Genomic DNA, 40784 nt, shown 5'->3' with positions numbered 1-40784 from the left:
AGCATCACGACTGCTGGGGCGAAGTCTTCACCGCGCGTCAGGAATTGGTCGAGCACGAGATCGGCGGCCTGCGGGTGCTCGGACTGGACACCAGCGATCTCGACGCGGCGGGCGGACGGATCGACCCGGCACAATTCGACCGTCTGGCGCAGGTGCTTCGCGCCGATCCCGACCGACCGACACTGGTCTTCGGCCACCATCCCGTCACCACGGAATCCGGTCTCACCAATACCGCAGGACCCGGTTTCGTCCTGAACGCCGCCGACAGCGCCGAACTACAAAAGCTCTACACGCGAGCGCCCGGTGTCTTCCTGCATCACGCGGGCCACACCCACCGCAATCGCCGTACCCGTCCCGACGCGGATTGCGCCGTGGAATTCCTCGAAGTCGCCGCGGTCAAGGAATACCCGGGCGGCTATTGCCTGCTGCGCGTCTACGAAGGCGGCTACATGGTGAATTTCTACAAGACCCGCCCCCCGGCCGCGCGAGCGTGGAGCGCGCTGACACGCGGCGAATACTTCGGCCTGCTCCCCGATTACACGCTCGGCGTTCCCGGCGACCGCAATCACGTTGTCCTGCGCGATTTCTCCGGTCTTTCCTGACCGATACCGGCGAGAACGAGGGCGGGCCCGGAGCGACGACGGCGCTTCGTCTCTCCGGACCCGCGACAGCGCACGTGGTGCCTGTCATCGAGCGAGCGGCGGGAATTGAACCCGCGTAAACGGCTTTGCAGACCGTTGCCTCAACCACTCAGCCACGCCCGCCTCGTCAACGACAATGCCGGTCGCGTCGCGATAGGACCAGGCTTGCGTTCACGCTGATTTCAATGCGTGCGGCGCCGTTTCGCCGCCTCGGCCACTCGATTCGCCCGGCATGGGATGATCGAGTTCATGTCTCCGCCACGCCCGCTCCCGCTGGACCCGATCGAGGAGGCCCACCGCCAATGGGTCGGCCACGGGTGGGGCGATGTCGCCGATGGGATGGCCGCGGTCACCTCGCTGGTTCGGGCTCAGCAAATCGTCATGGCACGGGTGGACGAGGCGCTCAAGCCCACCGGTCTGACCTTCTCGCGGTACGAACTGCTCATGCTGCTGAGCTTCAGCAAGACCGGTGCGCTTCCGATGGCGAAGGCCAGTGCGCGCCTCCAGGTGCATCCGACCAGCGTCACCAATACGGTCGACCGATTGGAGGCCGCCGAGTTGGTCGTGCGGGTGCCACATCCGAGTGATCGGCGCGCCACTCTGATCGAAATCACCGATGCCGGTCGGGAATTGGTCGCGCGGGCCACCGAGGATCTGAATGCCCGAGTATTCGCGCTGCCGGGGCTGCCGCCGGACCGGGTGCAGCTGCTGCTACAGCTACTCTCGGAGTTCCGGCACGCCGCCGGAGACTTCGACACCGAGGGTGTCGCGCCGGTGTGGTCTGCCCAGGAGAATTAGACCTTGAAATCCGACCGGTCAGTTCATTATCTTGTCGAATCGGACATTCGATGACAGTCCGGCATCCATCGAGCGAATTACTCGAGCCATTGTCTTGGCAGCGGCGGAGAAAAGGTTCACCATGGATCCATGGTGCTGGTTCTCGGAGTGTCGGCGGGTGCCGGCGGCGCTCGCGCGGTGCTGACGCATTCCGACCAACCGCATCTTCCGCCGATCGAACGCTGCCACGTCGCGCGCCGGGCGGGCGGCGGTGTCGAGGAACCCGTACTCGAGGCGATCGTGCGGATGCGCCGCTCGGCCGATCAGCGTGACGAACTCATCAGCGGCACCGCCGTCACCTGCCGGTGCCCGCTGCACGCCGAATCCATTCGGGCGGGCGCGGGCGACGAACCGCTCACCATCGTCGACGAACCCCTCGCGCAGCTGCGCTACCTGCGTTTCACCGGACAACTCCCCGACAGCGGCTCGGTCATCCTCTACGACCTCGGGGCATCGGGACTGACGCTCACCCACGTCGACTGCCGGACCGACGCGGTGCTGTCGAGCAAACACAGCACCGTCCTGGGCGGCGACGGCTACGACGCGCTGCTGCGCTGGCAACTGGCCCGCGGCGGCGTCCTCACCGACAGATCCACCAGCCGCAGGCATCGCGAAGCGTTGAGCAGCGCGCGGGTGATCACGGCGCTGGACGCCATCTCGGGCGGGCGAGCCGTCATCACCCGCAGCGACCTGGTGGAATTGTGTTCGGCGGGAATCCACCATTCGGCCTCGTTCGTCCACCAGCTGATCGAGGAGAGCGGCGTCCAACCGGACGGCCTGGTCCTGCTCGGCGGGTGCAGCCGCAGCCCCGACGTCCGCGCGGAACTGGCCGCGTTGATCGATCTGCCGATCATCTACGACCCCGAACCGGAATACGTCTCGGCACGCGGCGCGGTACTGCTCGCCGCCGAACGCCACCACGGCGATGTCAGGATGGCGCGGATGCGCAAAGGCGCGGCGATCGTCGTGCCGCGCCCGCCGGTCACCCGCCGCAAGGTCATCGCCGCCGTCGCCGTGACCGTGGCCCTCGGCGCGACGATCGCCGGACTTCTTGCCCTGGAACATAATTCGGAAAGGTCGCCCGACGGCGGGACCGCACCGACCCAGGTGGAACTCGGCACGCGACCTCAACTGTCCAACAACTGATCCCGGGCCGTGGGAGCCCGGCCGTGGGATTTCGGCCGGGCTCCGCCGCTCAGCGGTTCTCGAACTTCGCGGGACGCTTCTCGACGAAGGCGGCCATGCCTTCCTTCTGATCCTCGATGGCGAAAAGGGAGTGGAAGACGCGGCGTTCGAAACGCAGGCCCTCGGCGAGGGTCGTCTCGAAGGACCGGTTGACCGATTCCTTGGCGATCATGGCGACCGGAAGGGACATGGAGGCGATGGTGGTCGCCACCTCGAGTGCGGTGTCGAGCAGTTCGGCGGCGGGCACGATCCGCGAGATCAGGCCCGCCCGCTCGGCTTCCTCGACGTCCATGTTCCGTCCGGTCAGCACCAGATCCATGGCCTTGGCCTTGCCGATGGCGCGGGTCAGCCGCTGCGAACCGCCGATACCGGGGATGACGCCCAGTTTGATTTCCGGCTGCCCGAATTTGGCCGTGTCGGCCGCGATCAGGATGTCGCAGAGCATGGCGAGCTCACAGCCACCGCCGAGCGCGTAACCGGCGACGGCGGCGATGGTGGGCTTGCGGAAATTCGCCAGCCGGTCCCAGCGCGCGAAGAAATCGTTCAGGAACACGTCCATGTACGACTTGGGCTGCATTTCCTTGATGTCGGCGCCCGCGGCGAAGGCCCGCTCGGAGCCGGTGATCACCACCGCCCCGATCTCCTCGTCGCGCTCCAATTCGTCGAGCGCGGCGATGACGTCGTCGAGAACCTGCTCGTTGAGCGCGTTGAGCGCCTTCGGACGGTTCAGCGTGATCCAGCCGACCCGGCCCTTACGTTCCAGCAGAATCGTGTCGAAATCGGTCACTCGGCATCCTCTTGGTCGGAACGGCTACGGATATCGGTGACGATAGCGGAGAAGTCCAGACCGGCCCGATCCTGGTTGAACCGGGTGTAGATCTCGGAGGCGAGCAGACCGAGCAGACCGTCGACTCCGTTGTCGCGCAAGGCGTTCGCGGCCAGGCCGAGATCCTTGGTCATGAGCGCGGTGGCGAAACCGGGCCGGTAATCGTTGTTGGCGGGGCTGGTCGGCACCGGGCCGGGGACCGGGCAGTAGCTGGTCAGGGCCCAACTCTGGCCCGAGGCGGTCGAGACCACGTCGAAGAAGGACTGGTGGCTCAGGCCCAGTTTCTCGCCGAGTACCAATGCCTCGGACAGGCCGATCATGGAGATGCCGAGCAGCATGTTGTTGCAGATCTTGGCGGCCTGGCCGACGCCGGAACCGCCGCAGTGCACGACTTTGCCGCCCATGACGTTCAGCACATCGGCCGCGTCGGCGAAATCCTGTTCGCCGCCGCCGACCATGAAGGTCAGCGTGCCCGCTGCCGCGCCCGCGACGCCGCCGGAGACGGGGGCGTCCAGGGCGCGGTGGCCCGCGCCGACGGCCAGTGCCGCCGCGGCCTTGGCGTCGGCGACATCGATGGTCGAGCAGTCGATGAACAGGGTGCCGGGGGTGGCGGCGGGCAGCAGGTCGGCGTAGACGTCGAGTACCAGTTTGCCGTTGGGCAGCATGGTGATGACCACGTCGCGGTCGGTCGCGGCGGCCGAGGCGGTGGCGACGACGGTCGCGCCGTCCTCGCGCGCCTTGTCCTGCGCGGCGGGCACCGGGTCGAAGGCGAGTACGTCGTAGCCCGCCGTGACGAGGTTGGCCGCCATCGGGCCGCCCATGTGCCCGAGGCCGAGGAAGCCGATCTTCTTGGTCACTGCTGTCCTTCCGGAATGTTCAAACCCAGTTCCCCGACGCCCAATTCGGCGAAGTAGGCGTCGACCGCCGCCGTGGACACATCGGCCAGGGTGGCCGGATTCCACCGCGGATCGCGGTCCTTGTCGATGACCTGGGCGCGAATTCCTTCGACCAGGTCATGGGAGGCCAGCGCCGCGATGGACACCCGGTACTCCTCGTTCAGCACCGCCTCCAGATTCGGCAGGCCGCGCGCGTTGCGCAACGAACGCAACGTGACCTTCAGCGCGACAGGCGATTTGCCGAGGATGTCCTCGGCGGCCCGTGCGGCCTCGGGTGTGCCGTCGGCCCGCAATCGGGCGACGATCTCCTCGACCGAATCGGCGCTGTAGCAGGCGTCGATCCAGCTCCGCTGTGCCACCAGCGCGGAATCCGGTGCGTCGGTGGCGAATTTGGCGATCGCGATATCGGCCGACTCGGTCCGCAGGGTTTCCAGCAGCGCGGCGATATTGTCCGAAGTCACGTAGTAGTCGGCGAATCCGGCCGCGATGGCGTCGCCCGCGCCCATCCGCGCGGTGGTGAGCGCGACGTGGGTGCCGATCTCGCCGGGGGTGCGCGAGAGCAGGTAGGTGCCGCCGACGTCGGGAACGAAACCGATGCCCACCTCGGGCATGCCGATCTTGGACCGTTCGGTGACGATGCGGTGGCTGCCGTGCCCGGACAGCCCGACACCGCCGCCCATCACGATGCCGTCCATGACGACGACGTACGGCTTCGGATATCGGCCGATGAGCGCGTTGAGGATGTACTCGTCGCGCCAGAAGACGCCGGTCGGCGAATCGACGTTCGCGCCGCCGCCGGACGCGTCGCTGTGTATGGCGACGATATCGCCGCCCGCGCACAGACCGCGCTCACCGGCTCCGGTGACCACGACGGTGCGCACCTCGCCGTCGGCGGCCCACTCCCGCAGCGCGCGGGTGATGTCCAGCGCCATCGCGTGATTGAGCGCGTTGATGGCCTTGGGCCGGTTCAGCGTGATCAGGCCGAGCCCGTCACGTTTCTCGATCAGAACTTCGGGTTCGGTCACTATGCCGCTCCTACCACCGCGCGGGCGACGACCACCCGCATGATCTCGTTGGTACCTTCCAGGATCTGGTGCACGCGTAGATCCCTGACGATCTTCTCCAGGCCGTATTCGGCCAGGTAGCCGTAGCCGCCGTGCAATTGCAGGGCCTTGTTCGCCACGTCGAATCCGACGTCGGTCGCGAAACGTTTCGCCATGGCGCACATCTCGACCTTGTCGGCGGAGTCGGCGTCGAGCGCGCCCGCCGCACGCCACAGCAACGTGCGCGCGGCCTCCAATTCGGTACGCATATCGGCGAGTTGGAATTGCAGCGCCTGGTTCTTCAGCAGCGCTTTGCCGAACGCGTTGCGCGCGGCCAGATACGGCACGGTCTTGTCGAGCGCGGCCTGAGCCCCGCCGACCGAGCAGGCCGCGATATTCAGGCGACCGCCGTTGAGCCCGTTCATGGCGATCCGGAAACCGTCGCCCTCGGCGCCGAGCCGGTTGGCGGCGGGCACCCTGGCGTCCTCCAGGATCACCTGCCGGGTCGGCTGGGCGTTCCAGCCCATCTTCCGCTCGTTCGGCCCCACCGAGAGTCCGGGAGTGTCGGCCGGGACGATGAAGGCCGAGATTCCGCGCGCGCCTTCGTCTCCGGTGCGCACCATCATCACGTAGACGTCGTTGGACCCCGCGCCCGAGATGAACTGCTTGGAGCCGTTGAGGATGTAGTCCTCGCCGTCGCGCACCGCCTTGGCGCTCAGCGCCGCCGCGTCCGAGCCGACGCCCGGTTCGGTCAGCGCGTAGCTGGCCAGATGTTCCATCGAGGTCAGGCGCGGCAGCCAATGATGGCGCTGGGTCTCGTCGCCGTAACTGTCGATCATCCACGTCGCCATATTGTGGATCGAGATATACGCCGCGATGGCGGGGCAGCCGGTGGCCAACTGTTCGAAGATGCGCACCGCGTCGAGCCTGCGCAGCCCCGAACCGCCCACGTCCTCACGCACGTAGATGCCGCCGAGGCCGAGCGGGCCCGCCTTGCGCAGCACGTCGACCGGGAAGTGTTTCTGCTCGTCCCATTCCAGCGCGCGCGGCGCGAGGAACTCGTCGGCGAATCCGCGCGCGGTGTCGCGGATCGCCTTCTCGTCTTCGTCGAGATCGAACATCGTCAATCCATGGTGGGAATGACGAAGGCATTGGGCACGGAGCTTGCGGAGTGCCCCAGGGATACTGCTTTCCTTTCGCCTTCCGGCCAGCGCTGCGTGACGGTTTTGGTCTTGGTGTAGAAGCGGATCGAGTCCGGGCCGTGCTGGTTCAGGTCGCCGAAGCCCGAACGCTTCCAGCCGCCGAAGGTGTAGTACGCGATCGGGACCGGGATCGGGACGTTGATGCCGACCATGCCGACCTGCACGCGCGCGGCGAAATCACGGGCGGTGTCGCCGTCGCGGGTGAAGATCGCGACGCCGTTGCCGTATTCGTGCTCGTTGGCCAGGCGCAGGCCCTCTTCGTAATCCTTGGCGCGCACGACCGTCAGCACCGGGCCGAAGATCTCTTCCTGGTAGATCCGCATCTCGGGGGTGACGTTGTCGAACAGGGTCGCGCCGACGAAGAAGCCGTCCTCGCCGCCTTCGACGGTGAGGCCGCGTCCGTCGACCACGAGCGAGGCGCCCTCGTCGATGCCGACCTGGACGTAGTTGTTGACCCGGTTGACGCCGTCGAGCCCGACCAGCGGGCCGTAGTCGGCGCCGAGATCGTCGGACCGCCCGACATTGAGTTTGTGCACACGCTCGGTCAGCTTGGCGACCAGGCGATCGGCGGTCTCTTCGCCGACCGGCACCGCCACCGAGATGGCCATGCAGCGTTCGCCCGCCGAGCCGTAGCCCGCGCCGATCAGCTGGTCGGCGACGTCGTCGAGGTCGGCGTCGGGCATCACGATGGCGTGGTTCTTCGCGCCGCCGAAGCATTGCGCGCGCTTACCGTTCGCGGTCGCGGTCTCGTAGATGTACTGCGCGATCGGGGTGGAGCCGACGAAGCCGACCGCCTTGATGCGCGGATCGTGCAGCAGGGTGTCGACGGCTTCCTTGTCACCGTTGACGACGTTGAAGACGCCCGGCGGCAGACCCGCCTCCAGGAACAGTTCGGCCAGGCGCAGCGGCACCGAAGGATCGCGCTCGGACGGCTTGAGCACGAACGCGTTGCCGGTGGCCAGCGCGGGGCCCGCCTTCCACAGCGGGATCATGGCCGGGAAGTTGAACGGGGTGATACCAGCGACCACGCCGAGCGGCTGACGCATCGAGTAGACGTCGATGCCGGTGCCCGCGCCCTCGGTGTACTCACCCTTGAGCAGGTGCGGGATGCCGACGGCGAATTCGATGACCTCGAGTCCGCGCTGGATGTCGCCCTTGGCGTCGGCGATGGTCTTGCCGTGCTCGGAGGACAGCAGCGCCGCGAGGGAATCCATCTCGTCCTGGACCAGGGCCAGGAATTTCATCATGACCCTGGCCCGCTTCTGCGGGTTGGTCGCGGCCCAGCCCGGCTGCGCGGCCTCGGCGTTCGCGATGACCGCCTCGACCTCGGATTTGCTCGCCAGCGGCACCCTGGCCTGCACCTGTCCGATATTCGGATCGAAGACGTCGCCGAATTTGCCGGAAGCGCCGGGGACGTGCTGTCCACCGATGAAGTGCGTGAGTTCGCGAACCATGCCAGTCCTCTTCGTTGTCGACATCGCGCATCACGCGATCTGCGGTCATCCTATAGTTGGATGTCCAAGTAAATGAACGGCCACGGCCGCGATGTGATCCTTCCCACCGCTCGCGGTTGTGTAGCGCTGTGACGGCCATCACCGTAGGATTAGTTTGACGTCCTAGTATCGGGCATCGAACTTAATCTGAACAGACTCCCCGAAGGGGCTCTCGTGGCCGACGATCGCACGTTGCACACGCCGAACAATCCCATCCGATTCGTGACCTCGGCCGCCCTCTTCGACGGCCACGACGCGGCGATCAACATCATGCGCAGAATCCTCCAGGCCCAGGGCGCCGAAGTGATCCACCTCGGCCACAATCGGGCGGTCAGCGAAGTCGTCGACGCGGTGCTGACCGAGGACGTGCAGGGTGTGGCGGTCAGCTCCTACCAGGGCGGCCACGTCGAATACTTCGAATATCTCGCCGACGCGCTGAAAAAGGCGGGGGCCGAACACGTCCGGATCTACGGCGGTGGCGGCGGGGTGATCGTCGACGAGGAGATCGCGCGCCTGGCCGCAGCGGGCGTCACCATCTTCTCCCCCGAGGACGGACAGCGGCTCGGCCTGCCGGGCATGATCAACCGGCTGATCCGCGACTGCGACCACGACCTCGCCGTCACGCCCCCGGTGCTCGACGCCGTGCTCGCGGGCGAACGAGCGGCCCTGGCTCGCGCGATCACCTGTCTCCAGGAGGGCACCCTGCCCGCCGCCGATCGGCAGGCCCTCGCCGACGCCGCGGCGGCGCGCCCGGTGCCGGTCCTCGGCATCACGGGCACCGGCGGTTCGGGGAAATCCTCGCTCACCGACGAATTGGTGCGCAGGCTGCGATCGGACCAGCAGGACAAACTGCGCGTCGCGATCCTCGCCGTCGACCCGACCCGCAGGCGCGGCGGCGGCGCGCTGCTCGGCGACCGCATCAGGATGAACGCGCTCGACGGCGACCACCTGTTCTTCCGGTCGCTCGCCACCAGGGGCGGGCACGAATTGCCCGGCGATATCGACGGCATCGTGACCGCGTGCAAGGCCGCCGGATACGACCTGGTGATCCTGGAGACGCCCGGTATCGGTCAGGGCGACGCCGCCATCGTCGACCACGTCGATCTCGCGATGTATGTGATGACACCCGAATTCGGGGCGGCGTCGCAGCTGGAGAAGATCGACATGCTGGATTTCGCGGACGTGGTCGCGATCAACAAATTCGAGCGACGCGGCGGCGCGGACGCGCTGCGCGATGTGTCACGCCAATTGATCCGCAATCGCGAGGCCTTCGGCGCGGGCCCGGAGGATATGCCGGTTTTCGGCACCAGCGCCGCGACCTTCAACGACGACGGCGTCACCGCGCTCTACCAACATCTGATCGCACGCCTGGCCGAATTCGGATTACCGCTGGAACCGGGTGTGCTGCCGCGCGTGCGGACGCGCGCGTCGACCCGATTCGCCCAGATCATTCCGCCCGCGCGGGTGCGCTATCTGGCCGAGATCGCCGAAACCGTCCGCGATTACCACGGCCTGACGGCACGACAGGCCGCGGCGGCCCAACGCGTGCAGCGGCTGGAACTGGTCGCGGCGGAACTGCCGGACGATACGGCGCTCGGCGCTCTGCTCGACGGTGCCCGTGGCGAACTCACCGACGACAATGCCGCCCTGCTCGCCGAATGGCCCGCACTGGCCCGGTCGTATTCGGGTGCGGAACGGGTCGTGCGGGTACGCGACCGTGAGATCCATACTCCGCTGCGGCGCGAGACCCTGTCGGGTAATTCGATTCCACGGGTGGCCCTGCCCCGATTCACCGATCACGGCGAACTGCTGCGATTCCTGCGCGCCGAACACCTGCCGGGATATTTCCCGTTCACCGCGGGTGTCTTCCCGTTCAAACGCGACAACGAGGATCCGGCGCGCATGTTCGCCGGGGAGGGCGACCCGTTCCGCACCAACCGGCGTTTCAAGGTGCTCAGCGAACATTCCGACGCGAAAAGGCTGTCCACCGCTTTCGATTCGGTGACCCTCTACGGCCACGACCCCGCCGAACGTCCCGATATCTACGGCAAGGTCGGCACGTCGGGCGTGTCCATCGCCTCGCTCGACGATATGAAGGCGCTCTACGACGGTTTCGACCTGACCGCGCCGACCACCTCGGTCTCGATGACGATCAACGGTCCGGCGCCGACCATCCTCGCGTATTTCCTCAACACCGCGATCGATCAGGCGGTGCTGGCGTTCACGACGGACAAGGGTCGCGAGCCGAATGCCGAGGAGGCCGCCGAGATTCGCGCCGGAACCCTGGCGACGGTGCGCGGCACCGTACAGGCCGACATCCTGAAGGAGGATCAGGGCCAGAACACCTGCATCTTCTCGACCGAATTCAGTTTGCGCATGATGGCCGATATCCAGGAATGGTTCGTGCGCAACGGCGTCCGCAATTTCTACTCGGTCTCCATCTCCGGCTATCACATCGCCGAAGCGGGCGCGAATCCGATCAGCCAGCTCGCGTTCACCCTCGCCAACGGATTCACCTACGTCGAGGCGTATCTGGCGCGCGGTATGGATATCGACGAGTTCGCGCCCAATCTGTCGTTCTTCTTCTCCAACGGCATGGATCCCGAGTACTCGGTGATCGGGCGGGTGGCGCGGCGGATCTGGGCGGTCGCGATGCGCGATCGCTACGGGGCCGACGAACGCTCGCAGAAACTCAAATACCACATTCAGACCTCGGGCCGATCGCTGCACGCCCAGGAGATGAATTTCAACGATATCCGCACCACGTTGCAGGCGCTGATCGCGATCTACGACAACTGCAACAGCCTGCACACCAACGCCTACGACGAGGCGGTCACCACCCCGACCGAGGAATCGGTACGCCGGGCGCTGGCCATCCAGCTCATCATCAATCGCGAATGGGGTATCGCGATGAACGAGAATCCCTTGCAGGGCAGCTTTCTCATCGATGAACTCACCGATCTGGTCGAGGAGGCGGTACTCGTCGAATTCGAGCGGATCAGCGATCGCGGCGGGGTCCTCGGGGCGATGGAGACCGGCTATCAGCGCGGCAAGATCCAGGACGAGTCGATGCGGTACGAGCATCGCAAACACGACGGATCGCTGCCGATCATCGGCGTCAACACCTTCCGCAACCCGCACGGCGAACCCCATCACACGCTGGAACTCGCGCGCGGCACCGAGACCGAGAAGCAATCACAGCTGGCGCGGGTCGGCGATTTCCAGCGACGGCACCGCGACGACGCGCACGCCGCGCTGGCCCGGCTGGAAGAGGTGGCCCGCACCGACGACAACATCTTCGATGTGCTGATGGACGCCGCACGGGTGTGCACGTTGCAGCAGGTCACCGATACCTTCTTCCGGGTCGGAGGGCAGTACCGCCGCAATGTGTAGACGCCGGGTGGGTCGGCGTCGCCGGGATTGTCGGTGCCTGTCGCTACCATCGCGCGCATGGAAGCAACCGGCACCTTCACCGTGACCGCCTTCGTCCCCGCCGAGGTGGTCGTCGAACCCGTGGTCGTCACCGCGCTGCCGGTGGGCGTGGCCACCATGACCAAGATCTTCGACGGTGAGATCGCCGGGCAGGCTGCCACCGTGTTCACGGCCGCGTTCGACCAGGACAGCGGCACCGGGACCTACCTGGCGATGGAATCGTTCGAGGGCGTGATCGCCGACCGCGCGGGCAGTTTCAACTTCCTGCATTCGGCGACCACCTCCGGCCGGGACCGCAGCGATCCGTTCTTCCTGATCGTTCCGCACAGCGGCACCGGCGAATTGGCGGGTATCACCGGAACCGGGGAGATCACCGTCGACGCCGACGGCACCCATCACCTCCGGCTCGACTACGACCTCACCTGAGCGTCGGCCAGTCGATCGAGCAGCGTGGCGCGCGCGGTCACCAGCGACGGCCCGTACCAGGTCAGATCGCGGCCGGCGACCAGCGCGACGGGGATGCCCGGAAATGCCTCGGGGCCATCGGATTCGGTGAAGATGTAGGGTTCATCGGGCAGTACGGCCAGCGTCACGTCGGCGGTGAGTTCGTCGACGGAGATCCTCGGGTAGCGGTCGGGGCGGACCGCGTGGACCAGGCGCAGACCGAGCCGGGCCGCGAGATCACCGGTGAACGTGTCCCGGCCGACCACCATCCACGGATCGCGCCAGATCGGGATCACGGCGGCGCGCGCGGGTTCCGGAGCCGGTGCCGCCCAGACGGATTCGGCCTCGACCAGCCAGCCCGGCCGCTCGATGCCGAGCGCGGAGGTGAACATCCTGGTCAGCGAGCCGATGGCCTGATCGACGGTTTCGATGTCGGTGACCCACACCGCGATCCCCGCGACCCGCAGACGGTCGACGTCGATGCGCCGATTCTCCTCCTTGTTGCACAGCACCAGGTCCGGCGCGAGTTCCACGATGCGCCGGATATCGGGATTCTTCGTGCCGCGCACCCGTTCGACATCGAGTTCGCCGGGATGGGTACACCATTCGGTTGCCGCCACCAGCAGTTCGGGACAGGTGTGGGCGACCGATTCGGTGAGCGACGGCACCAGCGACACCACCCGCCGGATCGAGGCGGGCAATGTGGTCTCGAAGCCGAGATCGTCCGGTTCGACGCGCACGGTGCTCATAGGTCCATGGTCCGCGCGTGACCGCCGGGACTCGCAGCGGGGTGGTAACCAGGCACGGGACACCCCGTTGCTTCCGGTCGCGGCCGATGCGCCGCACCGGCGCCCAGTCCCCCGACCAGGCCGACGCGCCACTGGTCGCCGCCGAAAGTCACAGCACCGGGCCGCGATTCGATGGATACCGTCGACCGGTTCGAAAAAGCGCGCGCACCAGACACTTCGGGTGAATGTGTCACCGGGTGCGACGGTCCCGGGCGGAACAGACGAGCGAGACGAAGTCCGCGAATGACGGCGTAGTGGCAGTGGCCGGGCAGTAGCCGCACGCTCCCGAGGGGACCACACTGGAAGGAGCACCCGGCGCCGGGAGACCGGTAGCCACCGGACAAGGTCCCGTCCCGAGCTCGTCCGGCAGAACCATCGCCCTCGATGCCGGGTGCTCACTATCGGCCGCGCGTGCCGCGACGGTCCGCCACCGGCTCCGTGGGAGCCGATTCGGCAGGATCGTTACGCGACAAGCGAATCCGCGACGGAGCCGCTACCGACACTCCGCCGCGGAGCCGAGGGTGCGACGGTATGATCCGACGCAGGGGGCCGGATCATGCCCGCGACGTCAGCTGACGAGCGGATCACGGGGCATACCGAGGATCCGCTCCGCGATCTGATTGCGCGTCACTTCCGAGGTACCGCCCGCGATCGCCATACCGCGCGCGCCGAGCACCATCAGCCCGGCCAGCTCCGCGGGTCCCTCGGCCAGCGCGAGATCGGGGCCGAGCAGCGCGGCCATGATCGCCGCTCGCTCGCCGATATGTTCGGCCAGTTTGAGTTTGGTGATATTGCCTTCGGGACCGGGCCCGGCGCCTTCGATACTGCGGGCGGCCCTGCGCAGGTTGAGCAGACGCAGCGCGTGCTCCTCCGCCAGGAATCGACCGACCCTGATGTCGGCGTCGGCACAGCGGTCCCGATACCGGGTGACCATGGGCACCAGCGTTCCCGCCGGAAAGACGCCCGCTCCCGATCCGCCGCCGATGCTGACGCGCTCGTTGCCCAGGGTCGCGCGCGCCACCGTCCACCCGGTATCGGGCGCGCCGACGACATCCTCGTCGGGCACGAAGACATCGGTGAAGAACACCTCGTTGAATTCCGAGCCACCGATGAGCATCCGCAGCGGGCGCACCTCCACGCCGGGCGCTTCCATATCGATGATCACGGTGGTGATGCCCGCGTGTTTCGGCACATCCGGATTCGTACGCACGGTCGCCAACCCGCGACGGCTGTAGTGCGCGCCGCTGGTCCACACCTTCTGCCCGTCGATGCGCCAGCCGCCCTCGACCCGAGTGGCCTTGGTCTTGACCGCCGCCGCGTCCGATCCGGCATCGGGTTCGGAGAACAGCTGACACCAGACCTCTTCCTGGCGCAGCGCCTTCTCGACGAATCGTTCGATCTGCCAAGGTGTTCCGTGCTGGATCAAGGTCAGGACCACCCACCCGGTGATCGAGTAGTCGGGCCGCCGCACACCCGCCCGGGTGAATTCCTCCTCGATGACGAGCTGCTCGACGGCGCTCGCGGCACGTCCCCACGGCCGGGGCCAGTGCGGCATGATGTAGCCGGTCGCGATCAGTTCGTCGCGCTGCGCGGTCTCCTCCAGCGCCGCGAGGCGCCGCGCTTCGACGGCGATCGCCGCACGCAATTCCTCGGTCCCCTCGGGCAGGTCGAGACTGTTCTCCCTGGTGACACCCGCCGCCGTCATCGTGAAGACATCGCGGGCGGGTGCGTCGCCGCCGAACAGGGCCCGTAGGGCGAGCGCACGGCGCAGATGCAGGTGGGCGTCGTGTTCCCAGGTGAATCCGATGCCGCCGTGCACCTGGATATCGAGTTCGGCGTTGTGGACGTAGGCGGGCAGGGCGAGTGTGGCCGCGGCCGCGGCGATCAACCCGAACTGCTCCTCGTCCTCGCCTGCGGCACGCGCGGCATCCCAGACCGTGGCCACCGCCGACTCGGCGGCAACCAGCATATTGGCGCAATGATGTTTGACGGCTTGGAAAGTCGCGATGGTGCGACCGAACTGCTTGCGCACCTTGGCGTAGTCGACCGCGGTCTCGACACAGTCCGAGGCTCCGCCGACAGCCTCGGCGGCCAGAACGGTCCTGGCCAGCGCGAGTGCGGTCGGGCGCGCCCCGGGCAGGACATCGGACGGCGCGACCGCGACATCGCGCAGGACGACCCGACCCGATCTGCGGGTCGGATCCAGATTCGCCGGAACCTCGACCGAAACGCCTTCGCGCTCGCGTTCCACCAGTACGACATCGTCACCGGCGAACACGAGCAGCAGGTCGGCCATGCCCGCGCCGAGTACGACACCGGCCGAACCACCGGCGCGACCGTCGCCGTCCACGCTGACCTCACCGCCGAAGCCGACGGCCGCCGTCACCGATCCGTCGGCCAGTCCCGGCAGCAGGCGCGACTTCTGTTCCTCGCTGCCACGCGCGGCCAGCACGGCCGAGGCGATCACGGTCGGGACGAACGGTCCCGGGGCAACAGCACGGCCCAACTCCTCGACGACAACCACCAGTTCCGGCAGTCCGAAGCCGGAGCCGCCGTATTCGGCGTCGATATGCAGACCGAGCCAGCCGAGTCCGGCCAGCTCCGCCCAGAACGGCGGGCGGCCCTCCTCGGCGGAGTCGAGCAGTTCCCGTGCCGACCAACGTGCTTTGTGGCCGGTCAGGAACGCGCGCGCGACTGCGGCGAGCTCGCGGTGATCGTCGGTCAGTGCGATACCCATCGGTGTCCTCCTCGACATACCGTCAGCCGTACGGTACCGGACTCGGCAGCACGGATTCCCGGGTTTCCCCGGAGCGAGCGCACCGCGTTCGTGGCAGTGCTGGGACAGCGGTAGGGCATTCTCACCGAGCCGTGTCGCGGGCAGAATTGTCAACGGCACCCGGCGCGAGGAAGCTACCGATCCGCGCTGACCGGGCGAACTCCGCCCGAACGAGTCCGGGAGGCTTGGTCGGTTGCGCTGCCGGGTGCCCGCCAACCTCCGCGTTTCCGCAAGAATCCCGAATGCCCGTGTCGTCGCGCGACCAGCGGGCCCGGGAGCCCGGACTCAGCGCCCGAGCACGTCGTACAGCGCCCGCAGTTCCCGCAGTCCGGCGGCCGCGCTCGGCTCGTCCTCGGCCAGCATCCGCAGGGCGCGGCGCAGGATCACCGGATCGAGATCGTCGGCGGCGGGGCGGAATTCCGGGGTCGGCAGATCCGGCAGGGTGACCCGATCCCCGTACGGATCGTCGGAGACCGTCGGCTGCGGATCACGTTCGATCCCCCCGATCAGGGTCTCCAGATCCAAACCGCGCAGGGTGAGGATTTCACGCGGACGCTCGTCGAGCCGTTCGGCCAGCAGATAACAGACCGCGGCCACGTGCTTACACGGCCAGCCCGGATCCGGGCAGGTGCAGGTGAAATCCAGATCCGCCGCCGTGGTCGGGAGCAGATGCGGTCCGAGGCCGCTCGGCAGCGCGCCGGAGGCTATCTCGGCCAGCATGCCCGGCGCGGTGCGAATCGTCTCGATCAGCAGCGCCAATTCCTCCTCGCGCAACGGGCGCACGGTGAAGACCGCCGTGAACGGACGCGGCTGGCTCCCCTGTACTTCCGCCGTCACCGCACCGGGTTCGATGCGATAGCTGACCACCTGACCGGATCGCGCGTAGGTGCGCCCGCGCGCGAGGCGTCCCGGCTCCGCCATCGCCTCGACGGCGTCGATCAGGGCCTTTCCCCACCAGGTCCGGCCGAACCCGCCGCGTCTGCTGCGCGCGGAGACCCCGCCGTCGACCGGACGACGCTTTCCGTATTTGCTGTAATCCTCGAAGGGGCTCATTCGCCGACCGCCTCCGCGCCGAGCGCGAACAATTCGCGCAATTCGTCGGTCCCCATTTCGGTGATCCAGTTCTCGCCCGCGCCGACCGCCAATTCCGCGAGATGACGTTTTCCGTTGATCATCTCGTCGATCTTCTCCTCGATGGTGTCGACGCACACCAGTTTGCGTACCTGCACGTCACGCCGCTGACCGATACGGAACGCGCGGTCGGTGGCCTGGTTCTCCACCGCCGGATTCCACCATCGGTCCAGGTGCACGACATGGTTGGCCGCGGTGAGATTCAGCCCCGTGCCACCGGCCTTGAGCGAGAGCAACATCAGCGGCGGTCCGTCACCGGACTGGAATCGCTCGACCATGGCGTCGCGGCGTTTCTTGGCCACCCCACCGTGCAGGAACGGGATTTCGGCGCCGAAACGCTCCACCAGATAGGGCGCGACGAGTTCACCGAATTCCCGGAACTGGGTGAACAGCAACGCTTTCTCGCCGTCGGCGAGCACGGATTCGAGAATATCCTCCACCAGCGCCAACTTTCCGGAGCGATGGTGACCGCGCAGCAGCACCGCCGAACCGTCGCCGAGGAAATGCGCCGGATGATTGCACACCTGTTTGAGCCGGGTCAGCGCGCCGAGGACCGCGCCCTTGCGCGCCATCCCCTTGGCGTCCTTGATCTTGGCGAGCATGTCGTCGACCACCGCCTGGTAGAGGGCGGCCTGCTCGACGGTGAGATTCGCGCGCACGGTCATCTCGAATTTCTCCGGAAGATCGGAGATGACCGCCGGATCGGTTTTCACCCGACGCAGCACGAACGGCTGGGTGAGAAAACGCAGCCGCGATATCGCGTTCTGGTCCTGTTCGCGTTCGATCGGCACCGCGAAACGCGCGCGGAAGGTCTGGGCGCTGCCGAGCAGCGACGGCATCGCGAAATCGAGGATCGAACGCAATTCCTCCAGCCGGTTCTCCACCGGGGTTCCGGTAAGCGCCAGCCGGTGTCGCGCGGGCACGGCGCGCGCCGCGCGCGCCTGTCTCGTTCCCGCGTTCTTGATGTGCTGGGCCTCGTCCAGCACGATCCGTTCCCATTCGCCGCGCCGCATATCGTCGATATCGCGGGCGAGCAGCGCGTAGGTGGTGATCACCAGATCCGCCTCGGCCACCGCCGCGTCGAATTCCGGACCGGTTCGCCGCCCGACGCCGTGGTGGACGAGAACTCGCAGGTCGGGCGCGAACCGCTGCGCCTCGCGGTGCCAGTTGCCGACCACCGACATCGGGCAGACCAGCAGCGTAGGCCCGGGGGGTGCCGTCGCGTCCGCGCCGATTCGCGGGAAGGTCTGCGCGACTTCACGTTCGTGCAGGAGCAGGGCGAGCACCTGGATGGTCTTGCCGAGTCCCATATCGTCGGCGAGGATCGCGCCGCATCCCATGCGGCTCATGGTGGCCAGCCAGGTCACCCCGCGACGTTGGTAGGGCCGCAACTGCGCTTTCAGCCCGACCGGTGGTTCCACGGGTTCGACCTCGCGTTGCCCGTCGAACAGTTCGGCCGCCCAACCGGTCGCGGTGACCTCGGTGATCGGCACCTTGTCGACACGCCCGCTCCCGAGTTCGCCGAGCATATCGGCCAGGGTGATCGGCGCGGGGTCGGTGTGGGCTGCGACGTAGCGCGCCGCGGCGGCGAGCACCTTGTGATCGGCCTGCACCCATTCGCCGCGCAACTGCACCAGATCGGATTTGCCGCTGACCAGCCGGGCCATCTCGGCCGCGGTGAGCACGGTATCGCCGAGCGCCAATTCCCAACGGTAGGAGACCAGACCGCGCATGCCGACCGTGCTCTCGGCGGCGGGAACGGCGCTGTCCACCCGCAATCGCAACGAGGGCGCGGTGATATTCCAGGCCCGCGGCAGCAACAGGGCGACCCCCGCCTCCCGCAGCGCGTGCGCGCCGTGTTCGACCAGATCGGCGACGACCGGTGTCGGCAGCAGCAGATCCATACTCTGCGGATCGCCGGGCAGATCACGCAGACGCGGATAGGCGCGCTGCGCCTCCCCCAACTTCTCGATCGTGGTCCGCACCAGGCTCGGATCACCGTGCAGCGGAATCGGGGCCGGGGCCTCGCCCGCCAGCCGCAGACAGACTTCCAGCCGCCACAGCGCGACCGATTCGTCGTCGGTGCCGAACATGCCGTCGGGCTCGAGCAGGCGCAACACCAGTTCCGGCTGGTCGACGGTGAGACTGGCCCGCCACCGTTGCAGCGTCTCGGCCACCTGGTGACTGCCGCCTTCCAACGGCACGTCCCCCACCAGCGCGGCCGGTAACGGATGCGAGGCGGACTGCCCTTCGAGCAGTTCCCGCGCGATCGGATCGGTGAGTTCGCCGACCAGATCCTCCAGCACCGCGGCGGGCCTGCCCGCCACCTGGAGCGCGGCGGGCATGGCGACCGCCGCTTCCGCGAGCCAGGCGCGTTGGCGTTCGCCCCCCACCAACCGCCAGCGCACCCACCACTGACCGTCGTCGCGGCGCAATTCCGGCACGACGCGCCCGGCGCGCACCCACCGTTCTATGCCGTGCGCGAGGTGGGCCAGATATCGCAGATCACCGGAGACGACCTCGGCGGGCAGGCGCTGCCGCAGCGCGGTGGCCGCCGCAGCGGGCGCCATCGCGTGCACCCGCACGTGGTCGATCTCCGCGCGGTCGGTCCCCTCCGCACGCATGACGTCGGCACGATGGCGGAACTTCGACGAACGCAGCGTCGCGCCGAGCGGCTCGGGAAGTGTGCCGGGAACCTCGTCGTCGTCGGTCCACAACAGCAGCCCCGACCCCGGCGACCACAGACCGTGCAGCATCCGCCCATCCAAGCAGGTGCCTCCGACAGCGGTCGCGCCGAATTCCGCGATCGCACTGTCCTGGATTTCCGCACCCGAGCGGATAAACTGGTATATCCGCAGGTCATCGCATCTGAATCGTTATCCGAATGGTTATCGCGGCGCTGTCGCCATGGCATCGCGGCGAATCACCGCCGGGTGGCCGACCCGCCCGGGCGTCCAAGGAAAGCGCAGGGCAGCAGCATGACGATTCTGCTCCAGGTACTCGAGCAGAGCTTCACGCCGACCACACCGTGGGAACGGCGCAAATTCACCTTCGTCAACGCCGACAAGATCGTCGACATGCGACTGGACGGTCAATCCGGGGTCTGGCTGGATCTCTCACGTCAGGGCGAATCACAGCGGCTGGCCAGGACGGTCGACCCGGCCGACGCGGTGACCTTCCTCCTCACGACCTTCGCCAAGATCGCGGAATGCGAGGAGCGCGGCGGCTCGTGGTTGATCGGTCACGACGGCGCGCACACCGAATCGATCGCGGCCACCCGATTCCCGCCGCGCCCGAACATGGTCGCCGAGGACGAACTGCTCGCACGGGCCTGGCTCTGAACCACACGCACTGACCTCCGGCGGCGCCGGATCGTGTCGGTGCCGCCGGGTACAAGTGGCGGGTGCGCGCCGATACTCGAGAATTCTCCCCGGGTGGATCACCCTGGTGGATGCCGCTCGTCCTGGCGGGCGCCCTCGCACTCGCGGGATGCGCGCTCGACGTCGGCACCGCGCCCGCGCCGGGCAGTCCGACCGGGGTCCAGCTGGACGATCTGTTGTCGCGAGTACGCGTCGTCGCCGCCCGCCCGCATCCCGGCGGTTACGAACGGGACTGCTCGGACGGCCGGGCCTGCGTATTCGGACCGGCGTGGACCGACGATCACGACGGACCGGCGGGTCACGACGGCTGCGACACCCGCAACAATGTGCTGGCGGCCCAGCTCACGGCGGTCGCCTTCCGGGCGGGCACCCGCGACTGCGTCGTGGTGTCGGGAAACCTCGACGACCCCTACACCGGACAGCGCGTCGGCTTCAGCAAGTCCGAGGCCCGCGCGGTGCAGATCGACCACGTCTACCCGCTGGCCGCGGCCTGGGACATGGGCGCCGCACGCTGGCGGCCCGAGCGACGGGTGCTCTTCGCCAACGACGTCGAGAACAATCTGCTCGCCACCGACGGGGAAACCAATCAGGCCAAAGGTGACAGCACCCCGGCCGAATGGTTACCGCCCGCCGCGGCCAACCACTGCTTCTACGCGGCGAAATACCTCACGGTCGCGGTGTACTACGACCTTCCCGTGACGGTCGCCGACGAAATGGCACTACGTGAGGTCGCGCGAGGGTGTCCGTGAACCGGATGCCGGATGCCGGTGCGGGCCTACGGCCTCGGCACCGGTTTCTCGACTCGACCCGACGACAAGAGTCCCGAGGGCCGACCACCCGCGCGGGGCCTCACCACCGCAATGCGACCCCCGGCGTCAGACTCCCGTGGCGACCGGGCGCTTCGGATCGTTGGACCACTGCGACCACGAGCCCGGGTACAGCGCCGCTTCCACACCGACCACGGCGAGTGCGGCGACCTGGTGGGCGGCGGTGACGCCGGAACCGCAGTAGACCGCGATCGGGCCCGGCCCCAATCCGGCGAAACGTTCGCGCAGGTCCTCGGCGGCACGGAAACGTCCGTCGGCGTCGAGATTCTCGGCCGTCGGCGCGCTCACCGCGCCGGGGATGTGCCCGGCCTTGGGGTCGATCGGTTCGATCTCGCCCCGATACCGTTCGGAGGCTCGCGCGTCGAGCAGCACGCCCTGCCAGCGGGCGACCGCGTCGGCGTCGACCACCGGCAACCGGCCGGACGCCAGGCTGACGTCGCCCGGTTCGGGATCGGCTTCGGGCCCGGTCGCGAGGACTCCGCCCGACGCCGTCCAGGCGGGCAGCCCGCCGTCGAGAATTCGGACGTCCTCGATCCCCGCCCAGCGCAACAGCCACCAGGCGCGGGCCGCGGCCATGCCGCCGGTCGCGTCGTAGACGACCACCGATTCGCCCACCCGCAGCCCCCAGCTGCGCGCACATCGCTGCAACTGCGCGACATCGGGTAGCGGATGCCTGCCGCTCGCCGGTGTGGGCAGCGCGGCCAGCTCGGTCTCCAGGTCGACGAAGACCGCACCGGGAATGTGGCCGTCCAGATAGTGCTGGGGACCGTCCGGGTCGCCGAGCGCCCATCGAATATCGAGCAGCCGAATATTGCCGCCCGCCAACGCTTCTCCGAGTTCCGTTGCCGAAATCAGTACCGCGCTCACGCCATGACTCCTCATCCAGATTCGCATCTCGCGCACCGACGCCCTCACCCTACGCACGACCCGCGCGCATATCGCTTCACCCCGCAGGATGAAGGAGAGCAGTTCGCGACGCTACCCCCGTATCGCCATGGTCACATCTCGCGGGAACAATTCAGGCCAGTTTCCGCCGACTGGCAGGTGACACGCCGTGCGACCGGCGGAAAGATCCGTGCAATGTCGAAGATTCCAGCGGCGCGGGACGAGCCGGGCACCGACGCGGCGGAATCATCGGGGGGCGAATCGGTGGCTGTGCCCGAATCCGCCCGGCCGGGACCGCTGTCGGGCGATGTCGCCGAAACCGGATCCGACGCGGTGACCACGGCCGTCAGTGCACCGACGCCCGATGTGGTGACCGAGCCTGGCATCGAGGTCATCGCGGATCCCGCGCCCGTCGCCGACTCCGGTATCGCGCAGCCGATCGGCGCGGGCGTGGTGACAGCGCTTGTCGGGTTCACCAGTTCGTTCGCGGTGGTGCTGAGCGGGTTGAGCGCGGTGGGCGCGACGCACGCGCAGGCCGCGTCGGGACTACTCGCGCTGTGTGTCACCCAGGCCGTCGGGATGATCCTGCTCAGCAGTCGGTACCGGATGCCGATCACCCTGGCGTGGTCGACGCCGGGAGCCGCGCTGCTGGCGAGTACCGGTGTGGTGTCGGGCGGCTGGGCCGCCGCGGTGGGGGCGTTCACGCTGACCGGCGTCCTGGTGGTGATCACCGGATTGTGGCAGCGGCTGGGCAATCTGGTCGCGGCCATCCCGGTGGAGATCGCCCAGGCGATGTTGGCCGGGGTGCTCGTTCCGCTGTGTCTGGCTCCGGTCGAGGCGGTGCACACCAGTCCGGGCGTGGTGGTGCCGGTGATCGTGGTCTGGTTGGTGTTGCAGCGCTTCGCGAAACGCTGGGCGGTGATCGCCGCGTTCGTGACCGCCGTGATCGGGGCCGGTATCAGCATCGTCGCCGGACATCGGAGCCTGGACCTGTCCGCGATGGCCCCCTCGGTGGAACTGACGCTGCCGCACTGGAATTGGCAGGCGATGCTGGGGGTGGCGATACCGCTCTACATCGTCACGATGGCGTCGCAGAATATTCCGGGCACCGCCGTGATGCGCTCGTTCGACTACCGGGTGCCGTGGCGGGCGGCGATGACCGTCACCGGGATCGGCACCGTGCTCGGCGCGCCCGCGGGCGGGCACGCCATCAATCTGGCGGCGATCAGCGCGGCACTGTCCGCGGCGCCCGCCGCCCACCCCGACCCGAAACGCCGCTGGATCGCCGCCGTCACCGCGGGCTGCGCCTACCTGCTGCTCGCCCTCGGCTCCGCAGCCCTGGTGACGTTCATCGCGGCCGCGCCGGAGGGCACCCTCGAAACCGTCGCGGGTCTGGCCCTGCTCGCCACGCTCGCGGCGGCGCTGGCGGGCGCGCTGAGGTCGGAACGCCACCGGGAAGCGGGCGTCGTCACCTTCCTGATCGCCGCGTCCGGCGTCGGCTTCCTCGGAGTCGGCGCGGCGTTCTGGGCACTGATCGCGGGCCTGGTGATGCGCCGCGTCCTCGATCATCGGGACTGAGCCGCCGCGCGGAAGCCTGCGACCCGCGCTCGTCTCAGGCGCGGCTGAGCAACGTCAACGGGTCCTCGAGCAGCCCGCCCACCGTCGCGAGGAAGCGCGCGGCCAGTTCACCGTCGATCATGCGGTGATCGAAGCTGACGCCGAGTGTGGTGACCCAGCGGACCGCGAGTTCGTCACGGACCACCCACGGGCGCTTCCTGATCGAGCCGACGCACAGGATCGCGCCCTCGCCGGGATTGACGAGCGGCACACCGGTGTCCACGCCGAAAACCCCGATATTGGTGAGGGTGAAGGTGCCGCCGCGCAGGTCGACCGGTGTCGCGTTACCGGCGCGCGCGGTCTCGGCCAGCCAGCCGATCTCCCGGCACAGGTCACGCAGGCTCAGACTCTGCGCCTCCTTGAGATTGGGGACGAGCAGCCCGCGTTCGGTCGCGACCGCGATGCCGAGGTTGACGTAGTGCTTGGTGACGATCTGCTGGTTGGCGTCGTCCCAGGTCGCGTTGACACCGGGGAATTCGGTGATCCCGGCGATCACGGCCTTGGCGATCAGCGCGAGCGCCGTCGGGGCGAGTTCGGAGAACGCCTTGGTGCTGCGCAGATGGTCGAGCAGTTCCATCGATGCGGTGAAATCCACGGTGAGGAAGGTGCTGGCCTGCGGGATCGTGCGGGCGCTCACGGTCATCGATCCGGCGATGCGTTTGCGGATGCCCGCGATCGGGGTGCGGCTCTCCCTGGCCGCGGGTCTGATGAGACCTTCCCCGCTGCTTCCGGCGGGCGCGGCGGCGGTGCTCGTCGTCGCCGGACGCGCGAGTGCGCGGGGCTGGGAGACCGGAACCGCGCTACGCACGTCCTCGACGGTCACCGCGCCCCGGGGACCCGAACCCGCGATGTACCACAGGTCGATCCCGAGTTCCTTGGCGAGTTTGCGCGCACCGGGTGTCGCGGCGGCGCGCCCCGCATTCGACGGCTCCCGATCCTGCTGCGGCGCCGACGGTTCCGCCTGCCGCGCGGGGCGGGGTCGGCGGGATTCGGGTTCGCCTTCCGGACCGTAACCCACCAGCACCGAGGTGCGGCGGTCACCGTTGACCTCGGGCGCCGCGGCGACGGCGAGATCGTTGCGCACCCGGATCAGCGGCGCTCCCACCGGAACGGTGTCACCGGGTTTCGCGAGCAGTTCGACGACCGTTCCGGAGAACGGCGACGGCAGGGCCACCACGGCTTTGGCCGTCTCCACCTCCGCGATCGTCTGGTTCAGCTCGACGGTGTCCCCGACGCCGACCGACCACGACAGCAGTTCGGCGTCCGCCAGACCCTCCCCGAGATCCGGGAGCCGGAATTCCAGGACGTGGCCGTCATCTTGCACAGGGGCACCTCTCACTGGGCGGTCGGACGTCAGGCGGCGGACAGCGAACGGTCGACCGCGGCCAGGACGCGGTCGGGGTCCGGCAGGTGATATTTCTCGAGTTTCGCCGGGGGGTAGGGAATGTCGTGGCCGCCGACGCGAAGTACCGGCGCCTCCAGATGATAGAAGCAGCGTTCGGTGATCTCGGCCGCGATCTCACCGCCCAGCCCGCCGGTGACCGGAGCTTCGTGCACGACGACGAGCCTTCCGGTCTTGGTGACCGATTCCTCGACGGTGTCGAAATCGATCGGCGCGAGACTGCGCAGATCGATCACCTCCAGTGAATGCCCCTCCTCGGCCGCGATTCTCGCGGCGGTGAGGGCGGTGGCGACGGTGCCGCCGTATGCCGCGATCGTCACGTCGGTGCCGCTGACGCAGATCCGCGCACGATCCAACGGCAGTTCGGGCTCGGCGTCGAAATCGACCTCGGCGCGATCCCAGTAGCGTCGTTTCGGTTCGAAGAAGATCACCGGATCGTCGAGCGCGATCGCTTGGCGCGCCATGTGATAGGCGTCTTCGGGAGTACTGGGTATCACCACGCGCAAACCGGCGGTATGGGCGAAATACGCTTCCGGCGACTCGGAATGATGTTCGACGGAGCCGATCCCGCCGCCGCAGGGTATGCGAATCGTGATGGGAGCGGTCACCTTTCCCCCGGTGCGGTAATGAATTTTGGCCACCTGCGAAACGATCTGGTCGAAGGCCGGATAGACGAACCCGTCGAACTGTATCTCACACACCGGCCGGTACCCGCGCAGCGCCATCCCGAAAGCCGTTCCCACGATGCCGGATTCGGCGAGCGGCGTATCGATGACCCGGTTGTCGCCGAAATCCTTCTGCAAGGTGTCGGTGACCCGGAAGACACCGCCCAGCCTGCCGATATCCTCCCCCATCAGCACGACCTTCGGATCGTCCTCCAATGCCCGGCGCAGACCGGTATTGAGCGCGGCGGCGAAGGTGGTGATCATGGGCGGACTCCTTCCGGTACCGCGGAGCCCGCGCCGGGATCGCCGGCGAGGTACTCCGCGTGGGCCCGCCGCCGCTCGGTGAGCAGCCGGTGCGGGGTGGCGTAGACGTGGTCGAACAGCCCGGCGGGGTCGGGGTCGGGCATATCGATGGTCGCGGTGCGCAGCCGGTGAGCCACCTCGTCGGCCCGCGCGGTGACCCGCTCCTCGAATTCCCCGTCCCAGCCCTTCTCCCGTTCGAGGAGTCTGCGGAGCCGATCGATCGGGTCGCGGCGCTTCCACTGCTCGGTTTCCGCGTCGAAGCGGTAGCGGGTGGGATCGTCGGCGGTGGTGTGCGGCCCCATCCGATAGGTCAGTGCCTCGATGAAGGACGGCCCGCCGCCACCTCGGGCACGCGCGATCGCCCTCCTGGTCACCGCGAGCACGGCGAGTACGTCGTTCCCGTCGACCTGAACGCCGGGGATGCCGTAGCCGAAAGCCCTTTGCACGATCGGCGTGGCACTCTGCACCCGGACCGGAGCGCTGATCGCCCAGTGGTTGTTCTGGCAGAAGAACACCACCGGCGCGCCCCAGCTCGCGGCGAACCCCATGGCCTCGGCGATATCGCCCTGACTGCTCGCGCCGTCACCGAAATACGCGATGGCGGCGATCTCCGCGCCGTCCAGGTGGGCGGCGTAGGCGTAACCGGTCGCGTGCAGGCCCTGCGAGCCGACGACGATATTCGGATTCGTCATATTGATCTCGGCGGGATCCCAGCAGTGGTGGGCCGCGCCGCGCCACAGCCGCGTCAGATCGCCGGGATCGACACCGCGACAGTAGGCGACGGCCGCTTCCCGGTAACTACAGAACACGTAGTCGTCGGGGTGCAACGCGCGGGCCGACCCCACCTGGGCGGCTTCCTGTCCGAGCAACGGCGGCCACAGGCCGAGTTGTCCCTGCCGTTGCAGTGCCGTCGCCTCGGTATCGATACGCCGGGAGACGACGAGGTCCTCGTACAGGGCGCGCAATCGCGCCGGGCCGATATCGGCGACGAGCGCGGCGTGCTCACGATCGAACACCCTGCGTCCATCGGGCTGGACCAATTGGACCGGATACGCGGGTTTGTCCGTCATCACCGATCGCCTCCTGACCGTCCGTCTGTGGCACGCCCCCGCTCTCGTACAGTGCTCTACTTCACACCTTTCACTACATAGCTTAACGCGCAATCAGGCAGGTACTCGATGAGCACAATGCACAATTCGGCCACCATTTCGAGTGGCATACTGCATTCCATGACCGGCAAGGAACCCGCCGAGGTGACCCTGGACGCCACCGACGCGCGCCTACTGCTCGAACTCGTCGCCAATCCGCGCGCGACCGGCGTCGAACTCGCGTCCCGCCTCGGCCTGTCCCGCAATACCGTGCAGGCCAGGATGTCGCGATGGGAGGCGGCCGGGGTGCTCGGCAGTTTCGAATTACGGGTGGAACCGCGGGCACTGGGCTATCCGCTCTCGGCGTTCGTCGCGGTGGTGCTCGATCAGCATCGGCTCGATTCGGTGGTCGCCGAACTCGGCGAGGTCCCCGAGGTCACCGAGGTCTGCGGCCTCACCGGTCAGACCGATCTCACGGTTCGGGTGGTCGCGCGCGACGCCGACGATCTGTATCGGATCACCGGGCGGATCCTCAAGATTCCCGGCGTCGAACGGACGAATATGGCCCTGGTGATGCGCTCGCTGGTCGGTCCGCGCACCGCGCCGCTACTCGAACGACTGGCCGGTCGCGACCAGTCCGGAAAAAGCGACGCATAGTTCGGTGTGTCTCTTTCCGGCGTTGCCCGCTATGGTCCGAACATGGAGATTACGGACAAGGTTGCGATCGTCACGGGGGCCGGGGCTGGCATCGGAGCGGCGGTGGCGCGGCGACTGGCGGCGGGCGGCGCGAAGGTGGTCCTCGCCGATCTGAACGCGGATTCGGCGGCGGCGGTCGCCGAATCGATCGGTTCCGCCGCGGTCGCGGTCGGCGGTGATGTCGCCGACGAGAAGGTGATCCAGCAGGTGATCGACCGCGCCGAGGAAGCGTTCGGACCGGTCGACCTGTTCGTCGCCAACGCGGGTATCGGCGGCGGGCCGGGGCTGGACAGCACCGACGCGCAGTGGTCGGCGTCGATCGAGATCAATGTGCTGTCGCACGTGCGGGCAGCCCGACTGCTCGTGCCGGGCTGGGTCGAACGCGGCGAGGGCTATTTCCTGTCGACCGCCTCGGCCGCGGGCCTGCTCACCCAGATCGGCTCCGCCCCCTACTCGGTGACCAAACACGCCGCCGTCGGATTCGCCGAATGGCTCTCGATCACCTACGGCGACAAAGGTGTTCGCGTCAGCTGCCTCTGCCCCATGGGCGTCGACACCCGGTTGCTCCAGAAGGATCTGATCCCCGACAACCCCGAGGCGGCCGAACTCGCCGTCAAGGCGGTCACCACGGCGGGCCCGGTGCTCAGCACCGAAGAGGTCGCCGAATCGGTGGTCGCCGGTATCGACAGCGAGCGCTTCCTGATCCTGCCGCACCCCGAGGTACTGAAGATGTACCGCCACAAGGGTTCGGACTACGACCGCTGGATCGACGGCATGCGCCGCTTCCAGGCCGCCCTTCAGGCCTGAGTCAGTCGGTGACCAGCGTCGCCGCGGCCGTGCGGATGACCTCGGGGATCTCGACCGGTTTGCGCGTCTCCGAATCGACGTAGACGTGCACGAAGACGCCGGTGGCCGCCAGTTCCAGCGCACCGTCGGCCTCGCGGAAGATCGCGAGGTCGTAGGTGATGCTGGACCGGCCCAGGCGTGAGACGCGCAGGCCGACGCGCAGCTGATCGGGGAAACTGAGCGACCCGTGGTACTGGCACGAGGTCTGCGCGACCACCCCGAGCGCGGGCAGATTCCTGATGTCGGTGCCGGTGGCGTCGATGAGCCAGGCATTGACCGCGGTGTCGAAATACGAGTAGTACGTCACGTTGTTCACGTGGCCGTAGTGGTCGTTGTCCGCCCACCTGGTCGGCACCGGCCAGAGCACTGGATACTGCTGCGTCACCCCGCCGACGATAGCTCAGCGGGTGTCGCGCCGTGCCGGTGGTCACGCGGGCTGACGCCGAAATGGCGTTTGAACGCGGCGCTGAGCGCGAAGGCGCTGCCGTACCCGACCTGCCTGGCGATGGCCTCGATGGTCGCCTCGGAACCTTGCAGCAGATCGGCGGCGAGTTCGAGCCGCCACTCGGTGAGGAACGCCATCGGCGGTTCGCCGACCAGGTCGGTGAACCGGCGGGCCAGCGCGGCCCGCGACACCCCGACCGCCTCGGCCAGACCCGCGACCGTCCAGCCGTGCGCCGGATTGTGCTGCAACAGCCGTAATGCCTTGCCGACCAGCGGATCGCTGTAGGCGTGATACCAGGCGGGCGCCTCGTTACCCGCGAACCAGGCGCGCAGCGCGGTGATGAGCACCAGGTCGAGCAGTCGGTCCAGGACCGCGCCCTGGGCCGGTTCGTCCCTGGTCGCCTCGTCCGCCAGCAAGTCGAGGACGCGGCCGTCGAATTCACCGCGGCGCAGGACGACGAACGGCGGGAGCGCGCGCAGCAGCCGTTGACTCACGGCACCCGCGGATTCGTAGGTGCCGGTCACCATCACGGTGGCGCCGTCCGGATCGGTCCCCCACTGCCGCACGCCCAGTGTCAATGCCTCGCAGAGCAGTTCGCCGTCGAGGGTAGTCGTGACCTGGCCCGGGTGGATCAGGATCTGCGGGGTCGTTTCCGGCGAATCGGCCACCGTGTACGGCCGGGGCCCGCGCGAGATCGCGATATCACCCGCCTCCAGCCTGCGCGGCGCGGCGGATTCGGGCCGTTTCGGATCGGCGTCGGGCACGATCCAGGCCGTCCCGCGGACGATGGACAGCACGGTCAACGGCGACTCGTCCTGTATCCGCAGCGACCAGGGCGGGTCGAGCAGCGAGCAGACCACGAACGCACCCCTGGCGCGTGGACCTTCGAGCAGGCTGGCGAGGACATCCACCTCACCAGGGTAGACGCGGGTGCCGCCGGTACCCGGACGAATGTCGTCCCGCGCGGTACCGATCGTCGGTACCGTTGAACGGGTGCCTGTTCCGACGGTCGACCGCAGGCTGCGCCTGGCGCGCGCGGCGGTGTTCGCGGTGTTCGCGCTGAACGGCTGTCTGCTCGCGCTGTGGGTGGTGCACATCCCCGCGGTCTGCGATCGGACCGGAATCGCGAAATCCACACTGGGCAGCTTCATCCTGATACTCGCCGGGGCGGCGCTGATCGGCATGCGGATCAGCGGCCCGCTGGCCGATCGCTTCGGCAGCCGCGCCATGGTGGCGGTGGCGGCGTGCCTGATCTCGGTCACGGTGATCGGCCCCGGCCTGGCCACCGGGCCCGTCGGTTTGGCGATCGCGTTGGCCTGCTTCGGATTCGGCAACGGCGCGCTCGACGTGTCGATGAACACCCAGGCGGTACATGTCGAACGCGCCTACGGCAGACCCGTGATGTCGGCCTTCCACGCCCTGTTCTCCGGCGGCGGACTCCTCGGTTCCCTCGTCGGCGCGGCGGCGCTGCGAGCCGGGATGGATATCCGGCTCACCCTGACGATCGCCGCGGTGGCCGGACTCGGGCTCGTCGCGGCCGCGCTGCCGTTGCTCCTGCGTGACACCGGCACCGAATTCGTCGCCGACGCCGTCGAGATCGTGTCGGTTCCCGCCTCGGGGGCGGCGGTTTCCGAGCCGGGTGACGCCCCACCAGCCCTTCGGGCCCCCCACCGCACGAAGGTGCTCGGACTCGCCGTCGTCGCCTTCATCTGCCTGCTGACCGAGGGCGCGGCCGCGGACTGGAGCGCGCTACAGGTGCGCGACCATCTCGGCACCGACGAGGCCACCGCCGCACTGGCTTTCGCCGGCTTCTCCTTCACCATGACCACGGGACGGTTCGCCACCGATCGCCTCGCGGGCGCCTTCGGCCCGGTCGCGGTGGTGCGCTACGGGACGCTGATCTGCGCGGGCGGACTCGCGGTGATCCTGGCGTCGGTGTGGACGCCACTGACCCTGCTCGGCTGGGCCTGCGTGGGACTCGGCCTGTCGGGGGTGATCCCGCAGATCTTCACCGCCGCGGGCAATCTCGGCTCGGTGACCGTCGCCACCGACATGTCGCGCGTCTTCAGCATCGGCTATCTCGGCCTGCTCGCCGGACCGGCGCTCATCGGCTGGCTGACCGCCGTCGTCCCGCTGACCGCCGCGTTGGCCGTGCCACTGGTGGCGATCCTGGTCTGCGAACGGTTCGCGGGCATCGTCGCCCCGGTCGGCGGCGGGCCGGGACCTGGTTGACGTCGGCCCGGGGACCACTCATACCGGCGGGGCCAGGCAGAGCGTCATCGGTTCCGGTTGCGGGTAGACGATGGTGTCCTCGTCGGTCGCGGCGCTGCCGCAGGCCGAACGGTCGGCGGTGCCGCGCACGATCCGGGCGACCTTGAAATCGGCCGCGGCCGTGCAGGCCACCCGCGTGCTCGCACCCGTCAGCGCGCTGTCGACGCAGTCGCCTTCCCCGACATTGAGGCGAAGGCACAGCGTGTACTCGGCGCCGGAGGTCTGGTAGTAACTCGCGTAGTCGACGCTCGCGCATTCCGCGTCGACACCGTCGAGTCGCTGGGCCACCACGTAGTTGGCGTCGGCGTCAGCACATTCGGCGACCGCGAATTCGGCTTCGACCGTGCTGCCGGAGAGTTTCCCGCAGCTGCCGACCCGGACCGTCTCGTCGCCGGTCGCGAAATACGTGCGCGCCGCGAATATCGCCAGTCCGAGCACCACGAAAACACCGAGGAGTTTGAGTACCGCCACCAGAGTGCTCTCGCCGTGTTCGTCGTCGGGCGAATAGTCGTCGGACTCCGATAGGTGGTCCACATCACCCGGGGCGGGGTCGGCGGGTATCTGCCGCGGGTATTGCGGCGGCGTGCTCATACGTACTCTCCCTGGGTCGAACTCACCGCCGTCCGGCGGGCAACTCTGGCGGCAAATGTATCGGATTCCGGCCGACGACCGGCGACCGCCTCCGCCCCCGCGACATCGCCCGGAATGCGCAGGTACGTTGTATTTAGCCTGGGAAATGTTTCAGAGAATGAGGAAAGTCAGATGAGGAGCTCGACAAGAGCGCTGCTCTGTATGTGCGCGGCGGCGACGTCGGTTCTCGGCGGTGCGGGTGCGCTGGGTTTCCACGGCGCGGTGGCCGCCGCGGAACAGACAGCGGATAAATCGCGTGCCGTCACCACCGAGGACGGGTGGGAACTGCGGATCACCAAATCCGCGGAGAATGTGGACCGCGCGGCCAATCTCGCCAATACGCCACTGAGCCGGGAGGCTTTCGTCAGCCTTTCCGCCAGTGCCGATATCGGCGGCGACGGCCGGGTCGCGGTGGATTCGGGTTCCCTGCAACTCGGATATCAGGTCGGATGCCAGGTCGACGTTTCCAGTGGTGTCACCATGAGTCTCGGGGTGACCATGGGGCCGAGCGTCGGAATTTCCACCTCGGGAGTCAACGTCGGGGTGGGCGCGCAGGTCGTGCCGAGTATGTCGATGACGGCGAAACCGGGCAGCATCGTGAGCCTGCCCTTCGGGACGAAGGCGTTGGCGGGGCCGCGCGGTTCGATCACCACCGAACAGGTACAGATCAAGGTCGACGGCTGCCTCGGCGCGGTCAGCCTGCGCTCTTTCGCGATCGTGTCCATGTCCACCGCGACGGCCGACAATTCGATTTCGGTCTACGGCGATCCGGTGTGGCTGTGAGCCGGGCCGCGCGAACAGCGGCGGGCGTCCTGCTCGCGGCCGTGGCCTTCGCCCCGGTCGCCCAGGCCGCGCCCATCGTCCCCGTGACGCCCGAATCGGAATGCGTCGCCACCGAGACCTCCTGCGAGCAGCCCGCGACGAACACACCCGCCCCGCGTCCGCCTTCGCTGCCCCAACCCGGGGCGACGAATCTGATCCCGCAGCCCAAACCGGCCGCCCCCAACGCCAATCCGCCTGCGGGAGCGTTGGTTCCGCCGACACCGGGTGCCGGTCGCGGCGTTCCGATCGTCCCGGTCGGCTGATCCGGCCGGGTTCGCCCCGCGACCGAGCCCGACACACACGGCAGCCCCCGTTCGATGAACGGGGGCTGCCGCGCCCTGCGTGTCTACGACGCTGTAGACCAACAGCGGATCTACAGCGCCTTGAGCTCCTCGGTGACCGCACCGACGGATTTCTTGGCGTCGCCGAACAGCATGGAGGTGTGGTCGGCGTAGAACAGCGGGTTGTCGATACCGGCGAACCCGGAGTTCATCGAACGCTTGAGCACGATCACGCTGCGCGCCTGGTCGACGTTGAGGACCGGCATCCCGTAGATCGGGCTGGAGGCGTCCTCGCGGGCGGACGGGTTGGTGACGTCGTTCGCGCCGATGATCAGGGCGACATCGGTGCGCGAGAACTCGCCGTTGATATCGTCCATTTCCTTGAGCGCGTCGTAGGACACCTCGGCCTCGGCCAGCAGCACGTTCATGTGGCCGGGCATGCGACCCGCGACCGGGTGGATGGCGTACTTGACTTCCACACCCTTGGCTTCGAGCAGCGCCGCCATCTCCTTGACCGCGTGCTGGGCCTGGGCGACGGCCATGCCGTAACCGGGCACGACGATGACCTGATTGGCGTAGGCCATCTGGATCGCGGCGTCGGCGGCCGAGGTCGCCTTGGCCTGCTTGGCCTCACCGTCACCCGCGCCGGGTGCGGTGCCGCCGCCACCGAAGCCGCCCGCCACGATGGCCGGGATCGACCGGTTCATGGCCTTGGCCATGAGGTTGGTGAGGATGGTGCCGGACGCGCCGACGATCATGCCCGCCACGATCATGGCGGTGTTGTTCAGCGCCAGGCCCGCCGCCGCGGCCGAAAGACCGGTGAGCGCGTTGAGCAGGGAGATGACCACGGGCATATCCGCACCGCCGATGGGCAGCACGACCATCAGGCCGAGTACGCCCGCGGCGAGCAGCAACAGCACCATCCACCACCACGGCGCGCCGCCGTCGGAGGCTCCGAGACCGATGACGACCGCGGCGGCCACCGAGACGATGAGCAGCACCAGGTTCAGCGGCTGCTGGAGTTTTCCGACGCCGATCGGCTTGCCGGGCAGGATCTCCTGGAGCTTGCCGAAGGCGATCAGCGAACCCCAGAACGAGATCGAGCCGATGATCGCGGCGAACAGCGAACCGACGATGATGTGCACGGTCGGGGACTCGCCGTGCTTGAACGCCGAGAAACCGCTGGTGTCCAGGAATTCGGCCCATGCGATGAGTGCGACGGTGCCACCGCCGACGCCGTTGAACGCGGCGACCAACTGCGGCATCGCGGTCATCTTGGTGTACTTCGCGGGCGGCACACCGAGCGCGACACCCACGACGAGTCCGGCGACGATCAGAATCCAGTTGCCGGTGTCGCGCACCGCGATCAGGGTCGCCACCACGGCGATACCCATGCCGACCGCCGCGATCCAGTTGCCCCGCACCGCGGTCTTGGGGCCGGTCAGACCCATCAGACCGTAGATGAACATCGCGAACGCGACGATATAGAGAATATTGACGAGGTAGTCCATGACGTTTACTTCCCCGCCTTCTCGGCGCCGTCGGCCGGGACGGCCTTCTTACCCTTGAACATGCCGAGCATGCGGTCGGTGACGACGAATCCGCCGATGACGTTCAGCGTTCCGAACACCACGGCCACGAACAGGATGATCTGGATGCCGATGGACGGATCCTCCATCTTGCCCAGGGTGACCAGCGCACCGAGCACGACGATGCCGTGAATGGCGTTGGTACCCGACATCAGCGGCGTGTGCAGGGTGTTGGGCACCTTGGAGATGACGGCGAATCCGACGAATCCGGACAACACCAGGATCGCGATATTCGCGAGCAGTTCGGTATACATCAGGCCTGCACCTCCCGGGTCACACAGGAATCGGCGAGCACCTGATCATCGAAGTCGGGGACGACCTTGCCGTCCACCAGCATCAGTTCCAGCAGTGCCGCGATATTCTTCGAGTACAGCTCCGAGGCGTGCTCGGGCATGGTGGCGGGCAGGTTCAGCGGCGAGGCGATGGTGACCTCGTGCTTGACCACGGTCTCACCGGGTTCGGTGAGTTCGCAGTTACCGCCGGTCTCCCCCGCCAGGTCGACGATGACACTGCCGGGCTTCATACCCTCCACGGCGGCGGCGGTGACCAGGCGCGGCGCGGGACGTCCCGGCACCAGCGCGGTCGTGATCACCACGTCGAAACCCTTGATCGCGTTCTCGAGCGCCTGCTGCTGCTGAGCCTTCTCGTCGTCGGTGAGTTCGCGGGCGTAGCCGCCCTCGCCCGCCGCGTCGATTCCCAGGTCCAGCCACTGCGCACCGACCGAACGCACCTGATCGGCGACTTCGGGTCGCACGTCGTAGCCGGTGGTCCGGCCTCCTAGTCGTTTGGCCGTGGCCAACGCCTGAAGGCCCGCGACACCGACGCCGAGCACGAGCACGGTCGCCGGTTTCACGGTGCCCGCCGCGGTGGTGAGCATCGGGAAGAAGCGCGTCGACTCGGACGCGGCCAGCAGAACCGCCTTGTATCCGGCCACGTTCGCCTGCGAGGACAGCGCGTCCATCACCTGCGCGCGCGAGATACGCGGGATCGCCTCGACGGCGAACGCCTGCACCCCGGCATCGGTGAGGGCCTCGATCTGATTGTCACTGTTGCGCGGCGCGAGGAAGCCGATGAGCGTCTGTCCCTTGGACAGTTTCGCCACCTCGGCGTCGCTGGGTGGGGCCACCTTCACGACCACCTCGGCCGACCACGGATCACCGATGGTCGCTCCGGCCTCTATATACGCCTCGTCGGGGATGAGCGCACCCAGTCCGGCGCCGGATTCCACGACTACCTCGACACCCTGTTTCAACAAGGCCGGGATAATCTTGGGCACCAATGCGACACGCCGTTCGCCCGCGTTAGACTCGCGAACGACTCCGACACGCGCTCCGCGCGGCGACGAGTCGCCCGCGCTCTGCGTTGTCTCCACTTGTCAGACTTCCTTCTCGTGCTGGCCATTAGCCACCGAACGACGGATGAATGAAGTTACTCGTGAGTAAGTTCATCCGAATCCTCGCAACTGTATCCGGCTCGCGGTGAGCGTAGCTGAGATGCCCATCACACGCCCGAACCACCGTGCGCACGCCAGGACACCCGAGCCGCCGCCTCGCGGCCGCGCCGGGGTCGCCTCGATCGCCGATCGGTGTCGCGAACGCCGCGCCGTCGATACTCATCGACGCAGGTGAGCGCCACGCTTCCGGCCGCACGCGCTACACGACGAGAATCGGGAACGGACAGCATTCCGGTGGTGTGTCGCACTCGGAAACAGTGATGTGCATCATGTCGGATGCCCGATTCGGGGTGTTCGGGGTCCCGCACAGGTCGTAGGGTCGCGGTGTGAATGCTTGCGTCTTCTGCCGCATCGTGGCGGGCGAGGCTCCGTCGACCAAGGTCTACGAAGACGGCACCCTGTGCGCGTTCCTCGATATCCGGCCCATCGCCACCGGACACACGCTGATCATCCCGAAGAAGCACGCCGCCGAACTCGACGATCTGGACGCCGACCTCGGCGCGGAGATCTTCCGCGCCGGACACCGACTCGCACTGGCGATGCGGCGCGGCGCACTGGCCGCCGACGGGGCCAACCTGATACTCAACGACGGCAGGGCCGCCTTCCAGACCGTCCCGCATATCCATCTGCATGTCATCCCGCGCAGAAAAGGCGATCTCTTCGGCGTCACGAAGGGATTCCTGCTGCGCCGATCACACGATCCGGCCGGAACCGCCGCGAGTATCCGAGCCGGGCTCGCGGCACTGGACGACGACAACGCGCGCGATATCGAAGGGACACAGTCATGACCGAACCGACGCCGGACCGGATCGAGACGATCGACCTGCTCGCACAGCAGTGGCAGGCCGTCACCGCGCTGGTCGCCGACCTGGACGAAGACGGCTGGCGCACACCGACCGCTCTGCCCGGCTGGACGGCCTTCGACGTCGTCGCCCATATGATCGGCACCGAATCGTGGCTGCTCGGCGAGAAACCGCCCGCACGTGACACTGCCGAGAACGAGATCGACGTGCGTGAACTCCCGCACGTGCGCAACGAGACCGCCGTGATGAACGAGATCTGGGTCGACCGACTGCGCCCGTTGACCGGCGCGCGACTGCTCGAGATGTTCGGCAGCATCACCGACCGACGCCTCGCCATGCTCGGGAAGATGGGCGACGCCGTCTGGAAGACCCCCACACCGTCACCGGTCGGCCAGGTCACCTACGGCCGATTCATGCGGGTACGCCTGTTCGACTGCTGGATGCACGAACTCGATATCGCCGACGCGCTCGGCAGGACAGTCGACGAGGGCGGACCGCGCGGGGAGGAGGCCTTCGCCGAATTCGCGGAGTCGCTGCCCCGCGTCGTCGTGAAACGCGGGAAGGCCCCGGACGGCTCCCGGATCGCCATCGATCTGACCGGCCCGCTCGCGCGGACGCTGTCCATCGAAGTCGACGGCCGAGCCGCCTACGCCGACACCTTCGGCGAACCCACCGTGACGGTCCGCCTCGATTCGGGTCTGCTGGTCCGGCTCGGCGGCGGCCGCACCACCGCCGACGAGCATTCCGGCGACATCACCGTCACCGGCGACGAGGAAGTCGGACTGCGCCTGGTGCGCAACCTGGCCTTCACCCTCTGACCGATGCGACTTTTCCTGTCCAGCTACCGTTTCGGCGCGCACGCCGACCGACTGCGCACCCTCGTCGGCGAGCCCGGTCGTGTCGCGGTGATCCCCAACGCCTGCGATGCCTGGCCGCACTACTGGAATGCCATCGACTCCATCGATATGAACCCGCTCCGTTCGCTCGGCTACCGCCCCGAAATATTCGACCTCCGCGATTTCCTCGGCCGCCCAGCCGATGTGGAGCGGAAACTCGCCGAATTCCCCATGGTGTGGGTCCGCGGCGGCAACACCTTCGTCCTGCGCGCCCAATTCGCCCGCAGCGGAGCCGATCTCGCCCTCCCGCGCCTCCTCGCCGCCGACACACTCGTCTACGCCGGTTACAGCGCGGGCGCGTGCCTGCTCACCCCCGACCTACACGGCCTGGAAACCAGCGACGATCCGGGCGAAGTGGTCACCACCTGCGGAATCGAACCACTCTGGGACGGACTGGGATTGGTCGATCGCCCGATCGTCCCGCACCTGAATTCCCCCTTGGACCCGGAAGGTTCGGGTGACGAGCTGGCCGCGCGGCTCACCGCGGACGGCGTCCCACACTGGGGACTGACCGATGAAGGAGTGGTCGTCGTCGACGGCGATCACGTCGAAGTGCTCCGATAGCGGATGCGACCGGTCGCCTCGTTGCCGCAGAGAACTGCGTGCCGCGCGGCTCAGCGATCGGAACCCGCCGACACCGACGCGGTTTCGGAGCGGCGAGTGCGGAACACCACCCAGCGCATCGCGCTGTACATGTAGACCGCTTCGCAGCCACCCGCCAGCAACCGGGACAGGTGATATTCGAGGCCGAGGGCGGTGAGGCCGGTGCCGACGCCGAGGATGAACGCGACGTAGTTGATCGCGACCACCACGACGTAGATCGCGGCCTGGCGGCCCACCGGGGCGTGCGAATGAAAGTTGAAGGTGCGGTTCAGGAAGAAACTCAGCCCGAAAGCGCAGATGTAGCCGAGGGTGACCGAGAGCCAGATCGGCCAACCCCACCATCCGTGGAAGATCGTGAGGAGCAGCAGATCCACCGCGAAGGTGAAGCCGTTGATCAGCGCGAAGCCGAGAAAGGTCGGCGGAACGAGACTGTTCAGGCCGAACGGCAGGCGGGCGACGACCGCCTCGCACCACCGGGTGAACCGGTCGGCGAGGGTGTCGGTGGTGGCGGCCGGATCGAGCACGGCGCCAGCATGCCAGCGGTAGGTGTCCATCAGGTGAGCACTCGGCGAACCGAGTGGTGCCTCAGCCGAGGCGCGACCGCGATTCCGGCCGGTCCAGTGCCGCCCATTCCGCCAGCGTGCGTCGCGTGGTGACGGTGTCGGCCCCCGCCAGCAGGGCATCGAGCAGCACCGTCGGATCGGCCCGCCACTGCTCGGCGATCCTCGCCAGCGCGTCGGCGCCGAACAGTCCTGAGCGGTCGAGCGCGGTGAGCCATTCGCCGAATTCACCCGCGCGGATCCGGCGCAGCGCCGCGACGTCGACGCCGCCTTCGACCGCCTCGCCGTCGAAGGCCGCGCTCACCAGTTCGCGGTAGTCCGGCGTGTGGCTCGGCATCCGACCAGCCTCCCTTGTCATCGAATTCCGGACGGCGTCCGTTCCCACGCGACCCCTGCTCAGCGGATATGACCGCAGCGCACCCTGCGCATACCGTAGCGCCGGTGCGCGGCCCGTGGTAATCCCATAGTTCCCCGGCCCGCGCGGTCCTCGAGAATTTCCGGGCATACCGGGACGGGAACGTTACCGTGGACGATTGTGGACCTGCATGACCTGATCGATCTGCTTCCCGACGGCGCCGTACTCACGGATCCGGACCTGCTGGCCGGTTATCGCCACGACTGGGCCCGCGATCCCGGGGCGGGGACGCCGCTGGCGGTGGTGCGCGCGACCAGCACCGCAGACGTCGGCGCGACGCTGCGCTGGGCCGACGAGCATCGGGTGCCCGTGGTGCCACGCGGCGCGGGCTCCGGGCTGTCCGGGGGTGCGACGGCCGTCGACGGCGGGATCGTGCTGAGCACCGAGCGGATGCGCGCGATCACCGTCGATCCGGTCACCAGGACCGCGGTCGTGCAGCCCGGATTGTTGAACGTCGAGGTCAAACGCGCGGTGGCCGAACACGGGCTGTGGTACCCGCCTGACCCCTCGTCGTTCGAGATCTGCTCGATCGGCGGTAATGCCGCCACCAACGCGGGCGGGCTCTGCTGCGTGAAATACGGGGTGACCACCGACTACGTACTCGGCATGGAAGTCGTGCTCGCCGACGGCACCGCCGTGCGGCTCGGCGGGCCGCGACTCAAGGATTCGGCGGGACTGTCGCTGACCAAACTGTTCGTCGGCAGCGAAGGCACACTCGGCGTCATCACCGAACTGACACTGCGGCTGCTGCCCGCCCAGCCGCGCCAGAGCACCGTCGTCGCGACCTTCGCCTCCCTGACCGCCGCCACCGAGGCGATCCTCGCCATCACCGGAATGTTGCGACCCTCGATGCTCGAATTCATGGACTCGGTGGCGATCAACGCCGTCGAGGACGAGATGCGCATGGGTTTGGACCGATCCGCCGCCGCGCTGCTCGTCGCACGCTCGGACGCACCCGGCGAATTCGCCGCACGCGAGGCCGAACTGATGGTGGCCGCATGCGAGAAGGCCGGAGCCTCGGAAGTTTTCCACACCGAAGACCCCGACGAAGGCGAAGCGTTCACCGCCGCGCGACGCTTCGCGATTCCCGCCGTGGAACGGATCGGCCCGCTCCTGCTGGAAGACGTCGGTGTTCCGCTGCCTCGACTGGGCGACCTGATCACCGGCATCGCCGCGATCGCGCGGCGCAACGACGTACTGGTCTCGGTGATCGCCCACGCGGGCGACGGCAACACCCACCCGCTGATCGTGCACGATCCCACCGACGCCGCGAATACCGAACGTGCGCACCGGGCATTCGGCGAGATCATGGAACTGGCCATCGAACTCGGCGGAACGATCACCGGTGAGCACGGCGTCGGCCGACTCAAGAAAGCCTGGCTGCCCGCCCAGGTCGGGCCCGAGGTGATGGCACTGACCCAACGCGTGAAAGACGCGCTCGATCCACACGGCATCCTCAATCCGGGGGCTGTGATATAGCGGCCGGGGCCGCGGGTTCGCGGCCCCCTTTGTCTCGCGTCCGAGTGGTCGAGACTCGCGACTGCGTCGCATTGTCTCGACCACTCGGACGCGAGACGGGCCGCGAACGGGGCGCTCGTAAGGCTCGCGCCGTG

Annotated in this window: 38 protein-coding genes and 1 tRNA gene; 17 read left to right on the top strand and 22 right to left on the bottom strand. The window is 68.0% G+C overall.

The window, feature by feature from the left end:
* Positions 1-602: metallophosphoesterase family protein (locus JZ792_RS28455; RefSeq protein WP_368858168.1), on the top strand; the 602-nt coding region annotated here is incomplete at its 5' end.
* A gap of 90 nt (positions 603-692) precedes the next feature.
* Here JZ792_RS28455 and JZ792_RS28450 read toward each other — a convergent pair.
* Positions 693-764 (bottom strand) — tRNA-Cys (locus tag JZ792_RS28450).
* 126 nt (positions 765-890) lie between these two features.
* On the opposite strand from JZ792_RS28450, the gene JZ792_RS28445 reads away from it, so the two are divergent.
* Together JZ792_RS28445 and JZ792_RS28440 are read left to right on the top strand one after the other, a co-directional pair.
* Positions 891-1439 carry a MarR family winged helix-turn-helix transcriptional regulator gene (locus tag JZ792_RS28445; protein WP_109529263.1) on the top strand — a complete coding sequence of 183 codons (549 nt, stop codon included), beginning with the start codon at positions 891-893 and terminating at the stop codon, positions 1437-1439.
* A 129-nt stretch (positions 1440-1568) separates the two neighbouring features.
* Positions 1569-2624 (top strand): Hsp70 family protein, encoded by a 1056-nt coding sequence (locus JZ792_RS28440; RefSeq protein ID WP_216915179.1) that lies wholly within the window; start codon positions 1569-1571, stop codon positions 2622-2624.
* A gap of 49 nt (positions 2625-2673) precedes the next feature.
* Here JZ792_RS28440 and JZ792_RS28435 read toward each other — a convergent pair whose 3' ends face one another.
* The 5 genes from JZ792_RS28435 to JZ792_RS28415 are packed head-to-tail and all read right to left on the bottom strand — an operon-like array spanning position 2674 to position 8084.
* Positions 2674-3450 carry an enoyl-CoA hydratase gene (locus tag JZ792_RS28435; RefSeq protein ID WP_216915177.1) on the bottom strand — a complete coding sequence of 259 codons (777 nt, stop codon included), beginning with the start codon at positions 3448-3450 and terminating at the stop codon, positions 2674-2676.
* Complete coding sequence (gene mmsB, locus JZ792_RS28430; protein WP_308165495.1) at positions 3447-4346, bottom strand: 3-hydroxyisobutyrate dehydrogenase; 900 nt, start codon at positions 4344-4346, stop codon at positions 3447-3449. The genes JZ792_RS28435 and mmsB overlap by 4 nt, the downstream gene beginning before the upstream one ends.
* The gene (locus tag JZ792_RS28425) at positions 4343-5413 is read right to left on the bottom strand and encodes an enoyl-CoA hydratase/isomerase family protein (protein ID WP_438804395.1); all 1071 of its coding nucleotides are present in this window, start codon (positions 5411-5413) and stop codon (positions 4343-4345) included. The genes mmsB and JZ792_RS28425 overlap by 4 nt, the downstream gene beginning before the upstream one ends.
* Positions 5410-6549, bottom strand: coding sequence for an acyl-CoA dehydrogenase family protein (locus tag JZ792_RS28420; protein ID WP_216915173.1), 1140 nt, complete (start codon positions 6547-6549; stop codon positions 5410-5412). Before JZ792_RS28420 ends, JZ792_RS28425 begins: the two co-directional genes overlap by 4 nt.
* A gap of 2 nt (positions 6550-6551) precedes the next feature.
* Positions 6552-8084, bottom strand: coding sequence for a CoA-acylating methylmalonate-semialdehyde dehydrogenase (locus tag JZ792_RS28415; protein WP_216915171.1), 1533 nt, complete (start codon positions 8082-8084; stop codon positions 6552-6554).
* Between the two features lie 213 nt (positions 8085-8297).
* On the opposite strand from JZ792_RS28415, the gene icmF reads away from it, so the two are divergent.
* Together icmF and JZ792_RS28405 are read left to right on the top strand one after the other, a co-directional pair.
* A complete protein-coding gene (icmF, locus tag JZ792_RS28410) occupies positions 8298-11516 on the top strand; it encodes a fused isobutyryl-CoA mutase/GTPase IcmF (RefSeq protein ID WP_216915169.1) in 3219 nt (1072 codons plus the stop codon).
* Between the two features lie 57 nt (positions 11517-11573).
* A complete protein-coding gene (locus JZ792_RS28405) occupies positions 11574-11981 on the top strand; it encodes a DUF3224 domain-containing protein (protein WP_216915167.1) in 408 nt (135 codons plus the stop codon).
* Here the strand turns inward: JZ792_RS28405 and JZ792_RS28400 are convergent.
* From JZ792_RS28400 to JZ792_RS28385, 4 genes are all read right to left on the bottom strand, one after another.
* Entirely contained in the window at positions 11966-12748 is a 783-nt protein-coding gene (locus tag JZ792_RS28400) for a helical backbone metal receptor (RefSeq protein WP_216915165.1), read from the bottom strand. The genes JZ792_RS28405 and JZ792_RS28400 overlap by 16 nt on opposite strands.
* Positions 12749-13355: 607 nt before the next feature.
* Entirely contained in the window at positions 13356-15524 is a 2169-nt protein-coding gene (locus tag JZ792_RS28395; protein WP_216915163.1) for an acyl-CoA dehydrogenase family protein, read from the bottom strand.
* 324 nt (positions 15525-15848) lie between these two features.
* Positions 15849-16616, bottom strand: coding sequence for an SWIM zinc finger family protein (locus JZ792_RS28390; protein WP_216915161.1), 768 nt, complete (start codon positions 16614-16616; stop codon positions 15849-15851).
* Entirely contained in the window at positions 16613-19450 is a 2838-nt protein-coding gene (locus JZ792_RS28385) for a DEAD/DEAH box helicase (RefSeq protein WP_216915159.1), read from the bottom strand. Before JZ792_RS28385 ends, JZ792_RS28390 begins: the two co-directional genes overlap by 4 nt.
* 222 nt (positions 19451-19672) lie before the next feature.
* On the opposite strand from JZ792_RS28385, the gene JZ792_RS28380 reads away from it, so the two are divergent.
* Together JZ792_RS28380 and JZ792_RS28375 are read left to right on the top strand one after the other, a co-directional pair.
* On the top strand, positions 19673-20035 hold the full coding sequence (locus JZ792_RS28380; protein WP_216915157.1) for a hypothetical protein: 363 nt from the start codon (positions 19673-19675) through the stop codon (positions 20033-20035).
* Between the two features lie 110 nt (positions 20036-20145).
* The gene (locus JZ792_RS28375; RefSeq protein ID WP_216915155.1) at positions 20146-20823 is read left to right on the top strand and encodes an HNH endonuclease family protein; all 678 of its coding nucleotides are present in this window, start codon (positions 20146-20148) and stop codon (positions 20821-20823) included.
* Positions 20824-20949: 126 nt separating this feature from the next.
* On the opposite strand, the gene JZ792_RS28370 is transcribed toward JZ792_RS28375, so the two are convergent.
* On the bottom strand, positions 20950-21783 hold the full coding sequence (locus tag JZ792_RS28370) for a sulfurtransferase (RefSeq protein WP_216915153.1): 834 nt from the start codon (positions 21781-21783) through the stop codon (positions 20950-20952).
* Between the two features lie 198 nt (positions 21784-21981).
* On the opposite strand from JZ792_RS28370, the gene JZ792_RS28365 reads away from it, so the two are divergent.
* Complete coding sequence (locus JZ792_RS28365; protein ID WP_254190478.1) at positions 21982-23364, top strand: benzoate/H(+) symporter BenE family transporter; 1383 nt, start codon at positions 21982-21984, stop codon at positions 23362-23364.
* Between the two features lie 34 nt (positions 23365-23398).
* Here the strand turns inward: JZ792_RS28365 and JZ792_RS28360 are convergent, their stop codons facing one another.
* The 3 genes from JZ792_RS28360 to pdhA are packed head-to-tail and all read right to left on the bottom strand — an operon-like array spanning position 23399 to position 26843.
* The gene (locus JZ792_RS28360; RefSeq protein WP_216915151.1) at positions 23399-24727 is read right to left on the bottom strand and encodes a dihydrolipoamide acetyltransferase family protein; all 1329 of its coding nucleotides are present in this window, start codon (positions 24725-24727) and stop codon (positions 23399-23401) included.
* Between the two features lie 29 nt (positions 24728-24756).
* Positions 24757-25734, bottom strand: coding sequence for an alpha-ketoacid dehydrogenase subunit beta (locus JZ792_RS28355; protein ID WP_216915149.1), 978 nt, complete (start codon positions 25732-25734; stop codon positions 24757-24759).
* Positions 25731-26843 (bottom strand): pyruvate dehydrogenase (acetyl-transferring) E1 component subunit alpha, encoded by a 1113-nt coding sequence (gene pdhA / locus JZ792_RS28350; protein WP_216915147.1) that lies wholly within the window; start codon positions 26841-26843, stop codon positions 25731-25733. Before pdhA ends, JZ792_RS28355 begins: the two co-directional genes overlap by 4 nt.
* 159 nt (positions 26844-27002) lie before the next feature.
* Between pdhA and JZ792_RS28345 the strand changes: the two genes are divergently transcribed.
* Together JZ792_RS28345 and JZ792_RS28340 are read left to right on the top strand one after the other, a co-directional pair.
* Positions 27003-27518 (top strand): Lrp/AsnC family transcriptional regulator, encoded by a 516-nt coding sequence (locus JZ792_RS28345; RefSeq protein WP_216915145.1) that lies wholly within the window; start codon positions 27003-27005, stop codon positions 27516-27518.
* A 42-nt stretch (positions 27519-27560) separates the two neighbouring features.
* Complete coding sequence (locus JZ792_RS28340; RefSeq protein ID WP_216915144.1) at positions 27561-28364, top strand: SDR family oxidoreductase; 804 nt, start codon at positions 27561-27563, stop codon at positions 28362-28364.
* Position 28365: 1 nt separating this feature from the next.
* Here JZ792_RS28340 and JZ792_RS28335 read toward each other — a convergent pair whose 3' ends face one another.
* Positions 28366-28788: an acyl-CoA thioesterase gene (locus JZ792_RS28335; protein ID WP_216915142.1), complete on the bottom strand. Its 423-nt coding sequence runs from the start codon at positions 28786-28788 to the stop codon at positions 28366-28368.
* Complete coding sequence (locus tag JZ792_RS28330) at positions 28785-29759, bottom strand: AraC family transcriptional regulator (protein WP_216915140.1); 975 nt, start codon at positions 29757-29759, stop codon at positions 28785-28787. Before JZ792_RS28330 ends, JZ792_RS28335 begins: the two co-directional genes overlap by 4 nt.
* 40 nt (positions 29760-29799) lie before the next feature.
* Here JZ792_RS28330 and JZ792_RS28325 point away from each other — a divergent pair, with 40 nt between their 5' ends.
* Positions 29800-31080 (top strand): MFS transporter, encoded by a 1281-nt coding sequence (locus JZ792_RS28325; RefSeq protein ID WP_216915138.1) that lies wholly within the window; start codon positions 29800-29802, stop codon positions 31078-31080.
* Positions 31081-31098: 18 nt separating this feature from the next.
* Here JZ792_RS28325 and JZ792_RS28320 read toward each other — a convergent pair whose 3' ends face one another.
* Positions 31099-31710, bottom strand: a complete 612-nt coding sequence (locus JZ792_RS28320; protein WP_216915136.1) for an LppU/SCO3897 family protein — start codon at positions 31708-31710, stop codon at positions 31099-31101.
* A gap of 171 nt (positions 31711-31881) precedes the next feature.
* On the opposite strand from JZ792_RS28320, the gene JZ792_RS28315 reads away from it, so the two are divergent.
* Positions 31882-32532, top strand: a complete 651-nt coding sequence (locus JZ792_RS28315; protein WP_254190477.1) for an MspA family porin — start codon at positions 31882-31884, stop codon at positions 32530-32532.
* Positions 32529-32834, top strand: coding sequence for a hypothetical protein (locus tag JZ792_RS28310; RefSeq protein WP_216915134.1), 306 nt, complete (start codon positions 32529-32531; stop codon positions 32832-32834). The genes JZ792_RS28315 and JZ792_RS28310 overlap by 4 nt, the downstream gene beginning before the upstream one ends.
* A gap of 110 nt (positions 32835-32944) precedes the next feature.
* On the opposite strand, the gene JZ792_RS28305 is transcribed toward JZ792_RS28310, so the two are convergent.
* Genes JZ792_RS28305 through JZ792_RS28295 form a run of 3 tightly spaced genes read right to left on the bottom strand, consistent with a single transcriptional unit; the run spans position 32945 to position 35813 of the window.
* A complete protein-coding gene (locus JZ792_RS28305) occupies positions 32945-34363 on the bottom strand; it encodes an NAD(P)(+) transhydrogenase (Re/Si-specific) subunit beta (RefSeq protein WP_216915132.1) in 1419 nt (472 codons plus the stop codon).
* Positions 34364-34368: 5 nt separating this feature from the next.
* A complete protein-coding gene (locus JZ792_RS28300; RefSeq protein WP_216915130.1) occupies positions 34369-34695 on the bottom strand; it encodes an NAD(P) transhydrogenase subunit alpha part 2 in 327 nt (108 codons plus the stop codon).
* Positions 34695-35813, bottom strand: a complete 1119-nt coding sequence (locus JZ792_RS28295; protein WP_216915128.1) for a Re/Si-specific NAD(P)(+) transhydrogenase subunit alpha — start codon at positions 35811-35813, stop codon at positions 34695-34697. Before JZ792_RS28295 ends, JZ792_RS28300 begins: the two co-directional genes overlap by 1 nt.
* Positions 35814-36220: 407 nt before the next feature.
* Between JZ792_RS28295 and JZ792_RS28290 the strand changes: the two genes are divergently transcribed.
* The 3 genes from JZ792_RS28290 to JZ792_RS28280 are packed head-to-tail and all read left to right on the top strand — an operon-like array spanning position 36221 to position 38157.
* Positions 36221-36682: an HIT family protein gene (locus JZ792_RS28290; RefSeq protein ID WP_216915126.1), complete on the top strand. Its 462-nt coding sequence runs from the start codon at positions 36221-36223 to the stop codon at positions 36680-36682.
* Positions 36679-37515 carry a maleylpyruvate isomerase family mycothiol-dependent enzyme gene (locus JZ792_RS28285; protein WP_216915124.1) on the top strand — a complete coding sequence of 279 codons (837 nt, stop codon included), beginning with the start codon at positions 36679-36681 and terminating at the stop codon, positions 37513-37515. Before JZ792_RS28290 ends, JZ792_RS28285 begins: the two co-directional genes overlap by 4 nt.
* A gap of 3 nt (positions 37516-37518) precedes the next feature.
* The gene (locus JZ792_RS28280; protein ID WP_216915122.1) at positions 37519-38157 is read left to right on the top strand and encodes a Type 1 glutamine amidotransferase-like domain-containing protein; all 639 of its coding nucleotides are present in this window, start codon (positions 37519-37521) and stop codon (positions 38155-38157) included.
* Between the two features lie 50 nt (positions 38158-38207).
* On the opposite strand, the gene JZ792_RS28275 is transcribed toward JZ792_RS28280, so the two are convergent.
* Both JZ792_RS28275 and JZ792_RS28270 read right to left on the bottom strand, forming a co-directional pair.
* Positions 38208-38750 (bottom strand): GtrA family protein, encoded by a 543-nt coding sequence (locus tag JZ792_RS28275; RefSeq protein WP_216915120.1) that lies wholly within the window; start codon positions 38748-38750, stop codon positions 38208-38210.
* Positions 38751-38781: 31 nt separating this feature from the next.
* On the bottom strand, positions 38782-39093 hold the full coding sequence (locus JZ792_RS28270) for a hypothetical protein (RefSeq protein ID WP_216915118.1): 312 nt from the start codon (positions 39091-39093) through the stop codon (positions 38782-38784).
* A 198-nt stretch (positions 39094-39291) separates the two neighbouring features.
* Here JZ792_RS28270 and JZ792_RS28265 point away from each other — a divergent pair, with 198 nt between their 5' ends.
* Positions 39292-40650 (top strand): FAD-binding oxidoreductase, encoded by a 1359-nt coding sequence (locus JZ792_RS28265; RefSeq protein ID WP_438804392.1) that lies wholly within the window; start codon positions 39292-39294, stop codon positions 40648-40650.
* Positions 40651-40784 lie beyond the last annotated feature (134 nt).

It is taken from the genome of Nocardia noduli, assembly GCF_019038455.1.
Classification (GTDB): Bacteria; Actinomycetota; Actinomycetes; order Mycobacteriales; family Mycobacteriaceae; genus Nocardia; species Nocardia noduli.
Note: the sequence above shows the minus strand (reverse complement) of the source record. Positions and strands in the feature narration are given on the sequence as shown.

What these genes read in the sequence shown, in the direction of transcription:
- JZ792_RS28445 (WP_109529263.1), top strand. Translation starts at nt 891, where the DNA reads ATGTCTCCGCCACGCCCGCTCCCGCTGGACCCGATCGAGGAGGCCCAC.
- JZ792_RS28440 (WP_216915179.1), top strand. Translation starts at nt 1,569, where the DNA reads ATGGTGCTGGTTCTCGGAGTGTCGGCGGGTGCCGGCGGCGCTCGCGCG.
- JZ792_RS28420 (WP_216915173.1), bottom strand. Translation starts at nt 6,549, where the DNA reads ATGTTCGATCTCGACGAAGACGAGAAGGCGATCCGCGACACCGCGCGC.
- JZ792_RS28415 (WP_216915171.1), bottom strand. Translation starts at nt 8,084, where the DNA reads ATGGTTCGCGAACTCACGCACTTCATCGGTGGACAGCACGTCCCCGGC.
- JZ792_RS28405 (WP_216915167.1), top strand. Translation starts at nt 11,574, where the DNA reads ATGGAAGCAACCGGCACCTTCACCGTGACCGCCTTCGTCCCCGCCGAG.
- JZ792_RS28400 (WP_216915165.1), bottom strand. Translation starts at nt 12,748, where the DNA reads ATGAGCACCGTGCGCGTCGAACCGGACGATCTCGGCTTCGAGACCACA.
- JZ792_RS28395 (WP_216915163.1), bottom strand. Translation starts at nt 15,524, where the DNA reads ATGGGTATCGCACTGACCGACGATCACCGCGAGCTCGCCGCAGTCGCG.
- JZ792_RS28390 (WP_216915161.1), bottom strand. Translation starts at nt 16,616, where the DNA reads ATGAGCCCCTTCGAGGATTACAGCAAATACGGAAAGCGTCGTCCGGTC.
- JZ792_RS28385 (WP_216915159.1), bottom strand. Translation starts at nt 19,450, where the DNA reads ATGCTGCACGGTCTGTGGTCGCCGGGGTCGGGGCTGCTGTTGTGGACC.
- JZ792_RS28380 (WP_216915157.1), top strand. Translation starts at nt 19,673, where the DNA reads ATGACGATTCTGCTCCAGGTACTCGAGCAGAGCTTCACGCCGACCACA.
- JZ792_RS28375 (WP_216915155.1), top strand. Translation starts at nt 20,146, where the DNA reads ATGCCGCTCGTCCTGGCGGGCGCCCTCGCACTCGCGGGATGCGCGCTC.
- JZ792_RS28370 (WP_216915153.1), bottom strand. Translation starts at nt 21,783, where the DNA reads ATGAGGAGTCATGGCGTGAGCGCGGTACTGATTTCGGCAACGGAACTC.
- JZ792_RS28365 (WP_254190478.1), top strand. Translation starts at nt 21,982, where the DNA reads ATGTCGAAGATTCCAGCGGCGCGGGACGAGCCGGGCACCGACGCGGCG.
- JZ792_RS28355 (WP_216915149.1), bottom strand. Translation starts at nt 25,734, where the DNA reads ATGATCACCACCTTCGCCGCCGCGCTCAATACCGGTCTGCGCCGGGCA.
- pdhA (WP_216915147.1), bottom strand. Translation starts at nt 26,843, where the DNA reads ATGACGGACAAACCCGCGTATCCGGTCCAATTGGTCCAGCCCGATGGA.
- JZ792_RS28345 (WP_216915145.1), top strand. Translation starts at nt 27,003, where the DNA reads ATGACCGGCAAGGAACCCGCCGAGGTGACCCTGGACGCCACCGACGCG.
- JZ792_RS28340 (WP_216915144.1), top strand. Translation starts at nt 27,561, where the DNA reads ATGGAGATTACGGACAAGGTTGCGATCGTCACGGGGGCCGGGGCTGGC.
- JZ792_RS28325 (WP_216915138.1), top strand. Translation starts at nt 29,800, where the DNA reads ATGTCGTCCCGCGCGGTACCGATCGTCGGTACCGTTGAACGGGTGCCT.
- JZ792_RS28320 (WP_216915136.1), bottom strand. Translation starts at nt 31,710, where the DNA reads ATGAGCACGCCGCCGCAATACCCGCGGCAGATACCCGCCGACCCCGCC.
- JZ792_RS28315 (WP_254190477.1), top strand. Translation starts at nt 31,882, where the DNA reads ATGAGGAGCTCGACAAGAGCGCTGCTCTGTATGTGCGCGGCGGCGACG.
- JZ792_RS28305 (WP_216915132.1), bottom strand. Translation starts at nt 34,363, where the DNA reads ATGGACTACCTCGTCAATATTCTCTATATCGTCGCGTTCGCGATGTTC.
- JZ792_RS28300 (WP_216915130.1), bottom strand. Translation starts at nt 34,695, where the DNA reads ATGTATACCGAACTGCTCGCGAATATCGCGATCCTGGTGTTGTCCGGA.
- JZ792_RS28285 (WP_216915124.1), top strand. Translation starts at nt 36,679, where the DNA reads ATGACCGAACCGACGCCGGACCGGATCGAGACGATCGACCTGCTCGCA.
- JZ792_RS28280 (WP_216915122.1), top strand. Translation starts at nt 37,519, where the DNA reads ATGCGACTTTTCCTGTCCAGCTACCGTTTCGGCGCGCACGCCGACCGA.
- JZ792_RS28275 (WP_216915120.1), bottom strand. Translation starts at nt 38,750, where the DNA reads ATGGACACCTACCGCTGGCATGCTGGCGCCGTGCTCGATCCGGCCGCC.
- JZ792_RS28270 (WP_216915118.1), bottom strand. Translation starts at nt 39,093, where the DNA reads ATGCCGAGCCACACGCCGGACTACCGCGAACTGGTGAGCGCGGCCTTC.